This is a genomic window from Halorubrum sp. B52, assembly GCF_059752555.1.
In genome coordinates this window covers 387,168-441,257 of sequence record NZ_MWTG01000008.1, presented here as the reverse complement: position 1 = coordinate 441,257, position 54,090 = coordinate 387,168, and the positions used below count along the sequence as shown (strand labels likewise).

Annotated in this window: 58 protein-coding genes (2 of these 58 running past the window's edge); 28 read left to right on the top strand and 30 right to left on the bottom strand. The window is 71.6% G+C overall.

All coding sequences use genetic code 11. From position 1 onward, the window contains the following. Positions 1-1,779, bottom strand: partial view of a bacterio-opsin activator domain-containing protein gene (locus B4V04_RS08000; RefSeq protein WP_498230667.1) — the 5' portion only. Its footprint begins 225 nt before the window's first position; the window shows 1,779 of its 2,004 coding nt (coding positions 1-1,779); it begins with the start codon at positions 1,777-1,779; the stop codon falls past the left edge of the window. 120 nt (positions 1,780-1,899) lie between these two features. Here B4V04_RS08000 and B4V04_RS07995 point away from each other — a divergent pair, with 120 nt between their 5' ends. Both B4V04_RS07995 and B4V04_RS07990 read left to right on the top strand, forming a co-directional pair. Continuing rightward, positions 1,900-2,943: a Brp/Blh family beta-carotene 15,15'-dioxygenase gene (locus tag B4V04_RS07995; protein WP_498230665.1), complete on the top strand. Its 1,044-nt coding sequence runs from the start codon at positions 1,900-1,902 to the stop codon at positions 2,941-2,943. Between the two features lie 101 nt (positions 2,944-3,044). Beyond that, the gene (locus B4V04_RS07990) at positions 3,045-3,797 is read left to right on the top strand and encodes a protein sorting system archaetidylserine synthase (protein WP_498230663.1); all 753 of its coding nucleotides are present in this window, start codon (positions 3,045-3,047) and stop codon (positions 3,795-3,797) included. A gap of 100 nt (positions 3,798-3,897) precedes the next feature. Here the strand turns inward: B4V04_RS07990 and psmB are convergent, their stop codons facing one another. Together psmB and B4V04_RS07980 are read right to left on the bottom strand one after the other, a co-directional pair. Continuing rightward, positions 3,898-4,629 (bottom strand): archaeal proteasome endopeptidase complex subunit beta, encoded by a 732-nt coding sequence (gene psmB, locus B4V04_RS07985; RefSeq protein WP_144799472.1) that lies wholly within the window; start codon positions 4,627-4,629, stop codon positions 3,898-3,900. A 278-nt stretch (positions 4,630-4,907) separates the two neighbouring features. Further along, on the bottom strand, positions 4,908-5,081 hold the full coding sequence (locus B4V04_RS07980) for a hypothetical protein (protein ID WP_498230661.1): 174 nt from the start codon (positions 5,079-5,081) through the stop codon (positions 4,908-4,910). Positions 5,082-5,419: 338 nt separating this feature from the next. On the opposite strand from B4V04_RS07980, the gene B4V04_RS07975 reads away from it, so the two are divergent. Then, positions 5,420-6,154 (top strand): uracil-DNA glycosylase family protein, encoded by a 735-nt coding sequence (locus B4V04_RS07975; protein WP_498230659.1) that lies wholly within the window; start codon positions 5,420-5,422, stop codon positions 6,152-6,154. A 365-nt stretch (positions 6,155-6,519) separates the two neighbouring features. Here B4V04_RS07975 and B4V04_RS07970 read toward each other — a convergent pair whose 3' ends face one another. From B4V04_RS07970 to B4V04_RS07955, 4 genes are read right to left on the bottom strand one after another with little or no spacing between them, the layout of a single operon-like run. Next, complete coding sequence (locus B4V04_RS07970) at positions 6,520-7,722, bottom strand: asparagine synthase C-terminal domain-containing protein (RefSeq protein ID WP_498230657.1); 1,203 nt, start codon at positions 7,720-7,722, stop codon at positions 6,520-6,522. 6 nt (positions 7,723-7,728) lie between these two features. Further along, a complete protein-coding gene (locus B4V04_RS07965) occupies positions 7,729-8,412 on the bottom strand; it encodes a PHP domain-containing protein (protein ID WP_498230656.1) in 684 nt (227 codons plus the stop codon). A 48-nt stretch (positions 8,413-8,460) separates the two neighbouring features. Then, a complete protein-coding gene (locus B4V04_RS07960; protein WP_498230654.1) occupies positions 8,461-8,727 on the bottom strand; it encodes a DUF7513 family protein in 267 nt (88 codons plus the stop codon). After that, positions 8,724-10,244, bottom strand: a complete 1,521-nt coding sequence (locus B4V04_RS07955; RefSeq protein WP_498230843.1) for a Na+/H+ antiporter NhaC family protein — start codon at positions 10,242-10,244, stop codon at positions 8,724-8,726. The genes B4V04_RS07960 and B4V04_RS07955 overlap by 4 nt, the downstream gene beginning before the upstream one ends. A 422-nt stretch (positions 10,245-10,666) precedes the next feature. Between B4V04_RS07955 and B4V04_RS07950 the strand changes: the two genes are divergently transcribed. The 4 genes from B4V04_RS07950 to B4V04_RS07935 all read left to right on the top strand — a co-directional run bounded on the left by B4V04_RS07950 (position 10,667) and on the right by B4V04_RS07935 (position 13,434). Continuing rightward, positions 10,667-11,137, top strand: coding sequence for a 30S ribosomal protein S15 (locus B4V04_RS07950; protein ID WP_498230653.1), 471 nt, complete (start codon positions 10,667-10,669; stop codon positions 11,135-11,137). A gap of 106 nt (positions 11,138-11,243) precedes the next feature. Then, on the top strand, positions 11,244-12,461 hold the full coding sequence (locus tag B4V04_RS07945) for an exonuclease RecJ (RefSeq protein WP_498230652.1): 1,218 nt from the start codon (positions 11,244-11,246) through the stop codon (positions 12,459-12,461). Continuing rightward, a complete protein-coding gene (locus B4V04_RS07940; RefSeq protein ID WP_498230650.1) occupies positions 12,458-12,790 on the top strand; it encodes a KEOPS complex subunit Pcc1 in 333 nt (110 codons plus the stop codon). Before B4V04_RS07945 ends, B4V04_RS07940 begins: the two co-directional genes overlap by 4 nt. Further along, a complete protein-coding gene (locus B4V04_RS07935) occupies positions 12,787-13,434 on the top strand; it encodes a 30S ribosomal protein S3ae (protein WP_498230648.1) in 648 nt (215 codons plus the stop codon). The genes B4V04_RS07940 and B4V04_RS07935 overlap by 4 nt, the downstream gene beginning before the upstream one ends. Before the next feature lie 93 nt (positions 13,435-13,527). On the opposite strand, the gene B4V04_RS07930 is transcribed toward B4V04_RS07935, so the two are convergent. Beyond that, entirely contained in the window at positions 13,528-14,139 is a 612-nt protein-coding gene (locus tag B4V04_RS07930) for a GNAT family N-acetyltransferase (RefSeq protein WP_498230647.1), read from the bottom strand. Positions 14,140-14,340: 201 nt separating this feature from the next. Here B4V04_RS07930 and B4V04_RS07925 point away from each other — a divergent pair, with 201 nt between their 5' ends. Together B4V04_RS07925 and B4V04_RS07920 are read left to right on the top strand one after the other, a co-directional pair. Then, complete coding sequence (locus B4V04_RS07925) at positions 14,341-14,619, top strand: DNA-directed RNA polymerase subunit L (protein WP_144799483.1); 279 nt, start codon at positions 14,341-14,343, stop codon at positions 14,617-14,619. 132 nt (positions 14,620-14,751) lie between these two features. Beyond that, positions 14,752-15,780 carry a glycosyltransferase family 4 protein gene (locus B4V04_RS07920; protein ID WP_498230841.1) on the top strand — a complete coding sequence of 343 codons (1,029 nt, stop codon included), beginning with the start codon at positions 14,752-14,754 and terminating at the stop codon, positions 15,778-15,780. 33 nt (positions 15,781-15,813) lie between these two features. Here the strand turns inward: B4V04_RS07920 and B4V04_RS07915 are convergent, their stop codons facing one another. Beyond that, positions 15,814-16,134, bottom strand: coding sequence for a DUF7510 family protein (locus tag B4V04_RS07915; RefSeq protein WP_498230645.1), 321 nt, complete (start codon positions 16,132-16,134; stop codon positions 15,814-15,816). A 191-nt stretch (positions 16,135-16,325) separates the two neighbouring features. On the opposite strand from B4V04_RS07915, the gene B4V04_RS07910 reads away from it, so the two are divergent. The 4 genes from B4V04_RS07910 (at position 16,326) to B4V04_RS07895 (ending at position 20,720) form a co-directional block, all read left to right on the top strand. After that, positions 16,326-17,600 (top strand): Single-stranded DNA binding protein, encoded by a 1,275-nt coding sequence (locus B4V04_RS07910; protein ID WP_498230643.1) that lies wholly within the window; start codon positions 16,326-16,328, stop codon positions 17,598-17,600. After that, positions 17,597-19,237 (top strand): RPA family protein, encoded by a 1,641-nt coding sequence (locus tag B4V04_RS07905; protein WP_498230641.1) that lies wholly within the window; start codon positions 17,597-17,599, stop codon positions 19,235-19,237. The genes B4V04_RS07910 and B4V04_RS07905 overlap by 4 nt, the downstream gene beginning before the upstream one ends. After that, positions 19,237-20,058 (top strand): metallophosphoesterase, encoded by an 822-nt coding sequence (locus B4V04_RS07900; protein WP_498230639.1) that lies wholly within the window; start codon positions 19,237-19,239, stop codon positions 20,056-20,058. The genes B4V04_RS07905 and B4V04_RS07900 overlap by 1 nt, the downstream gene beginning before the upstream one ends. A gap of 83 nt (positions 20,059-20,141) precedes the next feature. After that, positions 20,142-20,720, top strand: a complete 579-nt coding sequence (locus B4V04_RS07895; protein ID WP_498230637.1) for a putative phosphothreonine lyase domain-containing protein — start codon at positions 20,142-20,144, stop codon at positions 20,718-20,720. Positions 20,721-20,747: 27 nt separating this feature from the next. Here the strand turns inward: B4V04_RS07895 and B4V04_RS07890 are convergent, their stop codons facing one another. The 4 genes from B4V04_RS07890 to B4V04_RS07875 form a co-directional block, all read right to left on the bottom strand. After that, positions 20,748-21,218 carry a PhlB family protein gene (locus B4V04_RS07890; RefSeq protein ID WP_498230636.1) on the bottom strand — a complete coding sequence of 157 codons (471 nt, stop codon included), beginning with the start codon at positions 21,216-21,218 and terminating at the stop codon, positions 20,748-20,750. After that, positions 21,215-22,375, bottom strand: coding sequence for a thiolase family protein (locus B4V04_RS07885; RefSeq protein WP_498230635.1), 1,161 nt, complete (start codon positions 22,373-22,375; stop codon positions 21,215-21,217). Before B4V04_RS07885 ends, B4V04_RS07890 begins: the two co-directional genes overlap by 4 nt. A 76-nt stretch (positions 22,376-22,451) precedes the next feature. Further along, on the bottom strand, positions 22,452-24,746 hold the full coding sequence (gene mutL, locus B4V04_RS07880) for a DNA mismatch repair endonuclease MutL (protein ID WP_498230633.1): 2,295 nt from the start codon (positions 24,744-24,746) through the stop codon (positions 22,452-22,454). Between the two features lie 74 nt (positions 24,747-24,820). Continuing rightward, on the bottom strand, positions 24,821-25,852 hold the full coding sequence (locus B4V04_RS07875) for a glutathione S-transferase family protein (protein WP_498230632.1): 1,032 nt from the start codon (positions 25,850-25,852) through the stop codon (positions 24,821-24,823). A gap of 132 nt (positions 25,853-25,984) precedes the next feature. Between B4V04_RS07875 and B4V04_RS07870 the strand changes: the two genes are divergently transcribed. Then, entirely contained in the window at positions 25,985-27,253 is a 1,269-nt protein-coding gene (locus B4V04_RS07870) for an NAD(P)/FAD-dependent oxidoreductase (protein WP_498230630.1), read from the top strand. A 39-nt stretch (positions 27,254-27,292) separates the two neighbouring features. Here the strand turns inward: B4V04_RS07870 and B4V04_RS07865 are convergent, their stop codons facing one another. From B4V04_RS07865 to B4V04_RS07855, 3 genes are all read right to left on the bottom strand, one after another. Then, positions 27,293-27,733 (bottom strand): Hsp20/alpha crystallin family protein, encoded by a 441-nt coding sequence (locus B4V04_RS07865; protein WP_144799494.1) that lies wholly within the window; start codon positions 27,731-27,733, stop codon positions 27,293-27,295. A 3-nt stretch (positions 27,734-27,736) separates the two neighbouring features. After that, the gene (locus tag B4V04_RS07860; RefSeq protein ID WP_186311012.1) at positions 27,737-27,892 is read right to left on the bottom strand and encodes a DUF7559 family protein; all 156 of its coding nucleotides are present in this window, start codon (positions 27,890-27,892) and stop codon (positions 27,737-27,739) included. Positions 27,893-27,954: 62 nt separating this feature from the next. Continuing rightward, positions 27,955-29,424: a sensor histidine kinase gene (locus tag B4V04_RS07855; protein WP_498230628.1), complete on the bottom strand. Its 1,470-nt coding sequence runs from the start codon at positions 29,422-29,424 to the stop codon at positions 27,955-27,957. Positions 29,425-29,575: 151 nt separating this feature from the next. Here B4V04_RS07855 and B4V04_RS07850 point away from each other — a divergent pair, with 151 nt between their 5' ends. Together B4V04_RS07850 and B4V04_RS07845 are read left to right on the top strand one after the other, a co-directional pair. Next, on the top strand, positions 29,576-31,453 hold the full coding sequence (locus B4V04_RS07850) for a radical SAM protein (protein ID WP_498230626.1): 1,878 nt from the start codon (positions 29,576-29,578) through the stop codon (positions 31,451-31,453). Positions 31,454-31,457: 4 nt separating this feature from the next. Continuing rightward, positions 31,458-32,297 (top strand): MBL fold metallo-hydrolase, encoded by an 840-nt coding sequence (locus B4V04_RS07845; RefSeq protein WP_498230625.1) that lies wholly within the window; start codon positions 31,458-31,460, stop codon positions 32,295-32,297. Between the two features lie 40 nt (positions 32,298-32,337). On the opposite strand, the gene B4V04_RS07840 is transcribed toward B4V04_RS07845, so the two are convergent. Beyond that, the gene (locus tag B4V04_RS07840) at positions 32,338-32,958 is read right to left on the bottom strand and encodes an HAD family hydrolase (protein WP_498230623.1); all 621 of its coding nucleotides are present in this window, start codon (positions 32,956-32,958) and stop codon (positions 32,338-32,340) included. A gap of 93 nt (positions 32,959-33,051) precedes the next feature. Further along, on the bottom strand, positions 33,052-33,534 hold the full coding sequence (locus B4V04_RS07835; RefSeq protein WP_498230621.1) for a DUF7321 family protein: 483 nt from the start codon (positions 33,532-33,534) through the stop codon (positions 33,052-33,054). A gap of 172 nt (positions 33,535-33,706) precedes the next feature. On the opposite strand from B4V04_RS07835, the gene B4V04_RS07830 reads away from it, so the two are divergent. The 7 genes from B4V04_RS07830 to B4V04_RS07800 all read left to right on the top strand — a co-directional run bounded on the left by B4V04_RS07830 (position 33,707) and on the right by B4V04_RS07800 (position 38,085). Further along, positions 33,707-34,576, top strand: a complete 870-nt coding sequence (locus B4V04_RS07830; RefSeq protein WP_498230620.1) for a DUF7319 domain-containing protein — start codon at positions 33,707-33,709, stop codon at positions 34,574-34,576. A gap of 96 nt (positions 34,577-34,672) precedes the next feature. Then, positions 34,673-35,314, top strand: coding sequence for a halocyanin domain-containing protein (locus B4V04_RS07825; RefSeq protein ID WP_498170902.1), 642 nt, complete (start codon positions 34,673-34,675; stop codon positions 35,312-35,314). Continuing rightward, positions 35,311-35,700, top strand: coding sequence for a DUF7318 family protein (locus tag B4V04_RS07820; RefSeq protein WP_498230618.1), 390 nt, complete (start codon positions 35,311-35,313; stop codon positions 35,698-35,700). The genes B4V04_RS07825 and B4V04_RS07820 overlap by 4 nt, the downstream gene beginning before the upstream one ends. Positions 35,701-35,704: 4 nt before the next feature. Continuing rightward, the gene (locus B4V04_RS07815) at positions 35,705-36,514 is read left to right on the top strand and encodes a cytochrome b (RefSeq protein ID WP_498230617.1); all 810 of its coding nucleotides are present in this window, start codon (positions 35,705-35,707) and stop codon (positions 36,512-36,514) included. Positions 36,515-36,518: 4 nt separating this feature from the next. Next, entirely contained in the window at positions 36,519-37,307 is a 789-nt protein-coding gene (locus tag B4V04_RS07810) for a cytochrome b family protein (protein WP_498230615.1), read from the top strand. Positions 37,308-37,367: 60 nt separating this feature from the next. Further along, complete coding sequence (locus B4V04_RS07805) at positions 37,368-37,799, top strand: DUF7315 family membrane protein (RefSeq protein WP_498230614.1); 432 nt, start codon at positions 37,368-37,370, stop codon at positions 37,797-37,799. Between the two features lie 4 nt (positions 37,800-37,803). Beyond that, positions 37,804-38,085, top strand: coding sequence for a DUF7314 family protein (locus B4V04_RS07800; protein ID WP_498230612.1), 282 nt, complete (start codon positions 37,804-37,806; stop codon positions 38,083-38,085). A gap of 268 nt (positions 38,086-38,353) precedes the next feature. Here B4V04_RS07800 and B4V04_RS07795 read toward each other — a convergent pair whose 3' ends face one another. From B4V04_RS07795 to B4V04_RS07760, 8 genes are all read right to left on the bottom strand, one after another. Beyond that, on the bottom strand, positions 38,354-38,797 hold the full coding sequence (locus B4V04_RS07795) for a DUF7313 family protein (protein ID WP_498230610.1): 444 nt from the start codon (positions 38,795-38,797) through the stop codon (positions 38,354-38,356). 24 nt (positions 38,798-38,821) lie between these two features. Continuing rightward, the gene (locus B4V04_RS07790; protein ID WP_498230609.1) at positions 38,822-39,598 is read right to left on the bottom strand and encodes an NAD(+)/NADH kinase; all 777 of its coding nucleotides are present in this window, start codon (positions 39,596-39,598) and stop codon (positions 38,822-38,824) included. A gap of 56 nt (positions 39,599-39,654) precedes the next feature. Then, entirely contained in the window at positions 39,655-40,971 is a 1,317-nt protein-coding gene (locus tag B4V04_RS07785) for a M28 family peptidase (protein ID WP_498230608.1), read from the bottom strand. A 70-nt stretch (positions 40,972-41,041) separates the two neighbouring features. Next, a complete protein-coding gene (locus B4V04_RS07780; protein WP_498230606.1) occupies positions 41,042-41,704 on the bottom strand; it encodes a DUF420 domain-containing protein in 663 nt (220 codons plus the stop codon). 84 nt (positions 41,705-41,788) lie between these two features. Further along, positions 41,789-42,841, bottom strand: coding sequence for an NAD(P)-dependent glycerol-1-phosphate dehydrogenase (locus B4V04_RS07775; RefSeq protein WP_498230604.1), 1,053 nt, complete (start codon positions 42,839-42,841; stop codon positions 41,789-41,791). Positions 42,842-43,261: 420 nt separating this feature from the next. Continuing rightward, a complete protein-coding gene (locus B4V04_RS07770; RefSeq protein WP_498230602.1) occupies positions 43,262-43,948 on the bottom strand; it encodes a LysE family translocator in 687 nt (228 codons plus the stop codon). Positions 43,949-44,119: 171 nt separating this feature from the next. Beyond that, positions 44,120-44,779, bottom strand: a complete 660-nt coding sequence (locus B4V04_RS07765) for a metal-dependent transcriptional regulator (protein ID WP_498230600.1) — start codon at positions 44,777-44,779, stop codon at positions 44,120-44,122. Positions 44,780-44,905: 126 nt separating this feature from the next. Next, on the bottom strand, positions 44,906-45,673 hold the full coding sequence (locus B4V04_RS07760; protein WP_498230599.1) for a DUF2103 domain-containing protein: 768 nt from the start codon (positions 45,671-45,673) through the stop codon (positions 44,906-44,908). Positions 45,674-45,785: 112 nt separating this feature from the next. Between B4V04_RS07760 and B4V04_RS07755 the strand changes: the two genes are divergently transcribed. Next, complete coding sequence (locus B4V04_RS07755; RefSeq protein WP_498230597.1) at positions 45,786-46,529, top strand: hypothetical protein; 744 nt, start codon at positions 45,786-45,788, stop codon at positions 46,527-46,529. After that, positions 46,526-47,179 (top strand): DUF2238 domain-containing protein, encoded by a 654-nt coding sequence (locus B4V04_RS07750; protein ID WP_498230596.1) that lies wholly within the window; start codon positions 46,526-46,528, stop codon positions 47,177-47,179. The genes B4V04_RS07755 and B4V04_RS07750 overlap by 4 nt, the downstream gene beginning before the upstream one ends. Here the strand turns inward: B4V04_RS07750 and B4V04_RS07745 are convergent. Together B4V04_RS07745 and aroA are read right to left on the bottom strand one after the other, a co-directional pair. Beyond that, positions 47,176-48,363 (bottom strand): ArsA family ATPase, encoded by a 1,188-nt coding sequence (locus B4V04_RS07745; RefSeq protein ID WP_498230594.1) that lies wholly within the window; start codon positions 48,361-48,363, stop codon positions 47,176-47,178. The two genes, B4V04_RS07750 and B4V04_RS07745, sit on opposite strands and share 4 nt — an antisense overlap. A gap of 473 nt (positions 48,364-48,836) precedes the next feature. After that, positions 48,837-50,225, bottom strand: a complete 1,389-nt coding sequence (aroA, locus tag B4V04_RS07740) for a 3-phosphoshikimate 1-carboxyvinyltransferase (RefSeq protein WP_498230592.1) — start codon at positions 50,223-50,225, stop codon at positions 48,837-48,839. Positions 50,226-50,367: 142 nt separating this feature from the next. Here aroA and B4V04_RS07735 point away from each other — a divergent pair, with 142 nt between their 5' ends. Continuing rightward, entirely contained in the window at positions 50,368-50,892 is a 525-nt protein-coding gene (locus B4V04_RS07735) for a multiprotein bridging factor aMBF1 (protein ID WP_498230590.1), read from the top strand. A 33-nt stretch (positions 50,893-50,925) separates the two neighbouring features. On the opposite strand, the gene B4V04_RS07730 is transcribed toward B4V04_RS07735, so the two are convergent. Beyond that, complete coding sequence (locus tag B4V04_RS07730) at positions 50,926-51,339, bottom strand: disulfide bond formation protein B (protein ID WP_498230589.1); 414 nt, start codon at positions 51,337-51,339, stop codon at positions 50,926-50,928. Next, positions 51,336-52,139, bottom strand: a complete 804-nt coding sequence (locus tag B4V04_RS07725) for a DICT sensory domain-containing protein (protein WP_498230587.1) — start codon at positions 52,137-52,139, stop codon at positions 51,336-51,338. The genes B4V04_RS07730 and B4V04_RS07725 overlap by 4 nt, the downstream gene beginning before the upstream one ends. Positions 52,140-52,288: 149 nt before the next feature. On the opposite strand from B4V04_RS07725, the gene tpiA reads away from it, so the two are divergent. Together tpiA and dnaK are read left to right on the top strand one after the other, a co-directional pair. Beyond that, positions 52,289-52,933, top strand: a complete 645-nt coding sequence (gene tpiA / locus B4V04_RS07720) for a triose-phosphate isomerase (RefSeq protein ID WP_498230585.1) — start codon at positions 52,289-52,291, stop codon at positions 52,931-52,933. Between the two features lie 155 nt (positions 52,934-53,088). After that, positions 53,089-54,090, top strand: partial view of a molecular chaperone DnaK gene (gene dnaK / locus B4V04_RS07715; protein WP_498230583.1) — the 5' portion only. It continues 942 nt past the right edge of the window; only the first 1,002 of its 1,944 coding nucleotides appear in the window; it begins with the start codon at positions 53,089-53,091; its stop codon lies beyond the right edge, outside the window.

The window sequence follows — 54,090 nt, the reverse complement described above, 5'->3', positions numbered from 1 at the left end:
CCGGTCCCGGCTCTCGCGCTCGACGCGGGAGCGGAGCTCGACGCCGTCGTACTCCGCGCGGAACACGTCGAGCATCGCCCTGACGTCCTGCTCGGGCGGCGCCTCGATCGTCAGGCTCGCGCTCGTCGCGTCCGCGGTCGCCTCGACGACGACGCCGCCGAACTCCGCGAGCCGCGTCAGCGGCGGCGACTCCGTGGCGGTCACGGCGACGGTGACGTCGTCGTCCGTCTCGGAGACCGGTCGGACCGCCTCGACGAACGGGAGCGCCTCGACGGCGCTCACGTCCTCCGTCGGGTCGGTCACTCTGAGGTACAGATCGCAGGCGTCGTCGTCGAGTCGGGTGGTTCCGAGGTGCTCGATCGGCCCGCCGAGCGCGTCGGCGACCCGCGAGAGCGAGAACGATCGGTCCCCGATAGCGACCTGCAGTTCCACGACGCGGTCCGTCGTGAGGATGCGGGTCGTCTCCACCGAGTGGAGCCCGTTGGCGATCATCTTCCCGACCGACTCGCACACCTTCCGCTCGCGCCGGTCGAGGGCGTTCCCCTCGCTGCTGTAGATGCCGAGCAGACCGTACCGGCGGTGGCCGTACGTGATCGGGACGACGAGGAGCCGCGGGGCGCCGACCGCGCTCGGGGCGAGCCCGTCGTCCGAGTCGCCCCCGGCGGCCCCCCCGTGAACCTCCTCGGTCTCGATCGCCTGCCGGACCTCGCGGGGCGTCTCGTCGAGGGAGAACGACGCGCCCGCCTCGACCGGGACCCCGCTCGCCGCGGTCACGTCCAGCCGCCCCGTCGCCGACGAGACCTCGGCGATCCAGCCGCCCATGTACCCCGGCTCGTCGGCGATCTCCTCGCAGACGCGCTCGGCGATCGTCTCCGAGTCCCGGCTCTCGACGAGTATCCGGCTGATCTCGCTGAGCAGTCCGTTCACCCGACCGAGGACCCGATCGAGGGCCTGTCGCTCCGTCGCGAGCTTCTCCGCGCGCTCCTCCGCGAGCCGCTCCGCCCGCTTGCGGTCGGTGACGTCGTTCTGGAACCCGACGTAGTGGGCCAGGTCGCCGTCGGCGTCGTACACCGGGGCGACCGTGAGCTCGTTCCAGAAGGGCGTCCCGTCCCGGCGGTAGTTCCGGATCTCGACGGTGATCTGCTCTTCGTCCGAGATCGCGGTCGAGAGCCGCTCGACCGTCTCGGGGTCCGTCCCGGGGCCCTGCAGGAAGCGCGGGTTTCGGCCGAGGGCCTGCTCGACCGGGTACCCGGTGTGGTCCTCCCACGCGTCGTTGGCGTACACGAGCGGGTAATCCGGCAGTTCGGGGTCGCTGAGGCTGACGCCGACGGGCGCCTCGCGCACGGCTCGGCTGACCTCCTCCGCGCTGGGCTCGTGTCCCGAGACGTCCTGTTTGGCGCCCGGCGCCCCCTCGGCGGAACAGACCGTCGAGACGTCGGTCACCAGCCGGTCGATCGACGCGGAGCCGTTCTTGTGGAGGAACTCGTCGACGCCGCTCTCGAAGGCGGCCTCCAACACCTCCTCGTCCCCCTCCTCGGAGAACATCACGACCGGAACCCGCGCGTCGGACTCCTCTATCGCCTCCGCCAGCGCGAGGCCGTCGTCCCCCGGCAGGGAGTACTCGCTCACGATGCAGTCGTACTCGCCGGTGGTCACCTTCGCGACCGCGGACGTGGCGTTGTTGACCGTCGTCACGTCGAACCCGGCGGCGCCGAGCGCCGACGTGATGCGGTCGCTCCCCTCCTCCGGATGGACCAACAGCGCCCGAGAACCCGGCATGACGTTCCCTTGGTCGTCCGACGGATTAAGCGTTGATACCGGCGAACCGCCTTCGGGGAGCCGTGGAAATCGACATAGTATGGGTGAGCACACAACGATCGGGCGCCCGTACGTTCACGCATGTCGACGGGATCCGTGAGCCACGCCGATGGTCGTCGTCTCGAACGGCCCGAGCGAATTGCCGTGAACGCCTCGCGCGCGGCGCTGTTGCTTCTCACCGTCGCGTTCGCCGGCGCGTACGCGGCCGGCACCGAACCGAGCCTCCGGACGCAGATGCTCGCCTACCTCGTCGGGATGGTCGCGCTGAACCTCCCGCACGGCGGCTACGAGCACTTCTCGAACCTCAGGCGGCGCGGGCTCCCATTCGGCGCGCGCTACGTGGGGCTCTACCTCGCGTTCGTCGCCGGCTTCGTCGGGCTGTTCCTCGTCGCCCCGCTGCCGGCGCTCGCGCTCGCGTTCGGCACGGCGGTCGCGAAGGGCGGTCACGGCGATCTCCGCGTGATGGACGCGCTCGTCGGCACCGGCCACCTCGTCTCGCGGCCGCAGCGCGCGCTCGCCGCGCTCGTCCGCGGCGGCGCCGTGATGGTCGTCCCCGCCGCGGCGTGGACGGAGACGTTCTACGGCTTCACCGGCTACATGCTGACCGTGTTCGACGGGGCGCTCGCCGGCCCCGCGGCGAGCGCGCTGGAGGCGTTCGCGACGGCGCTGGGCGCGGCCTACGGGCTCGGCGTCCTCCTCCACCTCGGCGGCGGGCTCGCGACGGGCGGGGGCGTCACGCGGTCGTGGCTGCTCGACGCCGCCGAGACGCTGCTGCTCGTCGCCTACTTCGCCCTCGTGCCAGTCGTGATCGCCATCGGGCTCTACTTCCCGCTGTGGTACTCGCTGCGGCAGTCCGCCCGGAGCATGGTCGTCGAGGAGGCGCGGCCGAGTCGGACCGAAGGCGTCTCCGTCGTGGTGGCGTGGGGCGTGCTCGTGGTCGGCGCGCTCGTGACCGCCGCGGTCGGGGCGTCGCTGTGGCTGGTCGCACCCAACCCGCTGGCCGGCGGCTCGCTGCTGCCGGGGGCGGTCGCCTTCTACACGATCTTCGTCTGCGTCATCGCGCTCCCGCACGTCGTCGTCGGCGAGTGGCTCGACTTCGGGCGGGGGATCTGGTACGTCCCCTGAGGCCCGATCCCGCGTCTCGCCGGCCGCGCTCCCGGAGCTTCCGCTGGCCGGCCGCACGCCAGATAACAAGCACTAAAACCCGTCTCGTCGACCGATCCGGTATGCGTTTCCGGTTCGTCGGGCGGCTCGGGCTCGCGGACGCGGTGACGGTGGCGAACGCGGCCGTCGGCTTCCTCGCCGTCGTCGCGGCCACCGTCGACCTCGAGCTCGCGGCCCGGCTGGTGCTGCTCGCCGCGGTCGCCGACGGCCTCGACGGCGTGGTCGCGAGACACCGCGGTTCGACCGACGCCGGGCCCTACCTCGACTCGCTGGCCGACGTGGCCTCGTTCGGCGTCGCGCCCGCGACCCTCGTCGCGGTCGTCGTCCTCGACGCGGCGTCGTTCGCGAGCGCGCCCGTCTTCGTCGCCGTCGGCGTCGGCGCCGGCGCCCTGTTCGTCGCGACGGCGGTCGCCCGGCTCGGGCTGTACACGGCGTACGACAGCGACGCCCGCGAGACGGTGGGCGTGCCGACCACGCTGGCGGCGACGATCCTCGCGGCCGCGGTGATCGCCGGCTACACCGACCCCGGCGTTCTGATCGCCGCGACGGCCGCGTTCGCGGTGCTCATGGGGACGACGGTCACGTACCCGGACCTTCACGCGCAGGACGCGCTCGTGATGGGCGTCGTGCAGGCCGCCGTCATCCTCACCCCCGCCGGGCACATGGCCACCGCCGCTCTCCCGGACTGGATCGGCGAGGGGTTCGCGTTCGCGCTCCTCTTTTTAGCGTGCGGCTACCTCCTCCTCGGCCCGCGGTTCTACTGGGGCGACGGGATCCGGTCGCCCCCCGAGGATGCCGGGGAGCGGGGCGTCTGATCCGCGGCGACGAGGGAAAGCGCGCTGAACCGGTGGTTGGACGGAGCGAGTCGAGAACGGAACGAAAAGCGAGGCGTCGAGGCGGCCGCGACGGAGCCGCTTACAGCAGCTCGTCGAACTCCTTGTGCCGGGTGATGTCGACGCCGTCCTCGGTGACGACGGCGACGTTGATCCCGTTGCCGGACGCGAGGTCGCGCTCGACGGCGGACTGGATCGCCTTCGCGGCGATGGTCTTCGCCTCGTCGACGGTGACCTCGTCGTGGTACTCCTGCTCGAGCACACCGAGCGCGTACTGCGAGCCGGAGCCGGTGACGGTGTACTCCTCCTCGGTGGTGCCGCCGAGGGCGTCGATGGAGTAGATGTGGGCGCCCTCGTCGTCGACGCCGCCGAGGATCGGCTGGACGATGAAGAACGCGCCCGTCCGGAGGAGGTTCCCGGTGAGCGTCGACAGCGCCTCCATCGACATGTCCTTGCCGCGGCGGGTCTCGTAGAGGCTCGTCTCGGCCTTGAGCGTGGAGATGAGGTTCTGTGCGGCGGAGACGGAGCCGGCGATGGTCAGCGCGCCGCGGGGGTGGATCTCCTCGACCTTCTGGACGTCCTTCGAGGAGACCATGCCGCCGAGCGAGGCGCGCATGTCGGTCGCCATCACGACGCCGTCCGCGGTCCTGATGCCGACGGTCGTCGTGCCGGTCTTCATTTCGCCCTCGCCGTCGGCCTGCGCCGCGCGGCGCTCGCTGTGTTCGAACTCGCCGAGCTCGGGTCCGAAGACGGGCTGGTCGCGGCCCAGCTCGTCGGCCGTCCCGTCGGAGAGGTCGCCAGTCGGTGTTCGCATTACGCCTCCGTTGGCCCGGCGCGCTGATAAAGGCAACCCTTCGGGGACCGCCCGCCGGTTCCGACGGGCCTATTCGTCGCGGGCCGTCGCGGCCCGCGAGTCGCCGTCGCGTCGGTCGATCGTCGCGACGAGGCCGCCGCTCCGTGAGACGCGGCTAACGGTGAGAGAGGACGCGGACGACGACGACGGACGAGTGGCGGAGCGAAAGGGCGTTCGCCGGCGTCGCCGGCGCCGTCGCTCGACGGTGTCGACGAACGGCGCGGATCGAAAACGGTCGCTTACTCCTCGACGCGCTCGTACACCTCGCCGGTGGTCTCGACGAGTCGGCCGATGGGGACGTTGACGCCGAGGCGCGTGCGAGCGAAGACGGCCACCGGGAACAGCGAGATACCGATCGCGACGGTCGCCTGGTGGATCCCGAAGAGGGCCGCCGAGCGGATGCGGTCGAACATGGGTCTTCGGACGACCGGAACGGAGGAGTATATAAATACTTTCCGGGGCGCCCTCACTGACTACCCCGACGCAGTCGTGCGGTTTTCGGTCATTGATTAACGATTATGAAATATAATCGCCGAGCTGTCACGATCGGGATATCCACGGCGGTGTGAACCCCGCTCGTTTCCGTAAGTTACGAGTAACTAACGCGCCTCGTGCGCCTCGCATCCGGGGGTCGCGGCGGTCCCCGCGGCCGCGGTCGGGACGCGTCAGCGAGGCCCGCCCGGCCGCAGACCGAACCGCGTCCGGCCGCAGACCGAACGGGATTTATCCGGGGCGTCGCGTACGGAGGGACGTGCAGAACGTTACGGATCGGACGCGCAACCCCTTCGGGATGCGGCCGGACTGTCGGTCGTTCGTCCCGGGCTACGGCGACGCCAACGCCGACTTCCACGTCGTCGGCGACCACCCCGGCGTCCACGGTGGCGTCGCGACCGGCGTCCCGTTCACCGGCGAGCCGTGGTCGCCGGCGTTCCTCTCGGCGCTGACCGAGGGCGGACTGCTCGCGGGGCTCGCCGAGGGCGCGGCACCGGACGGAACGAGCGAGACAGACGGGGCCGCGGCGTCGGCGAACCGCGAGACCGCGGCGAACGGCGGCCGGCCGGACGGAGACGCGGAGTCCGAACCGGTCCGCACCGAGCGCACGTACTTCTCGTACCTCCACATGTGCGTTCCCGACGGCGAGCCGACCGCGGCGTCGTACGACGACATGGAGCGGTTCTTCGACGCCGAGCTCCGCGCGATCGCCGCGCACGTCCTCCTCCCGGTCGGCGCCCGGGCGACCGAGCACGTCCTCGAGCAGTACACGGCGCGGGCGTGGAAGACCGAGATCGACATGGACGCGCTCCACGGCGAGGAGCTCCTCGGATCCGGGTGGCTCGTCCTCCCGATCAAGGACCCGGCCGAGTGGGCGGCGGGCGACGCCGACCGGCTCGTCGACGCCCTCCGGGAGCTGCGGTCGACGGACTTCCGCCGCGAGAGCGACCTCGGACGCTTCATCGCGGGGAGCGACCCGTACCTCGTTCGGTGAGCGAGCCTCGTCGTCTCCGGTGAGTCGATCGGATCGCGCGTCGACATCCGGCCGGATACGCGTGCGGTTTCGACCCTCCTCCGACGTGTGGATCGGCACATCCGAATCGAGATCGGCCGATCGGTGCCCGATCGTCATCTATACGCCGACCGCGGCAGTCATATTTGTCACTACTCCCCGAATTTTATACCGGTCCCCGTTATTCGTAACCAGACGCCCGAACGATCGGGCGTCGGCCGTAGGACTGGTACTCCATACGGCGGCTTGGTCAGCAGCGGCCCTCACGGGCCGTTTTTCGGCGAAGTGCCTTTTTCGCGGAGCGGCGGCACCGAGAGCCGGACGCGCCCCTCGGGAGCGCGTCGGCGTCACCCGCCCGCCAGCAGGTCGTCGAGGTACCGCCCGACGTGGTCGTCCATGCGCCGCTTGAACCCGGCCCGCCGCGCGAGCCGGTCGAGCTCGCGGGAGACGTACGTGCCGTACTGGACCGCCTTCTTGTCGGCCGTTCGTACCGACTCCGGCACGCGCCCGGCCGCCGCCCGCCGGAGCGCGACCTTTCTCTCCCCGCCGCTCGCGAGCAGCTCGCCCGGCAGCGCGAGCGCGGCCGCGACGACGCGGTCGTCGAGCAGCGGCGCGACCGGCTCGACCCCGGCCGCGCGGAGCGCGAGCACGTCGCGTTCGAGCTGAGTCGGCAGCGTCCGGACGGTCTCGGTCCGGGCGCCCCGCACGGTGTCCGCGTCGACGCGGTCGTCGGTCGCGGGGTCGACGACCTTGCTGTACCCGCCGAACAGCTCGTCCGCGCCCTGCCCGACCGCGAGCCGGTCGAGACCGTCGGCCGCGGCCGCCTCGGCCGCGAGGTACAGCGGTACCGCGATCGCGAGGTCCATGGGGTTGCGGCGCCCCGTCGCGTCGGCGACTGCGCGGACCGCGCGCAGGAGCTCCCCGTGGGAGATCTCGACGACGCGCAGGTCGCGGTCCATCGCCGCGGCCGCGTCGCGGGCGGCCGCGACGTCGTGACACCCCTCGAAGCCGGCGACGTAGCAGGGGGCGTCGGGGGCGCCGGCGGCGACGAGCCCGGAGTCGACCCCGCCGGAGAAGGCGACCGCAAGCCCGCCGGTCGAGTCGCCGAGCCCGTCGCGGCCGTCGGCGATCGCTCCGAGCGCTTCGTCGACCGCGTCGTCGACCGCCGCCTGCGCGGGTTCCGCGTCGGCCGGCGTTTCGTCGGGGAGCGTCCAGACCCGTTCGACGCCGGCGGCGGACGCGACGCTCCCCGCCGGAACCGGCGTCGGGTCGTCGAGGGAGGTGCGCGAGAAGCTCCACGCGTCCGGGTCGGTCGGAGTGCGATCGGTCGCCGGGGCGGAGTCGGCCGCCGGGTCGATCGCCCCGCGCTCGACGAACAGCGGCTGGCGGCCGAGGACGTCGCGGACGAGGACCGGCCCGTCGCGGTCGGGCGGGTCGTCGAGACGCCCGGCGAAGCCGCGTCCGCCGGGGAGGGGGTCGCCGTCGCGGAGGGCGTCGCGAACGCGGTCGGGCGACGTCCCGCGCAGGTCGGCGGAGGGGGGTCCTGCCATCGCGGTCTACCGCAGCGCGTCGAGCGCGCGGAGCGCGCGGCGCTTGGCGCCGCCGCCGAACTGGCGGAGCGAGATGCGCCACGGGGTCCGCTTCCCGACGACGCTGGTCCGACCGTCGCGGATCGCGGAGAGGATCGCGTCGGCCGAGTGCTCGTCGGCGCCGACCTCGGTCACCGCCTGCCCGACCATCTCCGAGATGTGAGCGTCGCTGCCGGCGGTCATCGGGATCCGATTCCGGAGCGCGAACTTCTCCGCCTGTCGGTTCGAGCGCCCGGTGAACAGCCGGGAGTTGTACACCTCGATGGCGTCGGCGCCCGCGAGCTGCTCGTCGGTGATGTGGGCGGCGACGCCGTGGCGGGACTTCTGGAAGGGGTGGGGGACGACCGCGATCCCGCCCTGGTCGCGGATCCGGTCGAGCGTCTCGTCGAAGGGGAGCCCGCTCTCGACGCGCTCGTCGATTCCGAACGCGAGCACGTGGCCGACCGCGCAGGTCACCTCCATGCCGACGATGCCGACGAGCCCGTATTCGGGGGCCTTCTCGGCCGCCTCGATGCTGGCGTCGATCTCGTCGTGGTCCGTGACGGCGAGCGCGTCCAATCCGACCGCGGCCGCCTGCTCCAACAGGAGATCAACCGGGTCGCGCCCGTCGTAGGACAGCGCGGAGTGCGCGTGGAGCTCGACCGATAGCACGCTCGTTTCTTCGATACTCGTCTTAAAAAGCGCCCCGGTCCGCGGCGGTCAGAACGCGCTCTCGCCGACCGTCTCGCGGTAGGTCCCGGTGCCGCGATGGGCTCCCTCGTCCCACGTCTCGACCGCGACCCGGACGCGGGTGTCGAGCGCGTCGTCGGGCGCCCCCTCGATGCGGAGCGTCGAGTCGCCGATTCGGGCGACCGTCTCGCCGCCCGCGTCGCCGGTGACCATCACCTCGATCACGTCGCCGGGCTCGTAGTCGGGGGTCGACCCGCGGAACGACCAGCCGGCGAGGAACTTCTCGAAGCGGCTCATGCGCGGGACACCTCCTCGGAGATCCGGTCGGGGATGTACTCCCGACCGAAGCCGGTGACCGCGGCCAGCAGGAAGACGACGACGAGGAACCAGCCGTGGAACACGTACGGCACCACCTCGATCGGGTTGACGACCATCTCCGGCCCGTACTGCTCGCCGAGCCCGTCGGGCCCGACCATCACCTGGTAGCCGACGAGGACGCCGCCGGCCCACGGGAAGATGTAGCCGAGCGCCGAGGTGTTGGCGTCTAAGATGTTCGCGCGCCGGTAGCCGTTGATGTTGAACTTCTCGCCGATCCGGGCGATGTAGGGGGCGATCGCGATCTCCGCGGCCGTGTTGATCGTGATCATCCCGTTGATCGCCGCCGTGCCGAGCACCATCGTCACCTCGGCGCGGCGGACGGTGGTCGCGACCGAGTCGAGCAGGAACTCCAGGATCGCCGCGAAGCCGCCGCCGCGGATCATGATCTGCGCCATCGCCACGATGAGCAGGGTCAGCACGATGAGCGGGAAGAAGCCGATCGCGCCCGAGTAGAGGCTCCCGCCAACGCCCGCGGTCTCGCCGACCTGCACGAACGGGAGCGCCGCGGCGGGCGTGGGATCAGTCGTCGTGAACACGAGGATGTCGGCGACCGACGAGAGGCCGAACGCGAGGTTGAACGCGATAGCGACGATCAGCCCCCACGAGATCGCCTCCACGATGTGGCGGCCCGCGACCGCCGTCGCGATGACGACGCCCATCGAGATCAGGTGGACCAGCCCGGGCGCCGTCGCCGACTCGCGGAGCGCGGCCGCGCCCTCCAGGCTCGCGCCCGAGAGGACCGAGCCCATGATCAGGTACGCGGCGAAGGCGGGCACCGCGGCGATGAGCGCGTACTTGAACCGCGAGGCGACGACGCCGCCGATGTCGGCGTCCTGCGTCACCGCGCTCACGATCGTCGTGTCGCTCACGGGCGCGAGGTTGTCGCCGAAGACGGCGCCCGAGAGGATCGCGGCGAACAGCAGCACCGGGTTCGCGCCGATGAGGACGCCGGCCGGGAAGAACAGCGTCACGAACGCGACGGTCGCGCCGTACCCCGTCCCGATTCCGGTCGCGAGCAGCCCGCAGAGGACGAACGCGGCCGCGGGGAAGGTGGTCGCGCCGACGTTCAGCGCGTCGGCCGCGAAGATGAGCCCCTCGACGAAGCCGCCGACCTGCAGCGTCTCGGCGAACATCCCGGCCCACAGCCACGCCACGATCGCGGTCGCGGCGACGCGCTGGGTCATCCCCTCGAAGATGGTGTCGGCGTACGCCTTCCAGTCGCCGCGCGCGAAGAACATCCCGAGGATGGTCCCGACGAGCGCGCCGACGACGAGGCCGTTCGTGTCGCCGATCCCGAGGACCCCGCTCTGGACGATCGCCCAGACGATGAAGAAGGCGATCGGCACCGTGCTCGCCCACTTGCCGCCGTAGAACTCGATCCGCGGCTCGTTCGTCGACGGCGACTCGTCTTCGAACCCGCCGTCGGTGACGGGCACCGGATCGCCGTCTCGTGGTTCCTCGCGGGTACGATTCGCCGAATCGTCGTCTGGTGGGTCGATCACGTGTCTCACCTACGCACCCGGTGACGGACGATCCACCTAAACCCTCCTTTCTCACGCCGCCCGTCCGACGGTCGATCGGTTTCGGTCCCGCCGCACGGCGATCCACAAGAACACGCTTAAGAACCCCGACGGCGACGTCACGAACGGGAACAGCACAGCTGCAGATCCGACGCGCCGGGGCCTCTTCGCCCGCGGCTTGGGAATGTAGCAGTGCACCGACGCCTCCGGCGTCGCGGCCCGGGCCGGTCCGCTCGCGCGGATCGGGCCGCGGGATCGCTCGCTCGACGCGAGCGCCCGACAGCCGCGCCGCGCGGAGCCGCGGTCACGTTGTGGTTGTGCCGTTCCAATTTCAGACAATGGCACGAATGCACACGCGCCGTCGCGGTTCGTCCGGTTCGGACAAGCCGGCGACGGACGAGAACCCGGAGTGGAGCGACGTCGACGCCGAGGACATCGAGTCCCGCGTCGTCGAACTGGCGGAGCAGGGCCACGACCCCAGCGTCATCGGCCTCAAGCTGCGTGACGAGGGCGTCAAGGGCGTTCCGGTGCCCGACGTGAAGCTGGCGACCGGCAAGAAGCTCACCGAGATCCTCGAGGAGCACGACGCCGCCGCGGAGTACCCCGAGGACCTCCGCAAGCTGATGGAACGCGCCGTCCGCCTCCGCGAGCACATGGCGGAGAACGGCCAGGACTACCAGAACAAGCGCGCGCTCCAGAACACCGAGTCGAAGATCCGCCGCCTCGCGAACTACTACCGCGGCGACGAGATCGACGAGGAGTTCACGTACACGTACGAGCTCGCCGCCGAACTCGTCGGCGACGAGTAAGCTCCGACGAGACCGACGAACCGACAGTAACCGAAGACGCGCGACGCACTGAACCACGACGAATCGCCCGCACACGACAGCCGCCCACGACCGCACCACCCGACCCATGACAGAAGCGACGACCGCCACGCCCGCCCCCGACGCCCTCGCCGACGTCCTCGCAGACGCGCCGTTCGCCCGGCTCGTCGCGACCGACGACGGTGACGCGCTGGCAGCCGCGGGACTGCTCGCCCGGGCGCTGCGAGCCGTCGGCACGCCGTTCCAGGTCCGGGTCTCGGCCGATCCGGTCCCCGACGACGCCGGCGACGGCGTCGCGGTGACCGTCGGCGCCGCGCGCGGTCCGCACGCGATCCCCGGCGCCGGACGACCGGCGAGCGCGGACGCGTTCGCGGTCGCGCGCGCGCTCGGCGTCGAGCCGGACCCCGTCGTCGCCCTCGCGGGCGTCGTCGCGGCCGGCTCCGTCCCCGGAACGGACGGTTCCGGCGACGCGCTCGCCGTCGCCGAGGCGTCGGAGCGCGTCCGCCGGCGACCCGGCGTCGCGATCCCGACCGCGGACCTCGCGGACGGCCTCGCGGCCTCGACGCTCGTTCGGACGCCGTACTCCGGCGACCCCGAGGCCGCGCGCGCCGCGCTGGCGGCGCTCGGGCTCCCGGCCGACCTCGACGACGACGCCCACCGACGCCTCGCGTCGCTGGTCGCCGTCGACGTCGCGGACGCGGACGGGGCGAGCGCGCGGGCCGCCTCGGCGGTCGAGCGCGCCCTGCGCCCGTACGCGACGGACGGCCCGTTCGAGACGGTCGGCGGCTACGCCGACGTGCTCGACGCGCTCGCCCGCGAGGCCCCCGGCACGGGGGTCGCGCTGGCGCTCGACGCCGATCCGAGCGACAACCTCACGACCGCCGCGCTCGGCGCGTGGCGGTCGCACGGGCTGGCGGCGCACCGCGCGCTCGACGCCGCGACGACCGGCCGGTACGACGGCTGCGTCGTCGTCCGCGTCGACGTCGCGGGGGCGAGCGACGGCCTCGGAGACGGCGACGCCGCGGGCGACGCGGCCGCCGTCCTCCCGACCGTCGCCCGGCTCGTCCGCGACTTCCGGTCGCCCGAGCCGGTCGCGATCGCGGTCGACGAGACCGCGGGTCGGCTGGCCGCCGCGGCGGTCGAGCCACTCGGGCTCGGCGACGCCTGCCGGTCGGCGGCGGCCGAGGTCGGCGGCGACGGCTGGGGGACCGCCGAGCGCGGCGGGCTCGCGGTCGGCGCGGCCGAGGAGGGCGAGACCGACGGCGACATCACGAGCGCGCTCGCCGCGCTCAGGGAGGCGCTATGAGCGGGGACGAGCCGCGGACCGACACCGACGAGACGCGGGGCGACGGGGCGATCCGGACGGCGACCGTCCGGACGACCCACGCCGACGCCGCCCTCGTCGCCGCCGCGCTCGCCCCGGACGAGACCGACTCGATGGCCACCCGCGTCGACGGCGACGCGATCGAGTGCGCGATCGAGCGGCCCACCACCGGCGGCCTGCGGTCGACCGTGGACGACCACGTCGTGAACCTACGCGTCGCAGACCGAATCGTCGAGCGCGCGAGGGACCACCTCGCGGCCGACGACGGAGCGCGCCGCTCCGACACCAACGGCGACACCACCAACACATGAGCGAACGATCCGTATCCAAGAGCAGAGAACAGAAGCGCTGGTACACCGTGCTGGCGCCCGAACAGTTCGACCGGCAGGAGCTCGGCGAGACGCTCGCCGAGGAGCCCGACCAGGTCGTCGGCCGCACGATCACGACGACGCTCGGCGAGCTCACCGGCGACTCCGGCGCGAACAACACGAAGCTGACGTTCAAGATCACCGACGTCGGCAGCGACACGGCGTACACCGAGTTCATCACGTACGAGCTCACGCGGGACTACCTGCGCTCGCTCGTCCGCCGCGGCGCCTCGAAGGTCGAGGCGTCGATCACGGTGCTGACGACGGACGACTACCGCATCCGCGTCCAGCCCGTCGCGCTGACGACGAAGAAGGCGGACCGCTCCCAGGAGAAGGCGATCCGCCGCGTCATGATCGACAAGGTCCACGCGGCCGCCGAGGAGCGCACCTTCGAGGCGTTCGTCGACGCGATCGTCGAGGGGAACCTCTCCTCGGCCATCTACGGCGAGGCGAAGCTTATCTACCCGCTGCGCCGCGTCGAGGTCCAGAAGCTGACGCTGGAGGCGCGCCCGTCCGAGGTCGCCGCCGAGGAGGAGGCGTCCGTCGACGTCGACGCCGAGGAAGTGGCCGTCGACGCCGACGAGTAACGCGTCACCGAGCGCACCCGACCGACTTCTCCGTTTATCATACGCGTAGCGGCGGCGCCGGCGAGTCACCGCTGTGGACCGTGCGTAACGCGATCACTCCACGGGTCGCGTCAGCTGCTCGCGGTACGGTTCGAATCCCCGTTTCTCGTAGAAGGCGAGCGCCCGTTCGTTGTCGACGTCGACGTCGAGCCGAAGCTCGTCGCAATTCCGCTCGCGTGCGTCGACCGCCGCGCGCTCCATCAGCCGATCGGCGAGCCCGATCCCGCGGTACGCCGCCGAGACGTAGAGGTCCCCGACGACGAGTCGGTCGGGGCGGTCGAACACGACGGGACACGCGTCGACGCCGGTCGAGACGAACGCGACGAGGTCCCGGTCCGGGTCGGGGACGCCCGGAGGCGCGGGGTCGGCGGGATCGAGCGACCGGGGATCCGCGCCTCCGGGAGTCGAGGAACCGAGAGCCGAGGAACCGCCGTCGCCGCTCGGTCCGCTCTCGACGGCGACCGACACGACCCAGAGCCGGTAGTCGTCCTCGCGCAGTCGGTCGAGTCGGAACGCGGTCTCCTCGGCGATCAGCTCCCCGTCGGGTCGGTCGGCGAGGGCGTGGCCGTCGACAGTTTCGGCGAGGGCGCGGTGATACGGAAGCCACAGCTCGGCCGCGTGCCGCGCCGCGGCGGCCCGGGTGGCCGGCAGTCGTCGGAGACGCATACGCCGGTGATCGACGCCGGCGACATACGCGTTCGGGTCGCGTCCGAGTCACAGTCGGCCCGCGTGCGGGTCGCGTCCGAGTCGCGTCTAGGCCGCGTGCGGGTCGCGTTCGAGTCGCGTCTAGGCCGCGTGCGGGTCGTCCGCATCCGCCGAGATCCGGGAGACGAAAGCTTGAAACGCCGCTCGCCCGACCGCAAGAGTATGGAACTGCGGGTCATCGAGAAGACCGACACGGAACTCCGCATCGAGATCGCCGGCGAGGACCACACGTTCATGAACGTGCTGAAGGGCGTCCTGCTGGAGACGGACGGCGTCGCGGCCGCGACCTACGACATGAACCCCGAGCAGTCCGGCGGCCAGACGGAGCCGGTGCTGACGGTGAAATCCGAGTCAGACGACCCGCTCGACCTGCTCGCCGACGCCGCGGCGGCGATCACCGAGCGGACGGGCTCCCTGCGCGACGCCGTGCGGGCGGCCTGAACCGGGGTCACTGAGTTTTTCGAGCGTCTTTTCGTTCCGTTTTCCCGCCCCGACAGCCCCCCGCTCGGTCGAACGAGGGGCATACCTAAGTGCCGACTCAAGAAACGGGGAGGTATGCCACCGAGCGTACTCATGCTGGGATGGGGGTACCCGCCGAACATCACCGGCGGGCTCGACGTCCACGTCGGCGAACTGTTCTCCGGGCTCCGCGACGACCTCGGGGTGGAGGCCACCCTCGTGTTGCCCGCGGAGTTCGCTCCGGACGACGAGCCCGGCCTCGAACCGGTGGAGACGGGCGACGGCGACATCGCCGCCCGCATCGAGCGCCTCAGCGACCGGTTCGCGGAGCTGGCGCCCGACCACGACGTGATCCACACGCACGACTGGTTCGGTTACGCCCCGGGACGACAGGCCGCCCGCGCGTCGGACGCGACGTGGGTCTCGTCGTTCCACTCGCTGGCGAGCGACCGCAACATCGACCCGCCGAGCCGCGAGGTCGAGACCGAGCGCCGGCTCGCGAACGCCGCCGACACGAACATCGCCGTCAGCGAGATCGTCCGCGGGGATATCAGGGAGCTGTACGACGCCGACTCCCGCGTCGTGTACAACGGCTTCTCGACGCCGAAGTTCTCCGGCAAGGACGTCCGCGAGGACCTCGGCATCGACGGCGAGATGCTGTTCTTCGTCGGGCGCCACACCGACCAGAAGGGGATCTCCCACCTGCTGTACGCGATGAAGAAGCTCCGCGGGCGCGACGTCACCCTCGTCGTCGGCGGGTCGGGCCACCAGACGGACCAGCTGAAGCGGTTCGCCGAGCTCGTCGGCATCGAGGACCGCGTCGAGTTCGTCGGCTACGTCCCGGAGGCGGAACTGGGCGACTACTACGCCGCCTCGGACGCGTTCGTCTCCCCATCGTACGCGGAGCCGTTCGGGATCACGATCACGGAGGCGCTGGAGGCGGGCACGCAGGTCGTCGCGACCCCCTCGGGCGTCGCCGAGGTGCTCCCCGACGACTGCCTCGTGGAGGTCGAGACGGACTCGGAGTCGATCGTCGACGGGCTCATCGAGGCGCTCGACCGGGAGGAGCCGCCGCAGTACGAGCGCCGGGAGTGGCTGGACGTGGCGGAGGACACGCTGGCGGTGTACGAGGACGTGGCGTAGGTCGCGGACCGCCGACTCACCGCTCTTCGGGACCTACTCCTCGTCGCCGCGGTACGCGTCGAACTCCGTCGCCGGCTCGGGGTGGCTGATCCGGAACCCCTCGGCCGTCTCGACCACGCCGCGGGTGCTGCCGGCGGTGCCGCCGTACGGGCTCTCCTCGCCGTCGACCCCGCTCGCGCCCTGATACGGCGAGGTGTACGGGGACCCCGAGACGGGCTCGTCGAACCCCTCCGGCGGGAGGTAGATCCGCTCGCCGCCCTCCGACCGGACGACGACCCCGACGTCGCGGGTGCCGGTCACGTCGATGACGGTTCGCTCCCCCGTGACGCGCGCGTCGATGTTGACTTCGTCCATACCGCACGGTGCGAACGGGGACGGTTTAGCAGTACCGGCCGCGGTACCCGATCGTCGCCGGGGACGGTCTGCCCGGGCCGCTCGGGCCGCCCAAGCCGACCGGACTGACCGGACCGACCGCGTCGCCCCGCGCGCCGCGACCGCCCCCGGGTGGTGAATCCTTTTGTGCGGTCGCGTCGAAGTCGGTTCCGATGGACGTCAACAGCCATGCCGAGGAGCTCGCCTCCGACCTCGGCGTCGACAAAGAGGAGGTCAAAGCCGACCTGGAGAACTTACTGGAGTACAGCGTCCCGATCGACGAGGCGAAACAGAGCGTCCGCCGGAAGCACGGGGGCGGCGGGGGAGGCTCGACCCCGACCCCCGACGCCGTCGACGTGGGCGAGATCACCACCGACCACGACGGCGTGACGGTCACCGTGCGCGTGCTCACGCAGGGGACGCGGACGATCCGCTACCAGGGCGACGACCTCACGATCCGCGAGGGAGAGATCGCCGACGAGACGGGCGTCATCTCCTACACCGCCTGGCAGGACTTCGGGTTCGAACCGGGCGACTCCCTGACGATCGGCAACGCCGGCGTCCGGGAGTGGGAGGGCGCGCCGGAGCTCAACCTCAACGACTCCACCACCGTCGCCATCGCGGACGAGCCGGTCGAGGTGGATCGCGAAGTCGGCGGCGACCGCAACCTCGTCGACATCGCCGCTGGCGACCGCGGGCGCAACGTCGAGGTCCGCGTGCTGGAGGTCGACGAGAAGACGATCTCCGGGCGCGACGGCGAGACGGAGATCTTAGAGGGCGTCGTCGGCGACGCGACCGCGAAGCTCCCGTTCACCGACTGGCAGCCGCGACCGGAACTGGAGCCGGGCGCCGACCTCCGGATCGAGGACGTGTACGTCCGCGAGTTCCGCGGCGTCCCCTCGCTCAACCTCACCGAGTTCTCGACGGTCACCCCCCTCCCCGACCCCGTCGAGGTCGCCGAGGACGCCCCCCGCCTCTCGGTCGGCGAGGCGGTCGCCTCCGGCGGGATGTTCGACGTCGAGGTCGTCGGCAACGTCTTGGAGATCCGGGACGGCTCCGGGCTCATCGAGCGCTGTCCCGACTGCGGCCGCGTGGTCCAGAACGGCCAGTGCCGGAGCCACGGCGACGTCGACGGCGAGGACGACCTGCGCGTGAAGGCGATCCTCGACGACGGCACCGACACCGTCACCGTCGTCCTCGACGACGAGCTCACCGCCGAGGTGTACGGCGGCGGCCTCGAGGACGCCCTCGACGCCGCGAAGGACGCGATGGACAAGGAGGTCGTCGCCGAGGAGATCGCCGACTCGCTCGTCGGGCGCGCCTACCGCGTCCGCGGGAACCTCTCCGTCGACGACTACGGGGCCAACCTCGACGCGAGCGAGTTCGAGCTCGCGGACGACGACCCCGCCGACGCCGCCCGCGCCGCGCTCGCGGAGGTGGGCGAATGAGCGACGACGGACCGGGCGCCCGCGAGGTCGCCCACCGGCTGTTCGCCGCCGAGTTCGACGACGCCTCCCTCTCGTACTCCGAGAGTGACGAGGAGCGCGCCCCGAACTACGTCGTCACGCCGACCGGCGCGCGCGTGAACCGGCTGTTCGTCGCCGGGGTGCTCACCGAGGTCGAGCGCGTGAACGACGAGACGCGCCGCGGCCGGGTGGTCGACCCCTCCGGCGCATTCGTCACCTACGCCGGCCAGTACCAGCCCGAGGCGCAGGCGTTCTTAGAGCGCGCCGACCCGCCGTCGTTCGTCGCGCTCACGGGGAAGGCGCGCACCTTCGAGCCCGAGGACTCCGACCGGGTGTTCACCTCGGTCCGGCCCGAGAGCCTCAACGAGGTCGACGCCGACACCCGCGACCGCTGGGTCGTCTCCGCCGCCGAGGCGACGCTCGACCGGCTCGCCGTCTTCGCCGAGGCCCTCGACTCGGACCTCCGCGGCGACGAGCTCCGCGCCGCCCTCGAATCCGGCGGCGCGCCGGCGTCGCTGGCGGCGGGGATCCCGAAGGCGATCGACCACTACGACACCTCGACGGCGTACGTCGAGGCGGTCCGGCGGCTCGCCGTCGACGCGCTGGAGCTGATCGCCGGCGACCGCGACGAGGTCCGGGCGCTCGACCTCGCCCCGGACGCGGGCGGCGAGAGCGACATCGGCGCGCTCCCGGAGACCGACGTGACGATCGAGGCCCCGACCGGGGCCGCGGCGCCGTCGGGAGACGGCGAGGCGAGCGTCGAGGCCGAATCGGCCGACGAGCCCGAAGCGCCTGACGAGGCCGAGCCGACCGCTGCCGGCGACGCCGAGGCGGCCGCGGTCGACGACGACGGAGAGTCCGAGCGGATCGAGTCGACAGACGCGACCGAAGCCGAGGAGAGCGACGCGACTGTCGCCGCGGAAAGCGGCGGGGGCGGGGTCACGGGAGCCGACGCGAGCGCCGAGACTGCGGAGTCCGCCGCCGCCGGAGACGACGGACTCGGCGACTTCGAGGCCGGGGGCGACGACGAGGACGACAGCGACACCACCGAAGGGGCGCTCGACGACGCTGAAGCCACGGCCGACGCGGAAGCCACGGCCGACGCGGAAGCCACGGCAGAACCGGACGCCGCCGATCCCGAGACCGACGAGATGTACGAGCTCGACGAGGCGGAGCGCGAGGAGATCGAGTCCGAGTTCGGCACCGACTTCGCGACCGGCTCCGAGGTCGACGAGCCCGGGGAGGCCGATATCGACGTGCCGGACCCAGAGGAACTGCAGGAGACGCCCGAGGACGCCGCGGCGGCCGACCTCGACGTCGACGGAGCCGAACCGACCGACGACGACGGTTCGGACGACGAGACGGACGCGGCCGGTGAGACGGAGGCGACCGGAGAGTCGGAAGACGGCGCGGCCGCCGAGGACGTCGACCTCGAGGACGCCGTCATCGACGCCATGGCCGCGCTCGACGACGGCGACGGCGCCGACCGCGAGGCGGTCGTGGACCGCGTGGTCGACGAGCACGGCGTCGCCGCCGACGCGGTCGAGGACGCGATCCAGGACGCGCTGATGAGCGGGAAGTGCTACGAGCCCGGCGACGGCGTGCTCAAGCCGATCTGATGGCGCGGGGCGAGGCGGCTACCGTCGAACCGGTCGTCGGCGAGCCGGCCGCCGTGGCCGACCTCGGCGGCGAGCGCGCGCTGCTCGTCGCCGACGTTCACGCCGGCATCGAGGTCGGCCTCCGCTACGAGCGCGGCGTCGAGCTCGACGACAGGGCCGACGAGCGCCGCGAGCGGCTCTGCGCGCTCCTCGCCGAGACCGACGCCGACCGGCTCGTCGTCCTCGGCGATCTCGCGCACCGCATCGCGGCACCGGAGGGCGACGAGCGCGAGGAGCTGGAGACCCTGATCCGGGCCGTGACCGACCGGGTCCCGATGACGCTCGTCGAAGGGAACCACGACGCGGGCGTCGCCGAGGCGTTCGCCGACGACCTCGACGTGATCGGGGCCGGCGGCGGCGTTATCGGAGGCGGAGGCGTCCGCGAAGCGGACGGAGAGAGCAGCCGGACCGGCCGCGTCGCGGTCCTCCACGGCCACACGTGGCCGGATCCGGCGCTGCTCGACGCCGACGTGGTGTGTATGGGCCACGAGCACCCGCAGGTCCGGCTGGAGGACGCGGTCGGCGGCTCGCGCGTGGAGCGCGCGTGGCTCCGCGGTCGGCTCGATCCGGCGGCGTTCGTCGATGACGACGGTTCGACGGCGACCGCCTCCGGCGACCCGCCCGAGCTCGTCGTCTTCCCGGCGTTCAACGAGCGCTCCGGGGGGACGTGGGTGAACGTCGACGGGCAGTCGTTCCTCGCGCCGTTCCTCCCCGACGCGCTCCCGGCGGGCGACGCGTACCTGCTCGACGGGACTCGGCTCGGCGACTTCCGGCGGATCTGAGGGCGGCGGTCGAGCGCGCCGACCCGTTTCCTCGCCGCGCTCCGCGCCGAGAGCGTTTTCTCCCGGGAGACGGAACGCGAACCATGGTCACCGACCGCGCACCGACCGAGATCGACGAGGCGGGGTGGCACTGGCTCCGAGTCAAGGGCGTGACGGGGTTCCCGCGGGAGGCCCGCGACGGTTACTTCCCGAGACACGACGTGACGCGGCCGGCGGCGACGACAGAGGCGGACCTCCCGGCGGTCGAGGAGAGCGAGGAGGGATCGCTCCCGGCCGACGCCGAGACCGTCGCCGACGCGGACCGGCTCGCCCTCGAGACGACGTATCTAAGCGGGAAGTGGCTCGTCGAGCGCCCGGCTGAGACGGTCGACGACCTCTGGGAGGCGGTGGTCGACGACGTCGCGGCCGAGCGGTTCTGGGACGCGAAGGTCACGACCCGGGCGGGGTGCGAGGCGTTCGGCGAGACGGACCACGCCGTGCTCGTGTTCACGCCCAACTACTTCGACCGGGAGGACGTCGACCGGGTGCGACGCCGGCTCAGGGAGGCCCACGGGGTGGCCGAGGCGATCCGGTACCGGCCCGACGTGTACACGCTCGACGGGGTCCACGAGGAGCGGCTCGGCGGGCTCACCGACTCGGCGGCGTCGCGGTTTCGGGCCTGAGAGGCCGTTGCGAGGCGGGCCGTCTAGCTACTCGACCGGCCGGAACCGGAAGCCGTCCCACTCCTGGCTCTCCGGCTCGCGGATCCCCGCGCCCGGCTCCCGGAGGTCGTCGGCGTAGACCGGTTCGACGCGGTCGCCGATGTCGACGTCGACGTCGCCGGACTCGCCGGCGTCGTCAGCGTCCGGGCGCGGCGCGACCTGCCCGAGCGCCCGGACCACCGGGCCGTCGTACTCCTCGCCCATGTCGAACTCGACGATCGCGAGGGTGTTGGGCTCGCGGACGCCCGGCGGCGTCGCCGTCGACGTCGTCCACGTGACGATGCGAGCCTCGCGCTCGCGGAGGTCGACCGTCCCGACGCGCTCGGCGCCGTTCGGGCTCACGGTGTGGGGCGGGTAGGTGACCGTCCCGTCCGCGTACTCGGCCGCCTCGAAGGTCGGTTCGGCGCTCGGTGCCTCCTCGTCGCTTCCGGCCGTCTCCGTGGTCTCGTGCTCGCTCATTTGCTTCCCTCCAGAATCGCGGTGGTCACGCAGTTCCCGAACCCGCCGACGTTGCAGGCGAGGCCCGTGTCGGCCTCGACCTGCCGCGGACCGGCGTTTCCAGTGACCTGCTGATATATCTCGTACACCTGTGCGACGCCGCTGGCCCCGAGCGGGTGGCCCTTCGATTTGAGCCCGCCGGAGGTGTTGATCGGGAGGTCGCCGTCGCGGTCGGTGACGCCCTCCTCGACCGCCCTCCACCCCTCGCCCTTCTCGAAGAAGCCGAGGTCCTCGCTCTGGAGGAACTCGAGGATCGTGAACATGTCGTGGAGCTCCGCGACGTCGACGTCGTCCGGGCCGATCCCGGCCATCTCGTAGGCGATCTCCGAGGAGTCGACGACGCCGCCCATCGTCGTCGGGTCCGCGCGCTCGTGGACGACGTGGGTGTCGGTCGCGCCGCCGATCCCCGAGATCACCGCGTACTCGTCTTCCGGGGCGTACTCCTCGGCGACGGACTCGGGACAGAACACGAGCGCCGCGGAGCCGTCCGTGATCGGACAGAAATCGTACAGCCGGAGGGGGTCGGCGACGACCGGCGAGTCGAGCACCGTGTCGAGATCGACCTCCTTCTGAAACTGCGCGTGGGGGTTGTCCACGCCGTTCCTGTGGTTCTTCACCGCGACCTTGCCGAGGCTCTCGCGCGGCGCGTCGTACTCGTCGAGGTACAGGCGGGCGGTGAGCCCCGCGAAGGAGGGGAGCGTGACGCCGTGCTTGTACTCGACCGGGTGCGTGAGCGACGCGATCACGTCGGTCGCCTCCGACGTCGTCCGGTGGGTCATCTTCTCGCCGCCGACGAGCATCGTCACGTCGCTCGCGCCGGAGGCGACCGACTGCCACGCGGCGTACACGCCCGCGCCCCCCGACGAGGAGGTCTGGTCGATCCGGGCGGTGTACGCCCCCGTGGCCGCCAGGTCGTGAGCGAGCGCGTTCGGGACGCCGGTCCGTCCCTCGAACTCGCCGCTGGCCATGTTCGAGACGTACAGGTGATCGAGGTCGTCGCCGTCGATGCCGGCGTCGTCGAGCGCGGCCGCGCCCGCCTCCGCCAGCAGCTCCTGGACCCAGGCGTCGCGCTGCCCGAACCGGGTCATCGACGCGCCGATGATCGCTACGCGTTCCATACCCGTGGGTCCACGGCGCCCGCCTAAAGCGTACCTCTCTGCGGTCGCCCGGGAAGCGAAGGCCGTCCCCGCCGGGTCACTCCGCGCGCCGACCGGCGTGCCCGGGGTAGTCGCGCTCGAAGCGCGACCCGATCTCCTCGTGGTCGAGCCGGATCACGACCGGGCGCCCGTGCGGGCAGGCGTACGGGTTCTCGCAGGCGTCGAGCCGGTCGAGCAGGTCGACGACCCGCCCCTCCGTCAGCGAGGTGTTCCCGGTCACGGAGGGGTAACACGCCAGGTCCGCGAGCAGCTCGTCGACGACGTCGGTAACCGGCTCCTCGCCCTGGGTGGCGTCCCCGACGAACGCCGAGAGGACGTCCCGCAGGAGGTCCGGATCGAGCGCGGCGTCGAAGACGGCCGGGACCGACTCGACGGCCACTTCGCGCTCTCCCGCGCGCTCGGCGCGGAACCCGATCTCGGCGAGATCGCCGGCGAAGTCGTCGAACAGCGCCGCCTCCCGCGCGGTGAGCTCGACGCGGACCGGCTCCGCGAGCGCCTGCGCGTCGGCGCCGTCGGCGAAGGCCTCCCGCAGGCGCTCGTAGTTCACCCGCTCGTCGGCCGCGTGCTGGTCGATCAGCACGAGCCCGTCCGGCGCCTCCGCGACGACGTACGTCTCGTGGAGCTGTCCGAGCACCCGCAGCGGCGGGAGGGAGTCGAAGCTCCGCTCCGCGGCCTCGGTCGTGTCGCCGGCGAGGGTCCGCTGGGCGGTCGCGGTCGAGCGCGGCTCGGTCGCCGGCTGCCGTCGCTCGTTCGGCGCGCCGTCGACATCGTCAGACGCGCCGACAACGTCGTCGGATGCGCCGGCGACGCCGTCGATTCCGGAATCGGTGACGCCGTCGGCCGGCGGATCGGCGCCGGCGTCGGCTTCGCCGTCACCGAATCGGCCGAGCCCGTCCCCCTCCCCGGCGGCGGTCTCGGCGGCCATCGCCCCGTCGTCTCCCTCGCTCCCCCCTCCGTCGTCCGGCTCCGACTGCCAGCTCCGCGGCGAGGGGCGGTCGGTAGAGAGGTCGTGAGAGCCGGTGGACTCGCCGAGTCCGGCGGAGTCGGAGGTGGAACCGCCGGCGTCGACGGCGCCGTCCGAGCCCGCGTCGCCGACGGCCCACGCGTCCTCGTCCGTCGGATCGAGCTCGGCCGCGCCGGTCGCGGGCCCCTCGGATCCCCCTGCGTCGCCCCCGTCGCCGTCGCGCCCGTCGAGCGCCGCGCGCTCGTGGTCGGTCCCGGCGCCGCCGACGGCCTCGGCCTCCGGGCCCTCCGGGTTGATCTCGGTCTGGTCCGGGGCCGACTGCCCCCGCGGCGCGGTCGAGCGGATCAGCCCGTGATCGAGCAGCGCCGCCTCGACCGCCTCCTCGACGGCGGCGCGAACGGCGGGCTCCTCGTCGAACCGGACCTCCAGCTTCCGGGGATGGACGTTCACGTCGACGTCGCCGGGCGGCACCTCGACGAACAGCACCGCGAAGGGGTAGCGATCCGGGGCGAGCTGGCCGCCGTACGCCTCCAGCACCGCCTCGCGGAGCGCGCTCGCGGTGACGTACCGGTCGTTGACGTAGGTGGCGAGGTACTCGCGAGTCGAGCGCGTCGTCTCCGGATGCGAGACGAGGCCGGTGACGCGGCGGACCGGGGGGTCTGTGGCCGAACCGCCCGGCTCCCACTCCACGTCCACCATCGCCTCCGCGACCTCGCGGCCGTACACGGCCAGCACGGCCGACCGGAGGTCGCCGTTCCCCTCGGTCGCGAACGTCTCGCGGCCGTCGTGTTCCAGCGACACCGCGACGTCGGGGTTCGCGAGCGCGTAGCCGGTGACGACCGTGTTGACCCGGTCGAACTCGGTGGCCGTCCGCTTGAGGAACTTCTTGCGGGCGGGAGTGTTATAAAAGAGGTCCGCGACCTCGACGGTCGTCCCCTCGGGGCAGCCCGCGGGCCGGACTTCGCCGACCTCGCCGCCGTCGACGCCGATCTCTGCGCCCGCGTCTGCGCCCGGCGGACGCGACCGGACGGTGAGCCGCGAGACCGCGCCGACGGTGTACAGCGCCTCGCCGCGGAAGCCGAGGGTGCCGACGCCGCGGTCGAGGTCCTCGATGTCGCCGATCTTCGAGGTGGCGTGCTCCGCGACCGCGGCCTCGAGCTGGTCCGCCGGGATCCCCACGCCGTCGTCCCGGACGCGGACCCCCTCGGTGCCGCCGGCCTCGACCGACACGGCCACGCGCGTCGCGCCGGCGTCGAGGCTGTTCTCGATCAGCTCCTTGACGACGCTCGCCGGGCGCTCGACGACCTCGCCGGCCGCGATGCGCTGGACGGTGCGCTCGTCCAACCGCTCGATGTTCGGCGGCTCCATTGCTTACCCTCCGGTGGGACGAGCGCGCACTTGAAGCCGTTGTCGCCGCGGTCGGCGGGTGCCCGGCCGTCGGCTCAGTCGTCGGCGGTCGGCGTCGGCGCCTCGCCGCCGAGCCGATCGCGGTCGTGCGGCGCCTCCCAGTCGAGGTCCGGGCCGCGCGCGACGATCCCAGAGGGGGTCACGTCCGGATGGGTCGTGTAGTAGTGCTCCTTGATGTGGTCCATGTTCACCGTCTCGGCGACCCCCTCGGTCTGGTAGAGGTCGCGGAGGTACGGCCAGAGGTGCTCGTACTGGTGAATGAACTTCCTGTTGCACATGAAGTGGGTGTGGTACACCTGGTCGAACCGGACCAGCGTGGTGAACATGCAGAGGTCGGCCTCGGTGAGAGAGTCGCCGACGAGGTACCGCTGGTCGGCCAGATGGTCGTTCCAGCGGTCGAGCGCGCCGAACAGCTCGTCGATCGCCTCGTCGTACGCGTCCTGCGACGTCGCGAAGCCGGCGCGGTACACCCCGTTGTTGACCGGCTCGTAGATCTCGGTGATCACCTCGTCGACGTCGGCGACGGTCGCCTCGTCGTCGTCGCCGGGCAGCAGCGAGACGCCGTTGCCGAGGTCGTCGAACGCGGTCGAGAGGGTTCGGAGGATCTCGCGGGACTCGTTGTTGACGATCGTCTCCTCCTCGGTGTCCCACAGCACGGGCACGGTCACCCGGCAGGTGGCGTCGGGGTCGGCCGCGACGTACAGCTCGCGGAGGTAGTCGCTGTCGCGGAGCTTGTCGGGCGTACAGCCCGCCTTCTCGGGGGTGAACTGCCAGCCGTCCTCGGCGCGGTACGGGTCCACGACCGAGACGCCGATGGCGTCCTCCAGGCCGAGCAGCGACCGCGCGAGCAGGGCGCGGTGCGCCCACGGGCAGGCGTAGGAGACGTACAGGTGGTACCGGCCGGCCTCCGGTTGGAACCGCTCGTCCGGCTCGGCGTCGACGTGGCCCGGCACGTCGCTGCCGGCGACCCAGTTCCGGAACGTCGTCTCGCCGCGCTGGAACGAGCCGTCCTCGTCGGTCGCCTCGTACGCGTCCGTTCGCCACTCGCCGTCGACGAGTTGATTCATACCGGATTCACGGGCTCGACGCCCATAACGTGGGCGGGGACGTGCGTGTCACCCGGCCGGCGAATCGGCTCCGCGCTCGCGTCGGTGGCGTCCCGGCGCCACCGTTAACTCGCCTCCGCGAGAGGCGGGCGCATGACCCGAACCGCGCGAGAGGAACACGGAGATCCGCCCGCCGTCGCGGTCGTCGGCGGGGGCGCCGTCGGCGTCACAGCGGCCGCCGACCTCGCGGCCCGCGGGGCCGACGTGACCCTCTACGAGCGCGGCTCGCTCGGGAGCGAGAGCTCCGGGCGCGCCGCCGGCGTGCTGTACGACGCGTACGCCGAGGACGTCGACGCCGCGCTGGCCGCCCGCGCGATGGAGCGGTTCCGAGCGTTCGACCGGTCGCTGCCCGGCTTCGCCTTCGAACCGTGTCCGTACGTGATCGCGGTCCGCGAGGGCGACTCGGACGCCGACGCCGTCCCCGCGATGGTCGATCGGATGCGCTCGCACGGACGCGACGTCTCCGTGGTCGACCCCGCGGCGCTCGCCGACCGGTTCCCGATCGCGACCGACGACCTCGCGGTCGCCGCGGTCGCCGAGAACGCGGGCCGGTGCGACCCCGAGAGCTACGTCGCGGCGATGGGGCGACGGGCGCGCCGCGAGGGCGTCGCCGTCGAGACGGAGACGGCCGTCTCGCTGACCGAGGGCGATCCCGCGGTGCTCCGGGTCGACGCGGCGGGCGGGAGCGACGCCGAGACCGGCGCGTTCGACGCGGTCGTCGTCGCCGCCGGCGCGCGCACCGCGGCCGTCCTCGCCGACGCCGGGATCGCGGTCCCGGTCGTCCCCTACCGGGTGCAGGCGCTGACGAGCGCGGTCGCCTACGACGGCCCGATGGTGTACGACGCGACCGCGGGCGTCTACGTCCGACCCCACCCGACCGGCCTGCTGGCCGGCGACGGCACCGAGCCGGTCGCGGCCGATCCCGACGGCTACGACCGCGAGGGCGACGGCTGGTTCGTCGACTCGGTCGCGGAGACGCTCTGCCAGCGCCTCGACGCCGTGAGCGGCGACGTGCCGGGCGCTGCGCCGGACGTCGAGCGCGCGTGGGCGGGCCTCTGCACGGCGACGCCGGACGGCGACCCGCTCGTCGGGCCGGTCAGCGGGACGGGAGACGCCGGGGACGGGCCCGACGACGACTGCGCGGACCGCCTGTTCGTCGCCGCCGGCTGGCAGGGCCACGGCTTCATGCGCGCGCCGGCGGTCGGGGAGCTCGTCGCCGAGGGGGTGCTGGCGTCGCTCGGGGGAGACGCCGAGGCTCCCGAGTCGCCGTGGATCGAGGCCTTCGACCCCGACCGGTTCGACGGCGACGAGGCGTTCGAGATCACGGAGGGGATGTCGGTGGAAGAGCGGGCGGGAGAGTGAGATCGGAGCGCGGGAGACCGCCGGGAGGCGGAAACGGTCTCAGTTCTCGTCGTCGGTCTCGTCGGCCTCGTCCTCCTCGACGACCGCGACGTCCCGCGCGTCGTCGTTCTTCGGGATCTCCACCTGCAGCGTTCCGTTGCGGGTCAGCGTCGCGTTCGCGCCCTGCGGCGTGACGTTCGCGTCGCGGGGGAGCTCCGCGCTCCCGGCGAGCGAGACGCCGCGTCCGGGGAACACCATCTCGTAGCCGTCGTAGAAGTCGCGGAACCGGTCCAGCTCGACCTCGACGGTGCGGTCGAGGAACGTCACGTTCAGGTCCTCGCCGCGGACGCCGGGGGCGTCGAAGACGACGAGGTAAGCGTCGTCGCTCTCGAGGAGGTCGTACGAGAGCGGCCGGCGCTCCTGCATCCTGCTCCACCCGCGGCCGACGCGCTCGAGGACGCGGCGGACGGCCGACCGGCTCGCCTCGACGAAGCCGCTCACGGGTTACACCTCGATCTCGGCGAGCTCGCTCCCGCCGCAGTACGGGCACGACAGGTCCCCGACCGCGTGGTCGTCGGGCACGTCGTACGTGTAGTGGTTCTCGAACATGTCGAGCTCGCAGTCGTCGCTCTCGCACTTGACCTCCATCGTCGATGGCATATACCGGACCGTTGTGGCGGCGAGGGCTTAAACGGCGTGGAGGCGGCGGGCGCGTCCCCGTCTCAGGCGGTCGGAGCGGTGTGCACCTCGATCCGCGCCCCGGGGTCGCCCTCGACCGCGTCGACGGTCCACCCGTGCGCCTCGGCGATCCGCGAGACGATGCCGAGCCCGAAGCCGGTCCCGTCCGCCGCGGTGGTAAAGCCCGCGTCGAACACGCGGTCGCGTTCGCCCTCCGGGATCCCCGGCCCGTCGTCGGCGACGAAGAACCCCCGTCCGTCGTCGAGCTCGCCGACGCGAACCGAGACGCCGTCGCCCCCGTGGTCGATGGCGTTTCGCGCGAGGTTCTCGAGCAGTTGGACGAGCCGCTCTCGGTCCGCCTCGACGGTCAGGTCAACGTCGGCGTCGAGCGTCGCCCCGTCCGTTTCGATCCCCGACCAACAGCGGTCGACGGCGGCGCCGAGGTCGACCGGCTCGGCGTCGGTCACCCGCTTCCCGTTTCGCGCCAGCGTGAGGAGCTGCTCGATCCGCTCTTCCATTCGGTCGTGCGCGCGAGCGGCGTGATCGAGGTCGGCGTCGTCGTGCCGCTCCCGCGCCAGTTCGACCCGTCCCTTCGCCACCGACAGGGGGTTTCGGAGGTCGTGGGAGACGACGCTGGTGAACGCCTCCAGCTCCCCGTTCCGCCGCTCCAGCTCCGCCTCGTACTCCTGCCGGTCCGTCACGTCCGTGATGAACCCCTCCAACACCGCGGTCCCGTCGACGGTCGACTCGACGAGACAGCCGCGCTCCCACACCCAGCGGACGCCGCCGTCTCGAGCGCGGATCCGATAGGTGATCTCGAACTCCTCTCCCGTGTCGATCGCCTCCTGGATGACCTCCCAGACCCGCTCGCTCTCGTCGGGATGGACGACGTCCGTCCCCCAGACGACCGCGTCGCTCGCGAGCTCCTCCGCGGTGTATCCCGTGATCGACTCGGCCTCGCCGCGGACGAGCTCCATCGGCCATCCCGGCGTGTTCCGGCAGCGGTACACGATCCCGGGGAGGTTGCCGATCAGCGTCTCCAGCCGCCGCCTGTCGCGTTCGCGGGCGCCTCCGCCGTCGCGGTCCCCGCCGTCCACCGCCGCGCGGACGCGGTCGAGAAGCGTCTCACCGTCGGCGGTCGGCCCCTCGTCGCCGTCCCCGTCGTCGCCGTCCGGCCCCCGCGACCGGTCGAGGGGAACGTACTCGGTGACGCCGGCCGCGACCGCCTCGCTCGCGACGCGCTCTGACCCCGACGCGGTCGCGAGCACGAACGGCGTCTCGGGGGCGCGGTCGCGGACGTCTCTGAGCAGTTCGACCCCGTCGCTCTCCGAGAGGTCGTACCCGGCGACGACGCAGTCGAACGGCTCCCGGCGCAGTCGCTCGATGGCCGAGTCCGGTCTCGGCTCGACCGCGATATCGAACTCGTCGTCCGCCCGGTCCGTGCCGAAGATACGGCGATCGCCGCTCTCCGGGACGCTGAGGAGGCGGACCGTCTCCTCGGCGGCGTCCGGCATGTCCGCTTCTTACCGGTCGACCGTATAATGGTTGGGGGGACGGTCCCAATCCGCTTCGGTCGGTTCGAACCCACCCCCGATCCCGAGGGGTCCGGTCGCACCGCGTCCTTCCGCACGCTTTTCCCGTCTCGGCCGACTACGGACGGGTAACATGACCGATTCGCCCGCGGCCGGCCGCGGCTCCCTTCCGCCCGATCCGGCCGACCTCTCCGTCACCGTCGTCGACGGCTACGTCGACGAGCCGGCGCACTTCGGGGTGCCGCCGTACGTCTCGACGTACCCGCGGTACACGGCCGGCGCGCTCGTCGACGCGGGCGTCCCGGAGGGGCAGATCACCTACCACACCATCGACGAGCTGCGCGACGACCGCTCGAAGCGCGCCGACGTCGCCGACGCCGACCTCATGGTGTACGTCGGCGGGATGACGGTCCCGGGGAAGTACGTCGGCGGGACCCCGGCCGAGCCGGACGAGGTCCGGGAACTGGGGTGGACCGCGGACGGCGTCACGCTGCTCGGCGGGCCGGTCCGGTTCGGCGTCGGCGAGGAGAACGCGGGCGCGACCGAGACCGAGCGCGACGACCTCGACTACGACTTCGTCGCCATGGGCGACGTTGAGGCGGCCGCCTACGACCTCGTCAGCGAGGGGTTGGAGGGGTTCGGCAACCGGATGCGCGACAACGCCGAGATCGACCGGTGGGCGGAGAAGGGGGCGTTCGTCGTCGAGCAGCACCCGAACCACCCCGACTACCTCATCTGCGAGATGGAGACCTCCCGCGGCTGCGCCTACCGCTGCTCGTTCTGCACGGAGCCGCTGTACGGGAGCCCGGCGTTCCGCGACGCGCGGTCGGTCGTCGACGAGGTCGACGCGCTCTCGGACCGCGGCGTCAGGCACTTCCGGCTCGGCCGGCAGGCCGACATCCTCGCGTTCGGCGGCGACGGCGAGGCGCCGAACCCCGACGCCTTGCGAGAGCTGTACGGCGGGATCCGCGAGGTCGCGCCCGACCTGCGAACGCTCCACCTCGACAACATGAACCCGGTGACGATCACCGACTACCCCGAGGCCTCCCGCGAGGCGATCCGGGTCATCGCCGCGCACAACACGCCCGGCGACACCGCCGCCTTCGGGCTGGAATCGGCCGACCCGGTCGTGCAGGAGCAGAACAACCTGCTCGTCACCGCCGAGGAGTGTTTAGAGGCCGTCCGCGTCGTCAACGAGGAGGGCGGCTGGCGGCCGGGCGACACCGCGGCGGCGACGCCCGGCCCCGACGACCGCCCGACCGGCCCCTCGACCGGCCCGGACGCCTCGCCTCGGCTCCCGAAGCTCCTCCCGGGGATCAACCTCGTTCACGGCCTCGCCGGCGAGCGCCCGGAGACGTACGAGCACAACAAGCGGTTCCTCCAGACCGTCTACGACGAGGGGCTGATGCTCCGCCGGATCAACATCCGCCAGGTGATGGCGTTCGCCGGCACGGAGATGGCCGAGACGGGCGCCGACATCGCCAAGGAGCACAAAGACCAGTTCCAGGCGTACAAGCGCGAGGTGCGCGAGACGGTCGACAACCCGATGCTCGACCGGGTCGTCCCGCCGGGGACGGTCCTCCCCGACGTGCACCTGGAGTACCACCAGGACGGGAAGACGTTCGGCCGCCAGCTCGGGACGTACGCGCTCCTCGTCGCCGTCCCCGGCGAGCGCGAGCTCGGCACCGCCATCGACGTGGCGATCACCGACCACGGCTACCGCTCCGTGACGGGCGTCCCCTACCCCCTCGACGTCAACGCGGCGTCGATGGCCGAGCTGACCGCGATCCCCGGGATCAACCGGAGCAAGGCCGGGGACGTCGTCGTCGGGCGGCCGTACGGCTCGGTCGACGAGGTCGACGCCGGCGTCGCCGACCTCTCGCGGTTCGCCGTCGCCGACGACGTGGACGTGCCGATCCCCGGGCGCGAGCGCGCCGGGTCCGGCCCCGGTCCGGCCGCTCGCTCCCTCCTCGACCGACGCGACGGCTCCTCGGTCGGCCGCGGGGACTGAGGCGATGGCGCCGTCGGACCCGCACCCGTCGGTCGAGCGCGTTCCGGTCCCGGTCGACACCCGCGCGCCCGGCGGGACGACGAACGCGTACGTCGCCGGGAGGCTCCTCGTCGACCCCGCGGCACGCACCGACGCGCTCGACGCGGCGGTCGGCGTTGGCGCTTCCGAGGAGGGAGGCGCCGTCGACGCGATCGCGGTCACGCACACCCACCCCGATCACGTCCGCGCGGTCGCCGAGTACGCCGATCTCACGGGCGCGGCCGTCCTCGCGCACGCGGACCACGTCGACCGCTTCGCGGCCGCGACCGGCGTCGAGCCGGACGAGACGTTCCGAGGCGGAGAGACCGTCGGACCGACCGCCGTCCGCGCGGTCGACACGCCCGGCCACGCGCCGGACCACGTCGCCTTCGCGGTGAGGGAGGAAACCGACAGCGGGATCCCCTCCCGCGCGCTGCTCTGCGGCGACCTCGCCGTCGCCGAGGGGAGCGTCGTCGTGGGGGCCCCGGAGGGCGACCTCCGCGACTACCTCGACAGCCTCGAACGCGTCCGTGATGGAGGCTACAACCGGCTCTACCCGGGTCACGGCCCCGTGATCGACGACCCGGAGGCGGCCTGCGACCGGCTGATCGACCACCGGCTCGACCGGGAGCGAGCGGTCCGCGCGGCGGTGGCGGATGGCGCGAGCGACGTGGACGGTGTCGTCGAGGGCGCCTACGAGAAGGACCTGACCGGCGTCGCGGACCTCGCGCGGGCGACGGTCGTCGCGCACTTGGAGAAACTCCTCGCAGAGGGGCGGATCGGCGAGGCGTGGAAAGACCGGCTCGACCGCGACGCCGACGACTGAAGGAGCAGCGGCGCGGTCGAGCCGGCCGGAGAAACCGCGCTTACGGCTCGGCCTCGAGCTCGGCCGCGACCCGCGGCAGCGGCGTCTCCGTCACGTCGACGAAGCGGCCGCCGACGTCCTCGACGCCGCCGTCGGTCGCGGGGTCGTCGCCGACGTGTATCAGGGTCTCGGGGGCGACGTCGAGCGCCTCGGCCGCGGCCTCGAACGCCTTGGGGTGGGGCTTCCGCCAGCCGCAGCCGACGCTGGTCGTGACTGCGTCGAACTCGCCGCGGAGCCCGGCGCGGATCAGCGTCTTGGAGACGAGCTCCGGGACGGCGCAGTTCGAGAGGAGGCCGACGGGCCCCTGCTCGCCGACGTCGCGGACGGCGTCGAGGGCGCCGTCGCGTCTGGTCACGTCCGGGTCGAACGCCGCGACGACGGCGTGCCGGACGACGTTCTCCGCGGCGTCGACGCCGCGGGAGTCGAGGGCGTGCGCGACGTGGGCCGGGAGGGGGACCTCGGCGCCCGCCGGGGCGTCCACGTGTCGCTCGCCGTACGCGACGTGCCAGTCGTCGGGCACGGCGACGCCGCGGGACTCCAGCTCGCGCGCGACGATCTCCGCTGGGTCCGAGGGGTACTCGACGTCGACGAGCGTCCCGAACAGGTCGAAGGTGACTGCCACGATACCCTCTCTTGGGGCAAAACGGGATTGAAGCTGTCGGTCGGCGAAACGGCGGCGAGACGAGGCGGAGAGACGACCGCGCCGCTCACGTCCTCACAGCGCCGTGGCGACGTGGATCGAGTAGAACCGGTAGAGCCCGGTCACCCACGCGCAGAGCCAGAGGAGCATGAACCCGGCCACGCCGACGCGGAGCCGGGCGCGCCAGTGACCCATGTTCTCGTGGATCTCGTCGATGTCGACGTCGGGGTCCTCGTAGGCGTCGGCGTTTCGCTTGGCCTGCAAGATACGGGCGATACCCGTGAGCGCGAACGCCAGCAGCGCGTACGCCTGCAGCCCGAGGAACGCGTGGATCACGGCGAGTCCGGTCAGCCGCCGGAAGAGGCGGGGGATCATCCACACGACGATCGGGACGGTGGTCAACGTCAGCCCCGCGCCGATGTACCGGAGGTGGTGCGTGAGGACGTTCCAGCTCACCGTCTCGGCGTCGATCATGATCCACGCCCCGTACAGCAGGAAGGGGAGACTCGCCGTCACCGACAGTCCCGCGAGCGCCGCGAAGACCGACTCGTCTACCATCTGTCGACGCTTCGGGCTCCGGCGCGTAAAACTCCCCGATCCGCTTCTCGCACCGGACCGCGTCCACTCCGATCCGATCGACGTCCCCTCCGAGCCGGCCGGCGCGGTCGCCGCGTGCGGGGGCGGACGGAGGACGAAAACAGTTAGCGTCCGGAGCCCGTACGGGCGGACGATGGAGGACACCTCGACGGGATCGGAGTCGGAGCCGAGACCGGACCGAGCGCGGGGCGCACCGGACGGCGACGAGGCGTCTCCCGGCGGGGAAACGTCCGGGAACGAGGGGGAACCGACCGTCGGAGACGACGACGACCTCGACGAGCTCAGGCGGCGCGTCGAGGAGGAGTACGACTTCGACGACTTCGGCCCGTCGGACATGGCCCGGATGAGCGCCGAGGAGTGGGACGCCGCCTTCGACCCCGACTCGTGGATCACGGGCGACCGCCTGCTCGAGCGCGCCGAGGCGGAGCTCAAGTCGCGGATCGCCCGCCGCGAGGTGTTCGGCGTGTTGGAGCGGGTCCGCGCCGACGGCGAGGAGCGAATCTTAGTCTACTCCGACGAGGGGTACGCCATCGTCCGCCCGACCGGCGAGGTGGCCGGGCAGGGGACGGTGCTGCGCGACATCGAGCCGATCGTCGCGCTGGCGGCGATGGAGTCGTACGACGTGCCGGAGCCGCCCGAGGACTGGTCGCTCCCGCACCCCGACACCGTCCCCGATGGGTCCGGCGAGTTCGGCAACCTGATGGTCCAGGTGATCGCGGTCGTGCAGGTGCTCGCCGGCGCGGCGCTGCTGGCCGCGACGTTCCTCACCGACCTCGACACGATCGTCGCGCCCGCGATGGGGATCGTGTTCCTGCTCATCGGTCTCTTCCTGTTCGTGATGGTGGCGAACGCGCGGCTCTCCGACCGGTTCCGCTCGGAGGAGTATCGGGAGCGGCTGCGGGCGCTCCGCGAGGCGAAGGAACGTCCCGAGTTCGTCCCCGTCGAAGACGGTGTCGTGACCGACGAGGACGCCGTCGCGAGCGACCGCGACCGAGACGAGTAATTACGCCGATTTCGGCGGTCTCAGTCCCTCCAAACTCCTCCACGTCGGCGGTTTCAGTCGGAGGGTTTAAGCGGACCCCGTCCTGAGTGAAACCGTATGAAAAGGCGGGACTTCGTGCGGACGGCCGGCGGCGCGACCGCCGCCGTCGCGGCCTCCGCCGGGGCGACCGGAACGGTGGCTGCACAGGAGGTACAGCCCGACTGGCCGAGCGGCGCGTCGAGCGGCAACGTCGGGTCGTACACCGACGCCCGCGGGCAGGACTCGGTGACCATCTCGGTCGGCGCCGGCAGCAGCGGCCTCGCGTTCGACCCGACGCTGGTCTGGGTCGACGAGGGGACGACCATCGTCTGGGAGTGGACCGGGGCCGGCGGGAGCCACAACGTCGTCACACAGGAGGGCCCGGCCTCGCTCGACAGCGGCGATCCAGTCGGCGAGGAAGGGTACACGTACGAGTACGAGACATCGGGCGAGGACGCCGGCATCACTCACTACGCCTGTGCCCCCCACGTCCCAGTCGGTATGCACGGCGGTATCGCCGTCGGTGAGGACGTCGCCACCGTCGAGACCGGCGGGGCGAACACCGGGTGGCCGGAGGACATCGCCAAGGTCGGCGTTCCGCTCCACGCCCACTGGGTCGGGATCTCCGCGATGCTGGGTATCTCGCTCACCTTCGTGTTCACGTTCTACCTGCTGAAGTACGGCGAGTCCGCCCACACCGGTCACGGAGGGAGAGAATGAGCTCCGGCGGCTCCTCGTACGGTGACATCCACCGGTACGAGCCGGCCCGCGAGAGCACGGCCGCGGCGATCGCCATCGTGCTCTTGACGGTCATCGAGGTCGTATTCGTGTCTCTGTTCGTCTACGGGCTCATGTCCGCCTGGGCCTCGACGGAGTTCGGCAACATGTTCGCCGGTGCGCTGCTGGCGATGATCTTCATCGACCTCGCCTTCATCCTTCTGTTGTACCGCAAGGAGTTCCTCCCCGACGTGATGATCGTGAAGAAGCGCCGCCGCAAGTGGGAGGACCTCTACGTCCGCGAGGAGGACAAAGACGGCGTCGGGATCGACACCGACGGTGCGATGGAGACGGTCAAGCGGGCGGTCTACCCGTACTACAAGAAGTAACACAATGAGTCTCAAAAAACAAGACGATATGGACCACAACGCGTGGCTCAAAGAGCAGGACCTGACGGTCATCGAGACCGCGTTCCTCACCACGCTCATCTGGCTCGACAAGCGGCTCCGCATCGTCGACTACCTCGAGCTGCTGGAGACGATGTACTACCGCGCGAACATGCAGATGCCGAAGAGCCACACGGAGCAGTACGACCTCGACAACAAGTTCTGGTACTGGTACCCCCTGTACTCGCTCGGGTCGCTGTCGATCATCGCGTATCTGGTCGCGGCGGTTACGGGCGCACTGCTCGGGTTCTACTACTCTCCGTCGACCGCCGGCGCCGCCGCACAGGGCGACCCGACGGCCGCGTACGACTCCGTCGTGATGATCATGACGGACGTCCAGTTCGGGTTCATGCTCCGCTCGATCCACAGTTGGGCGGCCCAGTTCATGGTCGCCGCGGTGTTCCTGCACATGCTCCGCGTCTACTTCACCGGGTCGTACAAGGAGCCCCGCGAGGTCAACTGGGTCCTCGGGGTCGTGCTCATCAGCCTGACGCTCCTGTTCGGCTTCTCCGGGTACGTCCTCCCGTGGAAGCAGCTGTCGTTCTGGGCCGCACAGATCGGCGTCGAGATGGCGCTCGCGACGCCCATCGTGGGCGAGTGGGCGGCACAGCTCCTGTTCGGCGGCTTCACGCTCGGACAGGCGACGCTGGTGAGAATGTACATCCTGCACGTCTTCGTGCTGCCGTTCGTGGTGACCGGCCTTATCGCGCTCCACGTCGGCATCGTCTGGGTGCAGGGGATCGCCGAGCCGCACTAATCCAATGACCGACGACACAACCCCCATGACGGACGGAGGCACCGACGAGGAGGCGCGCACCGACGGCGGCCCGCCGGCGACCGTGCCGCCGGACGACGAGACGCCGACCTGGAGCGAACGCAAAGAGCACACGAGTGGGCTCGCCCAGCTCACCTACCAGTACTTCGAGCGCTCCCGCCGCGAGGACGAGGACCTCCGCGCGGAGTCGACGTACGTCGAGCGCGACGTGCTCGGCTTCCCCACGTGGCCCCACGAGACGCTTCGGAACCTCGCCATCACGAGCTTCTTCGTCGGGATTCTGATCCTCGTCGCGGCGCTGATGCCGGCGCACTACGGCGAGCCGGCGAACCCCGGCTCGACGCCCGCGATCATCCTGCCGGACTGGTACCTCTACTGGTCGTTCGGCCTGCTGAAGCTCAACCCGCTCAACCCGAACCTCGCGGTGCTCGGCGGCAACATCGCCATCTCCAACGAGTTCCTCGGGATCACCGCTCACGGGATCGTCTTCGGTACCATCACGCTCGTGCCGTTCCTCAACAAGGGGGGCGCGCGGCGTCCCGTCGAGCAGCCGTTCTGGGCGGCCGTCGGCGTGACCGGCGTCGTCCTGTCGTTCACGCTCGCGGCGCTCGCGATCCAGAACTTCTTCCCGATCTCGCTCAACCTGCTGCTCACGCTGACGTTCATGCTGCCGGTCGTCGGCGGCATCATCACCTACGCGGTGTTGAAGACGATGCGTGAGGGGTACATGTACGACCTGAACCGGCGGTACTACATGCTGCGACCGCCGAAGTAACGGCAGCCGACCGCCCGCCGGGCCTCTCGCCCGGCGCTCCGTCCGTCGCACCACCTTTCGATGTCATCATCCACCGACCACGACGACGCACAGGCGTTCGACGAAACGGGCGACCCCATCGCCGCCGACGAGCAAGAGGACGCTCGCAGCGAGCCGACGGGCCCGCGCATCGGGCCCGACGGACGCGAGATCGTCGTTCCGTTCCGCCTGTACAAGGCCGTCACCGTCTTCTCGACGCTCGCGGCCGTCGTCGCGTACCTGATCGGGTTCACGCTCGTCGACGCCGCGACGCTACAGATCAGCTTCGTGTGGACCGTGATCGTCTATCTCCTGAACAGCGCCGGCCTCTACCCCTCGGACGATGTGCTGGTCGCCACGCTGGCGATCACGGGCATCGCGTTCATCGTCGGGGGGACGGCGGTGTACGTGCTGGGGACGCGGTTCCGGGGCCAAGGGATGGGAAAGTCTCAAGACGACTCCGGCGAATCGTAAGCTAATGGCAGACGAGTTCATGAAGGGGGTCGCCCTGTTCGCGCTCGGTGGCCTCGGCTGGCTCACCTTCGGCGGATGGTACCGAACGCCCTCGTACTACGACGTCGTGCAGCTGGTCAACCCGGCCGAGGGGGTCGATAGCGCCTACGGCCAGGTCGGCCTCGTCGCCGGCGACGCGTTCTTCTGGGTGATGATCCTCGGCGCGCTCACGTTCTGGGTTCTGATCCCGGCGAGCCGCGAGCTGCGCGACGCCCTCGACGACGACGACGCCGACGCGGCGAACTGACGACCGCGATCCCGCCGTCGGAAGCGGTTCTCGCATCGCCCTCTCGTTCTGCAGCCGCCTGACGCCGCCGAGCGTCCGCCGCGCTCCGCGTCGGCGTTGTCGGCGTTTACCGTGCCCGCACGACGGCGAGAGACGAGCAGACGGATCGACGTCGAGAACGACCCCGGAACCAAAAGAGAGCGGGACCCGGCGCGAACGCGACACCGAGAACGGCACTGCGACTGCCGACGGGGAGAAGACGTTTTCTCGCGATTCCGGACGAGCCGGACTACGCGACGACGAACTGGTCCCAGAGGCCCGCGACGAGGAACCACAGGGCGTAGTAGGAGGCGAACACCATGACGAGCAGCGACGCGGCGATCGAGCTCTTCGGGGCCTCGATCGGCATGTCGTTGCGGGCCTCGACGTTACGCGCTTCCAGCTCGAACAGGTCGGCGACCAGCATCGTGATCACGAGCACCGAGAGGATCACGCCGCTCACGGGCGCGTCGAGCACGAACAGGAAGCTCAACAGCAGCAGTCCGATGTTCGTGAACGCGTGGGGCGTGTACGGTTCGACGTCGTCGCCGTCGGTGCCCTGTTCGACGTGTCGCCGGTGTGCGATGTGACGCGTCGCGAGGTTCGCCACCGCCATCGTCAGTATCGCGTACGGCAGCACCGGTCCGACGGCGGACAGCCAGCCGAGGGGAACGAGGAACTGCAGTGGGTCCATACCGACACATCCGGTCACGAGTTATTAGAGTGTTTCCGATCGCCGCGCTCGGCGCGCGCCCGCGAGCGTCACGAGCGCGACCGAGTCAGTCGCCTCGATCGCGACCGGTCGGTGCGGCTCGACGGATCCGCGCTCCCGACCGTCGACCACGAGCGCGACCGACTCCGCCTCGCGCTCGACCGAGACCGAGAGCCGCTCCGCGGCGACCCACGCGTCCGTCCGAGTGCTGAACGGGGCGATCGGCGCGACGGAGAGCCCGCCGCCGGGCTCGACGACCGGCCCGCCGGCGGCGTTGGCGTACCCGTCGCTGCCGAAGGGGGTCGCGACGGCGACGCCGTCGGCGCGGAACGACTCGTCACCCTCCCCGACGAAGTCGATCGCGAACTCGGAGATGCGAGCCGGCTCCGCGGTGACGAGCGCGACGTCGAAGGCGGCGCGCCGCGTCTCCCCGTCCCCCGCGTCGACCGCGAGGACCGGGTGCGCGACGCGCCGGACGCCGTCGGCGGGAGGGTCGCCGTCGGCAGAGGGGTCACCGCCGCCACGGAGGGCCGCGTCGAGCAGGGCGCCGAGGCGCCGCTCCGCGGCGTCGACGTCGACCGCGAGCCGCCGCGAGCCGACCGGGATCACCGGCGCGTCCGGCGCGCCGACGAGGACGTCGCGGATGGCCTCGTCGCCGACCGCCACCACCGCGTCCGCGGCGGACCGCTCGGCGCGGCGATACGGGAGGCCCGCGAGGGCGCGCCGGAGCGCCGCCGAGCGATCGTCGCCGACGACCGCGACGCGTCGTTCCGACGATTCCATACGCGAGGGGTCCGACCGGCGCGGGTGAAAACCTCCCGGTTCGCGGCGGGGATTCCCTAGAAGGGCCAGTCGCCCGTGATCTTCATCCCGGTCGCCTTCCCCTCGCGTTCGAGGGCGGCCGCGATCTCATCGCGGTCCCGCCGCTCGGTCGTCACCGACGCGTCGGCGAGCTCCGCGACGAGTTCGGTGAGCAGGATCGCCTGCTCCCGGAGGTTCCGCGACTCCAGCTTGTCGAGCGTGTCGGCACCGGTGTGGCCCCAGCCGCGACCCCGGCCCTCCGTCTCGCCGGAGACCATGTACCCCGGGATCCCGCGCTCGACGAACGGCCAGTGGTCGCTGTGGGGGACCAACTCCTCGCCGAGCGAGACGGGGTGGTCGAAGCGGTCGCTCACGCGCTCCGCGGCCGCCTCCAGCGCGTCGAAGTCGTGGTGGTCGAGCTTCAGCGTGCGGCCGAACACGTTGCTGTCGACGTTGACGACGGCCGCGACCCGGTCGGGGTCGACCCCCTCGGCGAACAGCGAGGAGCCGACGAGCCCGACCTCCTCGGCGCCGAAGGCGACGAACCGGACGCGGCGGTCGAGCTCGTCTTCGCGGGCCGCGAGCGCGTTCGCGACCTCGACGATCGTGGCGGTTCCGGCGCCGTTGTCCATCGCGCCCTGCGAGATGTCGTGGGCGTCGACGTGCGAGGAGACGACGAGGTAGTCGTCGGTGTCGGGGCCGAGTTCGGCGACCGCGTTCCCGCTCGTCGCGGCCGGGGTCTCGCAGTCGACCGCGACGGTCAGGTCGTCGCCCTCGTGCCGGCGGGCGAGGCGCGCGCCGGTCTCCTTCGAGACCCCGACCGCGGGGATGTCGCCCACGGGCGCGTCCGCCGTGCCGACGCTGCCGGTCGGCGGGAGCGTCCCCTCGACGTGGTTCGCGAAGACGAAGGCGGCGGCGCCGGCCTCGACGGCGTGGTAGTACTTCTCGCGGCGGTGAATGAACCGGTCGACGGAATCGGGAGTGTCCGAGGAGACCATCACGACCTTTCCGTCGAGGTCGGCCTCGAAGTCCCCCGGGACGCCGTAGCCGAGGTCGACGAACTCGCCGGTCCCCTCGCCGCTCGGGCTGCGGGGGAGCGCGATACAGGCGTTCATGCCGCTCGCGAGCGTCTCGTCGCCGCGGCGGATCGCGCTGTCGCCGCGCTCCCAGCCCTGAATCTCGAACTCCTCGATCCGGGCGTCCCGCGCGCCGGCGTCGGCGAGCGCGTCGCGCGTCAGTTCCAGCCCCTCGCGCTCGCCGTCGGTGCCGGCCATGCGGTGGTCGAGGTCGACGAGGGCCTCGAGGTGAGTCCAGCCGGCGTCGCTCGTGAACGTCTCGCCGATCCAGTGGGTCATGGAGTGAGGGTGCGGCGGCGGCGAGTCAAGCGTTTCGGTGGCGGCGGCGGGCGCCGGGAGCCCTCGCCGGTCAGAGTCCGGGGGCGAGCGGGAGCAGGACCGCGGCGGCCTCGGCGGCCGCGAACGTCGAGTCGTACAGGTGGTTCAAGAGGAGGTAGGTGACGACGCCGAGCACGAGCGAGAGAATCCACGCGCTCGCGGCGATCCGACCGACGCGGCGGTGCGGCGTCTCGGTCCGGAGCTCGCGTTCCGTGTGCGTGAGCCCGAGGACGATCGCGTAGATGACGACGGGCACGGAGACGACGGAGAGGACGATGTGGATCGCGAGCATGATCAGGTACGCCGGGTACACCCACTCCCACAGCGGGACCCACGCGTACGCGGAGTCGAGGACGAACTCCTTCGTCCCGCCGCCCGCGACCTTCGGGAGGTACATCCCGAGGAAGAGGAGGATGAGGGCGAAGGAGGTCGTCATCGCGGCGGCGTGCTTCTTCACCTCGTCGTTGCGGATCCAGTACCAGCCGAGCGAGAGCGTGACGACGGTGACGGTGTTGACCGCGGCGATGGCGTGCGCGAGCAGGTCGACGGTGCCGCGGGAGAGCGTCGGGAACAGCGCCTGGAACTCGGGGACTAAGAAGACGCCGCCGACGGCCCCGTAGCCGACGATCGTGAGGAGCACGGTGATCGCGCCGGCCCGCTCCTTGGCCCGGTCGCGAACGCTGGCGGTGGACATATCGGGAGGAGGGAACGGAGCGATAAGTCGGCTTCGGGTGCTCCCGTCGGTCGGGACGCGTCGCCCCCGGCGACGCCGCCTCGACTACCGCTCGATGACGCCGGTCGCCGTCGCGACCTCGATCGCGGCCTCCTCGTTGATCCCGCCCTGGAGGATCGTGTAGCGGTCGCGGATCTCGTGGGCGGTCGTCAGCGCGGCGAGCAGCTCCTCGTCGTCGACGCCGAGCTCGGCCGCGGTCGTCGGCGCGTCGAGCTCCGCGAGCGCGTCGCGGATCGCGCTCCACCGCCCGTTCTCGCCGCTGTGGAGGTACTCCGTCATGACCGAGGCGACGCCGACCTGGTGGCCGTGGAGCGCCTTGCCGGGGGCGATCCGGTCGAGCTGGTGGGAGATGAGGTGCTCCGCGCCGGAGGCGGGCCGCGAGGAGCCCGCGATCGACATCGCGACGCCGGAGGAGACGAGCGCCTTCACGACGACCCACGACGACTCCTCTAACCCGGGCCGGATCATGTCGGCGTTCTCGACGAGCAGCTCCGCGGTCATCTCCGACAGCGCGCCCGCGTACTCGCTGTACTCGACGTTCCGCAGGCGACGGGCGAGGCGCCAGTCCTTCACCGCGGTGTAGTTGGAGATGATGTCGGCACAGCCCGCGGTGGTGAGCCGCCACGGGGCGTTCGCGAGCAGCGTCGTGTCCGCGACGACCGCGAGCGGCGGGTCGGCCGCGACCGAGTGGCGCGTGTCGCCCTCGGGGATCGAGGAGCGCCCGGAGACGATGCCGTCGTGGGAGGCGACCGTGGGGACGGAGACGAAGCCGACGTCGAGGTGGTCGGCGGCCATCTTCGCGATGTCGATCGGCTTCCCGCCGCCCAAGGCGATCAGGTAGCCGGGATCGATCGCTTCCGCGGTCGCGGTGAGCTCCTCGACCGCCTCAAAGGAGGCGTCCTCGACGACGGCGGTCGCGGGGTCGTCGAACTGCGCGCGCACCCGGTCGCCGGCGATCTCGTTCGGCGTCGGGCTCGTGACGATGAGCGGCCGCCCCGTGAGGTACAGCTCGCCGACCGCGACGCCGAGGTCGTCGATCACGTCGTGACCGACGAGCACGTTGCGCGGGAGCTTGATCCACGTGGACTTGTCGAACATGGCTCAGATACGCGACCGGAGGGTCTAGAAGATGCGGATTTCCGAACGGATCGCCGACACGACGCCGGACGCACCGCGGCGGACCGAGCCGGAGCGCGACGGCAGCTTATAGACAGACCGCGGTGCGGTGGCGCGTGCCTCCGAGCGGCTGATAGGCCGCGAGGAGCACGCGCGAGGTCGCCGGCGGCTTCGCCGCCGGCTGCCAGAGAATCTCTGATTCTCGCTGGACGCGGCGACCGGAGGGAGCCGCGAGGCTGGGGAGGCGTGAGGTGCGGTGCGGAGCGGTGGTGGGGCGGGACTCAAAGGGACAGGCGCGAGTCCTCTCGACTGGGGCTTTGGCGCCGTTAGACGCCGATCCGAGACCGATTATTTATAAATGAATACTGCGACTTCCGGGGCGGTCGCTGTGCTATCGGCTATTTACAAGAACATCGTCGCCGCGTCGTAGAGGAAGAAGACGCCGAACCCGGCGAGCACGACCGCCGAGGCCACCGCGACGAGCGGCGCGAACGTCTCGGTCCGGTTCTCGGCGGCGACGAGCCCCGCGGGGAACCCGGTGATCCAGATCAGGATGCCTAAAAAGAAGCCGCCGATCAGCGCCGGCGACCCGGTGGTGACGACGAAGGCACCGGCGAGGTCGGCGCCGACGACCGGCAGCCGGGCCAGCACGTCGAGCTCGCCGGGGCGCAGCAGGCCGACGCCGACGGTGAGCCAGAACAGCACCTGGTACGGGTTCGTCAGCGCGAGCACCAGCGCCTTGCGGAACCCCTTCCCGGCCTCGATCGACGGCTCGTCGCCCGAGGTCGGGCGGAACGACGCCCGCGCGCCGCGCGCCGCACCGACGGCGAAGTACAACATCAGGACGCCGCCGGCGGCGACCATCGCGGCGCGGAGCAGCGGGAGCGCGTCGACGACGGCGACGACGCCGAGGTACGCCAGGACGAAGAAGATCGCGTCGGCGGTCGCGGCGCCGAGTCCCGCCCGGAAGCCGGCGGTCCGGCCGCGGAGCACGGACTCCTCGGCGATGACGGCGTTCATCGGACCGGGCGGGGCCGCGAGCGCGAGGCCGAAGACGACCCCCGCACCGAGCGTCACGAGGAGGTTCACGCGCTTCGAAACGGGCGTTTTCGTGAAAAAGTCCGCGAAGGACCGGTGGACGTTACGGTCGGAAAGCGGGCATCGATGGTCGGAACTGGCGGGTAGTGCGGTCGCGACCGGCGGGCGACGCGTACGCCGACGGCCCGATCCGGGGCGACGCGTACGCCGACGGCTCCGCGCTCAGTCGGCGTCCTCGACGCGGATCGACCGAGCGATCGCCGCCGGCAGGCTCTGCTCGCCGGTCGGCGTCGCGACGGTCACCATGCCGAAGGGGGCGACGTCGACGACCTCGAGCTCGGTGCCCGGCGTGATCCCGGCGTCGGCGAGGTAGTCGAGCTCGTCCTCGTCGCGGTCGGAGACGCGCGTGACGACGACGCGGTCGCCCTCGACGTGGTCGGAGAGCCGCGGCCCGCTCCCCTCGTCGACGGGTTCGAGGTCGGCCCCCGGGATCGGGTCGCCGTGGGGGTCGACGGCGGGGTCGCCGAGCGCCTCGGCGACGCGGCGCTCGAACTCCTCGGAGATGTGGTGTTCCAGGGCGTCGGCCTCGTCGTGGACCTCGCTCCAGTCGTAGTCGAGCCGGTCGGCGAGGAACGCCTCGAGCAGCCGGTGGTGGCGGACGACCTCCAGCGCGACGGCCTCGCCCTCCGCCGTGAGCTCCGCGCCCTGGTACGGCTCGCGCTCGACGAGCCCGCGCTCCTCCAGTTTCCCCAGCATGTCGGTCACGGACGGGGCGGTCTTGTCGAGGTACTCCGCGATCGCGGACGTCGAGACGGGCGGGCCCTGCTCGGACTGGAGGACGTAGATCGCCTTCAGATAGTCCTCCATGACGTCGCTCAGCATTTATAAGCGATCGCGGCCGACGGCGGAAATACCTACCGGGAGTCGCCGGGGCGGTCGGGCCGCGAGCGAGAACTCCGTTCTCGCCTCGTCGACGGCGGCCGAGGGCGATCGGCCGACGCGCCCGCTCTACCCGTCTTGGAGCTCGGCCTCCCGCAGCGCCTCGTTGAGGTCCTCGCGGACGCGCTCGCCCGTCTCGCGGTCCATCGCGGTGGTGACGATCCGATTCTCCTGCACGCTGGAGCCGTCTCGGAGAAGGAGTCGGACGTTGCCGTTGGTCCCGGCGCGCGTCGCCTTCGCGCGGAGCCCGGTCCGCGAGCCGGTACCCCCCGCGTCGATGGGGCCCGGGACGATCTTCTTGACGTGGGGGTGTTGCGCGACGGCGCTCACCGCCTTCCGCCCCTTGCGGTCGCCGATCAGCGTCGAGTGGGCGCCGCCGATCTTCTCGCGCGGCGGCGTCTCGACGACCTCCAGCGCGCGGTCGCCGCGCCGGTCGAGCACCCACGAGACGACGGGACTCGCGCGCTCGCGCTCGTCGTCGTTCCCCGCGTCGACGTTGGCGTCGGGAACGCGGTAGAACTCGTGATGGACCTGCGCGCGGGTCTCGCGGAGGGGTTCGCGCGCGCCGGCGGCGTAGACGGTGTCGGGGCGCTTCCGGCGGATCTCGTCGGCGACCCGGCCCGCGAAGTTACGGAGCTGGACCTCGGTGAGCCGCTCGTCGCTCTCCGGCCGGGTCGTCACCGTCGTCTCGCCGACGACCGCGTCCTCGTCGAGCATCGTCAGGCGGGCGCGGTCTTCGGCGAACTCGGCGACGACGGCGTCGGCGTTGGCGGTGTTGCAGGTGAGACAGTAGTCCCCGGGCTTGCGGAGCGGGGTGCCACACCGCCGGCAGTTCATACCGGACGAAGGCGCGTGGCGGGTAAAAGCGCGTCCGTTCGCCTCGCCGTGGCGGCGGTCCACCCGACTCCGGAGGCAACCCATATTAGTGGACGCCGACCTGAGAAAGGGTATGAACACCGACCGATCCGCGGCGGCCCCCTCAGACGAGGACGCCGGGACGGAGTTCGACGAGGGTGGGGCGGAGTCCGACGGGGGTGGGGAGGAGTCCGAGGGACCCGGTCCGATCGATTACGAACCGGACATTCCGGACGGGGACGCGATCGAGGACCGGCTGGCGCGGCTGTTTCAGAGCGGACGGACGAACGCGCTGGTCGCATGGGCGATGATAGCGGTGCTCGTCGGCACCTTCGTCGAGAGTTTGCTCGCGTTCGACCTCCTTCCGATGGTCCTCGTCGCCGCTATCACCGCCGTCGTCGTCGCGCCGGCGGTCGCGGCGCGGGATCCGCGGATGATGCTTCCCTGGGAAGTCCTCGGACTCGCGCTGTTGCCGATTCTGGTTCGCACGCTCCTCGGCGGCGAACTGGGGACGTTCGCGACGTACCTCGCGATCGCCGCGTTCGCGCTGATCATCACGGTCGAGCTCCAGATGTTCACCACGTTGCGAGTCACTCACTGGTTCGCGGTGCTGTTCGTCGTGCTGACCACGATGGCGACGGCGGCCGCGTGGACGGTGCTCCGGTGGAACGCCGACCGGCTGCTCGGGACCGGCTACCTGACGACGAACGAGGCGCTGATGATCGAGTGGATCTACGTGACGCTGGCCGGGCTCGCCGCCGGCGTCCTCTTCGACGCCTACTTCCGGCGGCGGGGGGCGCGGCTCCGCCGGAGCATCTGGCGGGTGGTGCGCCGATGAGCGTCCGCGGCGCCTTCCGAGCTCGCCCATCGCTGCGGACGCAGCGCCGGCTCACGAGGGGGATGCAGCTCCTGCTCGCCGCCATCGTCGTCTACGGTGCGGTCTTCGGCCAGCCCAAGGCGATCACCAACGGCGGGATCGGGCTGTTCGTCACGTTCGTTCCGGCGCTGCTCGAACGCAACTACGACATCCCGCTCGACCCCTGGCTCGGCGTGTGGATCACGACGGCGGTGCTGTTACACACCGTCGGATCCGCCGGGTTCTACGCCCGCGTCCCGTGGTGGGACCACCTCACGCACGCGCTGTCGGCGTCGCTGATCGCGGGCGCCGGGTACACGACGCTCCGCGCTATCGACCTTCACAGCGACGAGATCCGGATCCCGTCGCGCTTCGCGTTCGTCTTCATTTTCGTCGTGGTGCTCGCGTTCGGCGTCGTCTGGGAGCTGTTCGAGTTCGCGCTCGACATCGTTGCCGACGAGACGGGGATCTCGATGCCGCTCGCGCAGTTCGGACTCGACGACACCGTGGCCGATCTGACGTACAACTCGATCGGCGCGCTGGTCGTGGCGCTCTTCGGCCAGGCGCACCTCACCGGCGTCGCGGAGCGGGTCCGCGAGGGGCTGTACGGCGCGTTAGACGAGCGGTCCTAGCGCAGACACGCCGCGACGACCCGGAGCGCGGCCTCGCCGCGGACCTCGTTCGCGAGCAGCGGGACGCGCTTCACGTCGCGACCGCGGAACAGCTCCGTTGCCCGCCGGAGCGCGCTCTGCTGGACCTCCCAGCGCCGCGCGCAGAAGTCGCAGGTGTCGGGGTTCGGCTCGACGATCCACGCGGGGTCGACGTCCGCGACGTCGCCGACCCCCTCCATCACCCGATTGACGACGAGCGTGTTCACCGGAATCCCGAACTCGTCGAGGCGGGCGACCAGCCGCTCGGACTCGACGACACTCATCTCCTCGGGGATGGTCACGACGCGGAAGTCAGTCTGCGCGGGGTCGCGCAGCACGGCCCGGAGGCGCTCGATCCGCTCCTGGAGTTCGTCGAGGTCGGCGGCGGGGTCGCCGTCGTCGTCCCCGCCGCCGAACATCCCCTTGAGCCCGTCCATCATCCCCGAAAATCGGTTGCGGAGCTTCATCACGCGCCCGATCATCGAGTCCATGATCTCGGGGAGCTGGAGCAGCCGGAGCGTGTGCCCGGTCGGCGCGGTGTCGACGATCACCCGGTCGAACCGCGGGTCGTCGAGGTACTCCAGCAGCTGGCGCATCGCGGCCGCCTCGTCGGCGCCCGGCATCGTCCCACCGAGCAGCGAACCGAGCCCCTCCTCGCCGTCGGGGTCGCCGCCCGCGGCGCCGGCGCCGCCGCCCATCATCCCGCCCATCGCGTCGCCCATCTCGCCCATCCCGCCGAGCGGGTCGCCCTCGGCGCCGAACATCCCCTCCTCCATCGCGTCGTCGGGGTCGATCTCGGCGGCGAACAGGGGCATGTCCTCGCGGATGCGCGTCGGTTCGGCGGGGATATCGGTCTCGTACGTGTCGGAGAGGGAGTGGGCCGGGTCCGTCGAGACGACGAGCGTGCGGACGCCGCCCGCGGCCGAGGAGAGCCCGGTCGCGGCCGCCATCGTGGTCTTGCCGACCCCTCCCTTCCCGCCGTAGAGGACGTATTCGGGCGCGTCGACGCCCTTCGGGAGATCGGTGGCGTCGGTCTCGGCCGGGAGGTCGGCGTCGCGGTCGTCGGTCTCGTGACCGCCGGCTCCGTGCTCGCCGTCGTCCGCGGCCTCGTCGTCGCTCTCGGGCTCCTCGACGCGATCCACGGGTTCGACGTCGATGTCGTCCATACCGGGCCGTGCGTGCGGCGCGTACGTGTACCCGTCGGTATTGCGAGGAAAATGAAGTGTGAGAGATCGACTCTGGGACCGAGGTGGTCCAAGACGTTAGTCATGCTGCGACAAGCATCTCCGAAGCCACAGCTGCTCGTTTATAAACCGTTGCTGTGAGATTGACGGAGAACATCTTCAAAGCCCCAGCCGCGACGACTCGCGTGGCTCGCTGCGCGCTTCAGTCGCTCGCGATGCTCGCTCCTTCCAGTGCTTGCGTCGCCGTGCTTCGTCCTCGCAGCTGCCCCTTTGAGTCCCACCCGACCGCACCGCGACCGCAGCCTCAGACCTCCCCAGCCTCGCGGCTCCCTCCGGTCGCCGCGTCCCTCGCGCGTGCGACTCGCACCCTACGAGTGCTCGTCGGCACGCGCCACCGCACCGCCGTCAGTTTGTAAGCGATTACGATAGCAGCGAGACGGGGTCACGTATCGCGGCTATTCGATCGCTCCCTCACGCTCCACGTTCATCCCGAGGCCGGCCATCGCGTCGAAGAAGTCCGGGAAGGAGACGTCGACGTGCTCGCCGCCGCGGATCGTCGTGGTGCCCTCGGCGGCGAGGGCGGCCACGGCGAGCGACATCACGATCCGGTGGTCGGCGCGGCCGTCGACGGTCGCGCCCCGCAGGTCGCTCTCGGACCCGTGAATCGTCAGGACGTCCGGCTCCTCGGTCGTCTCGGCGCCCAGCGTCGCCAGCTCCTCGGCCATCGCGGCGACGCGGTCCGTCTCCTTGTACCGGACGTGCTCGCAGTTCGTGATCCGGGTGTCGCCCTCGGCGACCGCCCCGAGCGTAGCGATCGTCGGGAGGAGGTCGGGCGTGTCGCCCACGTCGACCTCCACGCCCGACAGGTCGGAGCGCCGGACGGCGATGACGCCCGCCTCGCGGTCCCACTCGACGTCGGCGCCCATGCGCTCCGCGATATCGACGATCGCGGAGTCGCCCTGCGCGCTCGGGCGGGCGCCCTCGATCCGGACGGCCTCTCCGGGCTCGGCGGCGATCGCCCCGGCGGCGACGAGGTAGGAGATCGAGGAGAAGTCGCCGGGGACGGCGTAGCTCCCGCCGGCGGGCGCGTACGACTGGCCCCCCTCGACGACGAATCCCGCCGCGCCGGCGGCGCCGTCGAGCGTCTCGCCGTCCTCGCCGACCGGCGTCGCCTCCACCCCGAAGTCGTCGAGCAGTTCGAGCGTGATGTCGACGTACGGCGCCGACTTGAGCGGCGTCGTCAGCTCGACGTCGATCCCCCGGTCGGTGACCGCGCCGGCCATCAGCAGCGCGGTGACGTACTGCGAGGAGACGTCGCCCGGGATCGCCACCTCGCCGCCCGCGAGGGGGCCGGAAATGACCAGCGGCGCCCGCCCGTTGCCGCGGGTCGACTCCGCGCGCACGCCGAGGTCGCCGAGGGCCGTCAGGAGCGGGCCCTGCGGGCGCGACCGGAGCGAGGCGTCTCCCGTCAGCACCGACGTGCCGTCGGCGAGCGCGGCCGCGGCGGTGACCAGCCGCATCGTCGTCCCGGAGTTCGCGCAGTCGATCACGTCGTCGGGGACCGCCGGCCGGCCGCCGAAGCCGTCGACGGCGAGCGCCTCGGCGTCGTCGGGGACGAGCGCGTCGGCCGCTGACTCGGCGTCCTCACCGGATTCCGACCCGACCGCGCCGCCGAAGGCGGTCACTGCGCGGGCGGTCGCCCGCGTGTCCGCGGAGACGAGGGGAGACCGCACGGTCGCGCCGTCGCTGTACCCGGCGGCGAGCAGCGCGCGGTGCGTGTAGCTCTTCGAGGGGGGCGCGCGAGCGGTCCCCCGCACGGTCGAGTTGGTGACGTGGACGTCCATACCCACCCTGCCGTCCCCGGCGACAAGTCGGTACCGGACGCGGCACGATTGGGCGGGCGGGCGCCGTCCGCGGCGCGAGCCGAATCGGCCGTCGGAGCGCCCCGGCGCACCCTTTATACCACCGGGAGCGTTACCGTCGCGTATGCCCCAGTGTGAGATGTGCGGCGCCGACCAGGCCTCGCTGACGACGACGAAGGTCGAAGGCGCCGAGCTGGAGCTGTGTAGCTCCTGTACGGACTTCGGCACCGAGGTCCGCGACGAGTCCACCGGCTCCGGCGGCGGCAAGTACTCCACGAGCTCGAGCACCGGGAAGTCGTCCTCCTCGTCGTCCTCCGGCTCCGGCGGCTCCTCGGGCGGCTCGACGCGGCCGCGCGACATGTTCGACGACATGGACGAGATCGCCACCGACTACGACGACCAGATCCGGAACGCCCGCGAGTCCCGCGGGCTGAGCCAGGAGGAGCTGGCCGACCAGCTGAACGAGAAGGCGAGTCTGATCCGCAAGCTCGAACGCGGCGACACCCTCCCCACGGACGAGATCCAGCGGAAGCTGGAGCGCGCGCTCGACCTCTCCCTCGTCGAGGGCGAGTCGGTCGAGGACGCCGATTGGGACAGCGGCGACTCCGGGACGATGACGCTCGGCGACGTGGTCAAGCGGAAGGACTGAAAGGATCGTCGCGCGACGTTCGCCGCTCCGCTCTTATTCGACGCGCAGCCACATCGCGCCGAGGAGCACCGCGAGCAGCGCGAACGCGACGAGCGAGAGGTTCGGGATCGTGAGCCCGAGCGCCGGGCTCTGCCACTGGACCGTCGCGCACGGGCCGCCGAGCGTGCACTGCGCCTGCGTCGCCTGGAGGTAGGAGTGGTACGCGGAGAGGGCGAGCCCGAGGCCGGCGAGCGGCAGCGCTGTCCGCGCGACCGCCGCCCGCCCCTCGACGGTCGCGACGCCGAGCACGACGACGAGGGGATACATGAGGATCCGCTGGTACCAGCACAGGTCGCAGGGCGCGAGCCCGAGCCCGAGGCTGAACCAGAGGCTCCCCGCGGTCGCGACCGACGCGACGAGCGTCGCGGCCGACAGCCACGCGGTCGTCTCCGGCAAACGGCTAGTCACACCGTCGCTCCCCCCTCGTCCGTCCGTTCGGAGTCCCCGTACCGCTCCGTCAGGTAGCCGATGATGTAGTCGACGGTCTCGGGGTCGTAGCTCCAGAAGCCGAAGAACTCGCCCGGGGCGCGCTCCTCGGCGAGCAGCGCGCACTTCGCGTCGTCGTAGCCGCCGCCGTCGTACGCGACGAACCAGGTCTCGCGGATCTCCGCGGTTTCGCCGACGTGCACGGTGTAGTGTTCCACGTCGGGCGGGTCGCCCTCGTTCGCCGCGTACGCGTGGACGTCGAGCCGCTCTTTGCCGCCCAGCAGGTCGTAGGTGTCCGCCTCGCCGGTGAGCACGTCGAGGGTCTGGAAGCCGGCGTGGAGCTCCCCGTCGCCGACGCGCCACGCGCGGTCCTCGATCTCCCGAGACGCGGCGACCATGTCGGCGTGGGAGTAGGAGGTGAACATCGTCTCGTCGAGGTGATCGAGGATCGGTTCGCCGACCCTCCGCCGGTCGCCGGTCACCGAACCGGCCGCCGCGTCATCGCCCGTCGCGTCCCCGTCGACCGAACCGTCGTCGGTCGCCTCCGCCCCGCCGCCGCCGCCGGGGAGGAGTTCGTCGACGGTGGCGGCCGTGACGAACTCGCCGTCGCGCGAGAGGACGGCGTACCCGTCCGGCCCCCCGTCGGTCCGTTCCTCGACGATCCGGACGTTGCGGTCGGCGAAGTGCTCGCGGAGCTCCTCCGTGACCGCCGGGTCGGCGTTGAAGACGGTCAGCGTGGCCTCGCGAGCCTCCACGCCGGCGATGAGCTCGATGAGGGACATCGTTCGTTCCGACCCACAGCACCGGGGTATAAGGACGTTTATGCTCCCTGCGGTGTGACGGGGCCGGTCGCCGGGCGGAACCGCGTCGATCTCCGGCGCAGCGTCGCCGGAGCATGAAGGTATTTGCGCCCGCGGCCCCGAGCCCGGATATGTTCATCCTGGTGAACCTCAAGGCGTATCCGTGCGATCCGATCGAAGTCGCGACCGCCGCCCGCGACGTCGCCGAGGCGGCCGGCGCCCGGATCGCGGTCTCGCCGCAGGCCGCCGACCTCGCCCGGGTGGCCGACACCGGCGTCGAGACGTGGGCCCAGCACGTCTCGCCGAACGACCACGGCTCCCACACCGGGTCGACGCTCGCCGAGGCCGTCGCCGCCAACGGCGCCGAGGGGACGCTGATCAACCACTCCGAGAAGCGGCTGAAGCTCGCCGACGTCGACGGGTCCGTCCGCGCCGCCGAGCGCGCCGACCTGGAGACGATCGTCTGCGCGAACAACCCGGCGCAGGTCGGCGCGGCCGCCGCGCTCGGCCCCGACGCCGTCGCCGTCGAACCCCCCGAGCTGATCGGCGGCGACGTCTCCGTCTCGACGGCCGACCCCGGGATCGTCGAGGACGCCGTCGCGGCCGCCGACGCGGTCGACCCCGCGGTCGACGTGTTCTGCGGCGCCGGCGTCTCGACCGGCGAGGACGTGGCCGCCGCGGGCGACCTCGGCGCGTCCGGGATCCTGCTGGCCTCCGGCGTGGCGAAGGCCAACGACCCGCGGGCGGCGCTGGAGGACCTCGTCTCCGGGCTCTGAGCGCAGGTCCCTGCGCTTGCGGATCTGTATAAAGACACCGGTGCGAGCGGTTCACACGATCGTCGAAACCGCACGACGTGGACGGGATCGACTGTCCGCCGAGATCGCGCCGTCTAGTAACCTTTAACCGACACAAGCCGCTAACTTTGGCTAAGATGGCGAGCAACAAGATCCTCGGTATCGACCTCGGTACCACCAACTCCGCGTTCGCGGTGATGGAGGGCGACGAGCCCGAGATCATCGCGAACGCGGAGGGCGACCGGACGACGCCCTCCGTCGTCGCCTTCGCCGACGACGGCGAGCGGCTCGTCGGGAAGCCGGCGAAGAACCAGGCCGTCCAGAACCCCGACCGCACGATCCAGTCGATCAAGCGGCACATGGGCGAGGACGACTACACGGTCGAGATCGGGGACGACGACTACACGCCGGAGCAGGTCTCGGCGATGATCCTCCAGAAGATCAAGCGCGACGCCGAGGAGTACCTCGGCGACGACGTCGAGAAGGCGGTCATCACCGTCCCTGCGTACTTCAACGACAAGCAGCGACAGGCGACGAAGGACGCCGGCGAGATCGCCGGCTTCGACGTGGAGCGCATCGTCAACGAGCCGACCGCCGCCTCCATGGCGTACGGCCTCGACGACGAGTCCGACCAGACCGTCCTCGTGTACGACCTCGGGGGCGGCACGTTCGACGTCTCGGTCCTCGACCTGGGCGGCGGCGTCTACGAGGTCGTCGCCACGAACGGGGACAACGACCTCGGCGGCGACGACTGGGACGAGGCGCTCATCGACCACATCGCCGACGAGTTCCGGAACGACCACGGGATCGACCTCCGCGAGGACCGGCAGGCGCTCCAACGCCTGAAAGACGCCGCCGAGGAGGCGAAGATCGAGCTGTCGAACAAGAAGGAAACGACCGTCAACCTCCCCTTCATCACCGCGACCGACAGCGGTCCGGTCCACCTCGAGCAGTCGATCACCCGCGCGACGTTCGAGAACCTCACCTCCGACCTCATCGGGCGCACCGTCGAACCGACCGAGCAGGCGCTCTCCGACGCCGGCTACGACAAGGGCGACATCGACGAGGTCATCCTCGTCGGCGGGTCGACCCGGATGCCGCAGGTCCAGGAGAAGGTCGAGGAGCTTGTCGGCCAGGAG

Bases quoted from the DNA above. Each gene is read 5' to 3' on its own strand.
- B4V04_RS07935 (WP_498230648.1), top strand. From the start codon at position 12,787: ATGAGCGAACGATCCGTATCCAAGAGCAGAGAACAGAAGCGCTGGTAC.
- B4V04_RS07795 (WP_498230610.1), bottom strand. From the start codon at position 38,797: ATGGACCCACTGCAGTTCCTCGTTCCCCTCGGCTGGCTGTCCGCCGTC.
- B4V04_RS07980 (WP_498230661.1), bottom strand. From the start codon at position 5,081: ATGTTCGACCGCATCCGCTCGGCGGCCCTCTTCGGGATCCACCAGGCG.
- B4V04_RS07775 (WP_498230604.1), bottom strand. From the start codon at position 42,841: ATGTTCGACAAGTCCACGTGGATCAAGCTCCCGCGCAACGTGCTCGTC.
- B4V04_RS07920 (WP_498230841.1), top strand. From the start codon at position 14,752: ATGCTGGGATGGGGGTACCCGCCGAACATCACCGGCGGGCTCGACGTC.
- B4V04_RS07890 (WP_498230636.1), bottom strand. From the start codon at position 21,218: ATGAGCGAGCACGAGACCACGGAGACGGCCGGAAGCGACGAGGAGGCA.
- B4V04_RS07860 (WP_186311012.1), bottom strand. From the start codon at position 27,892: ATGCCATCGACGATGGAGGTCAAGTGCGAGAGCGACGACTGCGAGCTC.
- B4V04_RS07950 (WP_498230653.1), top strand. From the start codon at position 10,667: ATGGCACGAATGCACACGCGCCGTCGCGGTTCGTCCGGTTCGGACAAG.
- B4V04_RS07940 (WP_498230650.1), top strand. From the start codon at position 12,458: ATGAGCGGGGACGAGCCGCGGACCGACACCGACGAGACGCGGGGCGAC.
- B4V04_RS07915 (WP_498230645.1), bottom strand. From the start codon at position 16,134: ATGGACGAAGTCAACATCGACGCGCGCGTCACGGGGGAGCGAACCGTC.
- B4V04_RS07725 (WP_498230587.1), bottom strand. From the start codon at position 52,139: ATGTCCCTCATCGAGCTCATCGCCGGCGTGGAGGCTCGCGAGGCCACG.
- B4V04_RS07820 (WP_498230618.1), top strand. From the start codon at position 35,311: ATGAGCTCCGGCGGCTCCTCGTACGGTGACATCCACCGGTACGAGCCG.
- tpiA (WP_498230585.1), top strand. From the start codon at position 52,289: ATGTTCATCCTGGTGAACCTCAAGGCGTATCCGTGCGATCCGATCGAA.
- aroA (WP_498230592.1), bottom strand. From the start codon at position 50,225: ATGGACGTCCACGTCACCAACTCGACCGTGCGGGGGACCGCTCGCGCG.
- B4V04_RS07735 (WP_498230590.1), top strand. From the start codon at position 50,368: ATGCCCCAGTGTGAGATGTGCGGCGCCGACCAGGCCTCGCTGACGACG.
- B4V04_RS07750 (WP_498230596.1), top strand. From the start codon at position 46,526: ATGAGCGTCCGCGGCGCCTTCCGAGCTCGCCCATCGCTGCGGACGCAG.
- B4V04_RS07875 (WP_498230632.1), bottom strand. From the start codon at position 25,852: ATGAATCAACTCGTCGACGGCGAGTGGCGAACGGACGCGTACGAGGCG.
- psmB (WP_144799472.1), bottom strand. From the start codon at position 4,629: ATGCGAACACCGACTGGCGACCTCTCCGACGGGACGGCCGACGAGCTG.
- B4V04_RS07760 (WP_498230599.1), bottom strand. From the start codon at position 45,673: ATGAACTGCCGGCGGTGTGGCACCCCGCTCCGCAAGCCCGGGGACTAC.
- B4V04_RS07830 (WP_498230620.1), top strand. From the start codon at position 33,707: ATGGAGGACACCTCGACGGGATCGGAGTCGGAGCCGAGACCGGACCGA.
- B4V04_RS07825 (WP_498170902.1), top strand. From the start codon at position 34,673: ATGAAAAGGCGGGACTTCGTGCGGACGGCCGGCGGCGCGACCGCCGCC.
- B4V04_RS07815 (WP_498230617.1), top strand. From the start codon at position 35,705: ATGAGTCTCAAAAAACAAGACGATATGGACCACAACGCGTGGCTCAAA.
- B4V04_RS07905 (WP_498230641.1), top strand. From the start codon at position 17,597: ATGAGCGACGACGGACCGGGCGCCCGCGAGGTCGCCCACCGGCTGTTC.
- B4V04_RS07810 (WP_498230615.1), top strand. From the start codon at position 36,519: ATGACCGACGACACAACCCCCATGACGGACGGAGGCACCGACGAGGAG.
- B4V04_RS07870 (WP_498230630.1), top strand. From the start codon at position 25,985: ATGACCCGAACCGCGCGAGAGGAACACGGAGATCCGCCCGCCGTCGCG.
- B4V04_RS07755 (WP_498230597.1), top strand. From the start codon at position 45,786: ATGAACACCGACCGATCCGCGGCGGCCCCCTCAGACGAGGACGCCGGG.
- B4V04_RS07850 (WP_498230626.1), top strand. From the start codon at position 29,576: ATGACCGATTCGCCCGCGGCCGGCCGCGGCTCCCTTCCGCCCGATCCG.
- B4V04_RS07785 (WP_498230608.1), bottom strand. From the start codon at position 40,971: ATGACCCACTGGATCGGCGAGACGTTCACGAGCGACGCCGGCTGGACT.
- B4V04_RS07895 (WP_498230637.1), top strand. From the start codon at position 20,142: ATGGTCACCGACCGCGCACCGACCGAGATCGACGAGGCGGGGTGGCAC.
- B4V04_RS07790 (WP_498230609.1), bottom strand. From the start codon at position 39,598: ATGGAATCGTCGGAACGACGCGTCGCGGTCGTCGGCGACGATCGCTCG.
- B4V04_RS07805 (WP_498230614.1), top strand. From the start codon at position 37,368: ATGTCATCATCCACCGACCACGACGACGCACAGGCGTTCGACGAAACG.
- B4V04_RS07970 (WP_498230657.1), bottom strand. From the start codon at position 7,722: ATGGCAGGACCCCCCTCCGCCGACCTGCGCGGGACGTCGCCCGACCGC.
- B4V04_RS07930 (WP_498230647.1), bottom strand. From the start codon at position 14,139: ATGCGTCTCCGACGACTGCCGGCCACCCGGGCCGCCGCGGCGCGGCAC.
- B4V04_RS07990 (WP_498230663.1), top strand. From the start codon at position 3,045: ATGCGTTTCCGGTTCGTCGGGCGGCTCGGGCTCGCGGACGCGGTGACG.
- B4V04_RS07995 (WP_498230665.1), top strand. From the start codon at position 1,900: ATGTCGACGGGATCCGTGAGCCACGCCGATGGTCGTCGTCTCGAACGG.
- B4V04_RS07845 (WP_498230625.1), top strand. From the start codon at position 31,458: ATGGCGCCGTCGGACCCGCACCCGTCGGTCGAGCGCGTTCCGGTCCCG.
- B4V04_RS07765 (WP_498230600.1), bottom strand. From the start codon at position 44,779: ATGCTGAGCGACGTCATGGAGGACTATCTGAAGGCGATCTACGTCCTC.
- B4V04_RS07960 (WP_498230654.1), bottom strand. From the start codon at position 8,727: ATGAGCCGCTTCGAGAAGTTCCTCGCCGGCTGGTCGTTCCGCGGGTCG.
- B4V04_RS07885 (WP_498230635.1), bottom strand. From the start codon at position 22,375: ATGGAACGCGTAGCGATCATCGGCGCGTCGATGACCCGGTTCGGGCAG.
- B4V04_RS07835 (WP_498230621.1), bottom strand. From the start codon at position 33,534: ATGGTAGACGAGTCGGTCTTCGCGGCGCTCGCGGGACTGTCGGTGACG.
- B4V04_RS07945 (WP_498230652.1), top strand. From the start codon at position 11,244: ATGACAGAAGCGACGACCGCCACGCCCGCCCCCGACGCCCTCGCCGAC.
- mutL (WP_498230633.1), bottom strand. From the start codon at position 24,746: ATGGAGCCGCCGAACATCGAGCGGTTGGACGAGCGCACCGTCCAGCGC.
- B4V04_RS07780 (WP_498230606.1), bottom strand. From the start codon at position 41,704: ATGTCCACCGCCAGCGTTCGCGACCGGGCCAAGGAGCGGGCCGGCGCG.
- B4V04_RS07745 (WP_498230594.1), bottom strand. From the start codon at position 48,363: ATGGACGACATCGACGTCGAACCCGTGGATCGCGTCGAGGAGCCCGAG.
- B4V04_RS07855 (WP_498230628.1), bottom strand. From the start codon at position 29,424: ATGCCGGACGCCGCCGAGGAGACGGTCCGCCTCCTCAGCGTCCCGGAG.
- B4V04_RS07800 (WP_498230612.1), top strand. From the start codon at position 37,804: ATGGCAGACGAGTTCATGAAGGGGGTCGCCCTGTTCGCGCTCGGTGGC.
- B4V04_RS07900 (WP_498230639.1), top strand. From the start codon at position 19,237: ATGGCGCGGGGCGAGGCGGCTACCGTCGAACCGGTCGTCGGCGAGCCG.
- B4V04_RS07910 (WP_498230643.1), top strand. From the start codon at position 16,326: ATGGACGTCAACAGCCATGCCGAGGAGCTCGCCTCCGACCTCGGCGTC.
- B4V04_RS07925 (WP_144799483.1), top strand. From the start codon at position 14,341: ATGGAACTGCGGGTCATCGAGAAGACCGACACGGAACTCCGCATCGAG.